The 57,671-nt window shown below is 47.6% G+C and carries 53 protein-coding genes and 7 tRNA genes (1 of these 60 running past the window's edge); 55 read left to right on the plus strand and 5 right to left on the minus strand.

From position 1 onward, the window contains the following. Positions 1-11 precede the first annotated feature (11 nt). From ACXAGL_RS12240 to ACXAGL_RS12275, 8 genes are all read left to right on the plus strand, one after another. Positions 12-82: transfer RNA gene (locus ACXAGL_RS12240), tRNA-Trp, on the plus strand. A 9-nt stretch (positions 83-91) separates the two neighbouring features. After that, positions 92-167: transfer RNA gene (locus tag ACXAGL_RS12245), tRNA-His, on the plus strand. Between the two features lie 29 nt (positions 168-196). Further along, positions 197-271: transfer RNA gene (locus tag ACXAGL_RS12250), tRNA-Gln, on the plus strand. 9 nt (positions 272-280) lie between these two features. Continuing rightward, positions 281-355 (plus strand) — tRNA-Gly (locus tag ACXAGL_RS12255). Between the two features lie 57 nt (positions 356-412). After that, positions 413-486, plus strand: a tRNA-Cys gene (locus ACXAGL_RS12260). A gap of 11 nt (positions 487-497) precedes the next feature. Next, positions 498-579 (plus strand) — tRNA-Leu (locus ACXAGL_RS12265). Positions 580-723: 144 nt separating this feature from the next. Next, positions 724-1,701: a tyrosine-type recombinase/integrase gene (locus tag ACXAGL_RS12270; RefSeq protein WP_474991275.1), complete on the plus strand. Its 978-nt coding sequence runs from the start codon at positions 724-726 to the stop codon at positions 1,699-1,701. A 179-nt stretch (positions 1,702-1,880) separates the two neighbouring features. Further along, a complete protein-coding gene (locus ACXAGL_RS12275; RefSeq protein ID WP_474991276.1) occupies positions 1,881-2,639 on the plus strand; it encodes a helix-turn-helix domain-containing protein in 759 nt (252 codons plus the stop codon). 583 nt (positions 2,640-3,222) lie between these two features. Here the strand turns inward: ACXAGL_RS12275 and ACXAGL_RS12280 are convergent. Continuing rightward, positions 3,223-3,789, minus strand: coding sequence for a recombinase family protein (locus ACXAGL_RS12280; protein WP_474991277.1), 567 nt, complete (start codon positions 3,787-3,789; stop codon positions 3,223-3,225). A gap of 1,024 nt (positions 3,790-4,813) precedes the next feature. On the opposite strand from ACXAGL_RS12280, the gene ACXAGL_RS12285 reads away from it, so the two are divergent. The 11 genes from ACXAGL_RS12285 (at position 4,814) to ACXAGL_RS12335 (ending at position 12,116) form a co-directional block, all read left to right on the plus strand. Then, positions 4,814-5,407: a hypothetical protein gene (locus tag ACXAGL_RS12285; RefSeq protein WP_474991278.1), complete on the plus strand. Its 594-nt coding sequence runs from the start codon at positions 4,814-4,816 to the stop codon at positions 5,405-5,407. Positions 5,408-5,804: 397 nt separating this feature from the next. Further along, the gene (locus ACXAGL_RS12290) at positions 5,805-6,026 is read left to right on the plus strand and encodes a helix-turn-helix domain-containing protein (RefSeq protein ID WP_474991279.1); all 222 of its coding nucleotides are present in this window, start codon (positions 5,805-5,807) and stop codon (positions 6,024-6,026) included. 391 nt (positions 6,027-6,417) lie between these two features. Then, on the plus strand, positions 6,418-8,286 hold the full coding sequence (locus tag ACXAGL_RS12295; protein WP_474991280.1) for a hypothetical protein: 1,869 nt from the start codon (positions 6,418-6,420) through the stop codon (positions 8,284-8,286). An 88-nt stretch (positions 8,287-8,374) separates the two neighbouring features. Continuing rightward, complete coding sequence (locus ACXAGL_RS12300; protein WP_474991281.1) at positions 8,375-8,515, plus strand: hypothetical protein; 141 nt, start codon at positions 8,375-8,377, stop codon at positions 8,513-8,515. Between the two features lie 171 nt (positions 8,516-8,686). Next, positions 8,687-8,839 carry a hypothetical protein gene (locus ACXAGL_RS12305; protein ID WP_474991282.1) on the plus strand — a complete coding sequence of 51 codons (153 nt, stop codon included), beginning with the start codon at positions 8,687-8,689 and terminating at the stop codon, positions 8,837-8,839. Beyond that, complete coding sequence (locus ACXAGL_RS12310) at positions 8,832-9,044, plus strand: hypothetical protein (RefSeq protein ID WP_474991283.1); 213 nt, start codon at positions 8,832-8,834, stop codon at positions 9,042-9,044. Before ACXAGL_RS12305 ends, ACXAGL_RS12310 begins: the two co-directional genes overlap by 8 nt. A gap of 123 nt (positions 9,045-9,167) precedes the next feature. Then, positions 9,168-9,350 (plus strand): hypothetical protein, encoded by a 183-nt coding sequence (locus tag ACXAGL_RS12315; protein ID WP_474991284.1) that lies wholly within the window; start codon positions 9,168-9,170, stop codon positions 9,348-9,350. Between the two features lie 295 nt (positions 9,351-9,645). Further along, positions 9,646-9,954, plus strand: coding sequence for a hypothetical protein (locus tag ACXAGL_RS12320; protein ID WP_474991285.1), 309 nt, complete (start codon positions 9,646-9,648; stop codon positions 9,952-9,954). Between the two features lie 2 nt (positions 9,955-9,956). After that, the gene (locus ACXAGL_RS12325; RefSeq protein WP_474991286.1) at positions 9,957-10,577 is read left to right on the plus strand and encodes a hypothetical protein; all 621 of its coding nucleotides are present in this window, start codon (positions 9,957-9,959) and stop codon (positions 10,575-10,577) included. A 413-nt stretch (positions 10,578-10,990) separates the two neighbouring features. Continuing rightward, a complete protein-coding gene (locus ACXAGL_RS12330; RefSeq protein ID WP_474991287.1) occupies positions 10,991-11,551 on the plus strand; it encodes a DUF3990 domain-containing protein in 561 nt (186 codons plus the stop codon). Between the two features lie 313 nt (positions 11,552-11,864). After that, complete coding sequence (locus ACXAGL_RS12335) at positions 11,865-12,116, plus strand: hypothetical protein (RefSeq protein WP_474991288.1); 252 nt, start codon at positions 11,865-11,867, stop codon at positions 12,114-12,116. A 39-nt stretch (positions 12,117-12,155) separates the two neighbouring features. Here ACXAGL_RS12335 and ACXAGL_RS12340 read toward each other — a convergent pair whose 3' ends face one another. Continuing rightward, complete coding sequence (locus ACXAGL_RS12340; protein WP_474991289.1) at positions 12,156-12,749, minus strand: DUF4352 domain-containing protein; 594 nt, start codon at positions 12,747-12,749, stop codon at positions 12,156-12,158. 742 nt (positions 12,750-13,491) lie between these two features. Between ACXAGL_RS12340 and ACXAGL_RS12345 the strand changes: the two genes are divergently transcribed. The 13 genes from ACXAGL_RS12345 to ACXAGL_RS12405 all read left to right on the plus strand — a co-directional run bounded on the left by ACXAGL_RS12345 (position 13,492) and on the right by ACXAGL_RS12405 (position 24,115). Continuing rightward, positions 13,492-14,268 carry an SDR family NAD(P)-dependent oxidoreductase gene (locus ACXAGL_RS12345; protein ID WP_474991290.1) on the plus strand — a complete coding sequence of 259 codons (777 nt, stop codon included), beginning with the start codon at positions 13,492-13,494 and terminating at the stop codon, positions 14,266-14,268. 105 nt (positions 14,269-14,373) lie between these two features. Further along, positions 14,374-14,715 carry a hypothetical protein gene (locus ACXAGL_RS12350; protein ID WP_474991291.1) on the plus strand — a complete coding sequence of 114 codons (342 nt, stop codon included), beginning with the start codon at positions 14,374-14,376 and terminating at the stop codon, positions 14,713-14,715. 125 nt (positions 14,716-14,840) lie between these two features. After that, entirely contained in the window at positions 14,841-15,275 is a 435-nt protein-coding gene (locus ACXAGL_RS12355) for an endonuclease domain-containing protein (RefSeq protein WP_281659255.1), read from the plus strand. Positions 15,276-15,414: 139 nt separating this feature from the next. Then, a complete protein-coding gene (locus tag ACXAGL_RS12360; protein WP_474992373.1) occupies positions 15,415-16,587 on the plus strand; it encodes a TraB/GumN family protein in 1,173 nt (390 codons plus the stop codon). A 136-nt stretch (positions 16,588-16,723) separates the two neighbouring features. Then, positions 16,724-17,242: a hypothetical protein gene (locus ACXAGL_RS12365; protein ID WP_474967703.1), complete on the plus strand. Its 519-nt coding sequence runs from the start codon at positions 16,724-16,726 to the stop codon at positions 17,240-17,242. 174 nt (positions 17,243-17,416) lie between these two features. Then, positions 17,417-17,869, plus strand: a complete 453-nt coding sequence (locus tag ACXAGL_RS12370; RefSeq protein WP_474967704.1) for a hypothetical protein — start codon at positions 17,417-17,419, stop codon at positions 17,867-17,869. Positions 17,870-18,386: 517 nt separating this feature from the next. Further along, positions 18,387-18,460: transfer RNA gene (locus ACXAGL_RS12375), tRNA-Gly, on the plus strand. A 140-nt stretch (positions 18,461-18,600) separates the two neighbouring features. Next, on the plus strand, positions 18,601-20,310 hold the full coding sequence (locus tag ACXAGL_RS12380; RefSeq protein WP_474991292.1) for an ABC-ATPase domain-containing protein: 1,710 nt from the start codon (positions 18,601-18,603) through the stop codon (positions 20,308-20,310). A 16-nt stretch (positions 20,311-20,326) separates the two neighbouring features. Beyond that, a complete protein-coding gene (gene queG / locus ACXAGL_RS12385) occupies positions 20,327-21,457 on the plus strand; it encodes a tRNA epoxyqueuosine(34) reductase QueG (protein WP_474971910.1) in 1,131 nt (376 codons plus the stop codon). A 75-nt stretch (positions 21,458-21,532) separates the two neighbouring features. Further along, entirely contained in the window at positions 21,533-22,075 is a 543-nt protein-coding gene (locus ACXAGL_RS12390; RefSeq protein ID WP_027956636.1) for a methylated-DNA--[protein]-cysteine S-methyltransferase, read from the plus strand. Positions 22,076-22,143: 68 nt separating this feature from the next. After that, the gene (locus ACXAGL_RS12395; RefSeq protein ID WP_474991293.1) at positions 22,144-23,013 is read left to right on the plus strand and encodes an amidase domain-containing protein; all 870 of its coding nucleotides are present in this window, start codon (positions 22,144-22,146) and stop codon (positions 23,011-23,013) included. Between the two features lie 51 nt (positions 23,014-23,064). Then, positions 23,065-23,541, plus strand: a complete 477-nt coding sequence (locus ACXAGL_RS12400; protein WP_474967708.1) for a tRNA (cytidine(34)-2'-O)-methyltransferase — start codon at positions 23,065-23,067, stop codon at positions 23,539-23,541. Between the two features lie 316 nt (positions 23,542-23,857). Beyond that, positions 23,858-24,115 carry a hypothetical protein gene (locus ACXAGL_RS12405; RefSeq protein WP_206936089.1) on the plus strand — a complete coding sequence of 86 codons (258 nt, stop codon included), beginning with the start codon at positions 23,858-23,860 and terminating at the stop codon, positions 24,113-24,115. Positions 24,116-24,158: 43 nt separating this feature from the next. On the opposite strand, the gene lipA is transcribed toward ACXAGL_RS12405, so the two are convergent. Next, positions 24,159-25,103, minus strand: coding sequence for a lipoyl synthase (lipA, locus tag ACXAGL_RS12410; RefSeq protein ID WP_027956632.1), 945 nt, complete (start codon positions 25,101-25,103; stop codon positions 24,159-24,161). 21 nt (positions 25,104-25,124) lie between these two features. Continuing rightward, positions 25,125-25,940, minus strand: coding sequence for a lipoate--protein ligase family protein (locus ACXAGL_RS12415; RefSeq protein ID WP_474991294.1), 816 nt, complete (start codon positions 25,938-25,940; stop codon positions 25,125-25,127). A gap of 191 nt (positions 25,941-26,131) precedes the next feature. Here ACXAGL_RS12415 and ACXAGL_RS12420 point away from each other — a divergent pair, with 191 nt between their 5' ends. The 23 genes from ACXAGL_RS12420 to ACXAGL_RS12530 all read left to right on the plus strand — a co-directional run bounded on the left by ACXAGL_RS12420 (position 26,132) and on the right by ACXAGL_RS12530 (position 56,792). Then, on the plus strand, positions 26,132-26,317 hold the full coding sequence (locus ACXAGL_RS12420) for a hypothetical protein (protein ID WP_027956630.1): 186 nt from the start codon (positions 26,132-26,134) through the stop codon (positions 26,315-26,317). Positions 26,318-27,142: 825 nt separating this feature from the next. Continuing rightward, positions 27,143-29,038 carry a PrkA family serine protein kinase gene (locus ACXAGL_RS12425; protein ID WP_474967710.1) on the plus strand — a complete coding sequence of 632 codons (1,896 nt, stop codon included), beginning with the start codon at positions 27,143-27,145 and terminating at the stop codon, positions 29,036-29,038. A gap of 82 nt (positions 29,039-29,120) precedes the next feature. Then, positions 29,121-30,656, plus strand: a complete 1,536-nt coding sequence (locus tag ACXAGL_RS12430) for a Ppx/GppA phosphatase family protein (protein ID WP_474991295.1) — start codon at positions 29,121-29,123, stop codon at positions 30,654-30,656. Positions 30,657-30,835: 179 nt separating this feature from the next. After that, positions 30,836-32,935 carry an RNA degradosome polyphosphate kinase gene (locus ACXAGL_RS12435; RefSeq protein ID WP_474991296.1) on the plus strand — a complete coding sequence of 700 codons (2,100 nt, stop codon included), beginning with the start codon at positions 30,836-30,838 and terminating at the stop codon, positions 32,933-32,935. Positions 32,936-33,177: 242 nt separating this feature from the next. After that, complete coding sequence (locus ACXAGL_RS12440) at positions 33,178-35,982, plus strand: 2-oxoglutarate dehydrogenase E1 component (protein WP_474992375.1); 2,805 nt, start codon at positions 33,178-33,180, stop codon at positions 35,980-35,982. Beyond that, complete coding sequence (gene odhB / locus ACXAGL_RS12445) at positions 35,979-37,283, plus strand: 2-oxoglutarate dehydrogenase complex dihydrolipoyllysine-residue succinyltransferase (RefSeq protein ID WP_474971906.1); 1,305 nt, start codon at positions 35,979-35,981, stop codon at positions 37,281-37,283. The genes ACXAGL_RS12440 and odhB overlap by 4 nt, the downstream gene beginning before the upstream one ends. A 187-nt stretch (positions 37,284-37,470) precedes the next feature. Further along, the gene (gene yhbH, locus ACXAGL_RS12450) at positions 37,471-38,634 is read left to right on the plus strand and encodes a sporulation protein YhbH (protein WP_474967714.1); all 1,164 of its coding nucleotides are present in this window, start codon (positions 37,471-37,473) and stop codon (positions 38,632-38,634) included. 126 nt (positions 38,635-38,760) lie between these two features. Next, the gene (locus tag ACXAGL_RS12455) at positions 38,761-40,263 is read left to right on the plus strand and encodes a potassium/proton antiporter (protein ID WP_474991297.1); all 1,503 of its coding nucleotides are present in this window, start codon (positions 38,761-38,763) and stop codon (positions 40,261-40,263) included. A gap of 213 nt (positions 40,264-40,476) precedes the next feature. Continuing rightward, entirely contained in the window at positions 40,477-41,292 is an 816-nt protein-coding gene (proC, locus tag ACXAGL_RS12460; RefSeq protein WP_474967716.1) for a pyrroline-5-carboxylate reductase, read from the plus strand. A gap of 89 nt (positions 41,293-41,381) precedes the next feature. Beyond that, entirely contained in the window at positions 41,382-41,861 is a 480-nt protein-coding gene (locus ACXAGL_RS12465; RefSeq protein ID WP_474967717.1) for a PH domain-containing protein, read from the plus strand. Next, positions 41,851-43,338 (plus strand): PH domain-containing protein, encoded by a 1,488-nt coding sequence (locus ACXAGL_RS12470; RefSeq protein WP_474991298.1) that lies wholly within the window; start codon positions 41,851-41,853, stop codon positions 43,336-43,338. The genes ACXAGL_RS12465 and ACXAGL_RS12470 overlap by 11 nt, the downstream gene beginning before the upstream one ends. 129 nt (positions 43,339-43,467) lie before the next feature. Next, positions 43,468-44,760, plus strand: a complete 1,293-nt coding sequence (locus ACXAGL_RS12475; RefSeq protein WP_474967719.1) for an NCS2 family permease — start codon at positions 43,468-43,470, stop codon at positions 44,758-44,760. A 99-nt stretch (positions 44,761-44,859) separates the two neighbouring features. Next, a complete protein-coding gene (locus tag ACXAGL_RS12480; RefSeq protein ID WP_474991299.1) occupies positions 44,860-46,449 on the plus strand; it encodes a spore germination protein in 1,590 nt (529 codons plus the stop codon). Further along, positions 46,376-47,536: a GerAB/ArcD/ProY family transporter gene (locus ACXAGL_RS12485; RefSeq protein ID WP_474991300.1), complete on the plus strand. Its 1,161-nt coding sequence runs from the start codon at positions 46,376-46,378 to the stop codon at positions 47,534-47,536. The genes ACXAGL_RS12480 and ACXAGL_RS12485 overlap by 74 nt, the downstream gene beginning before the upstream one ends. A gap of 1 nt (position 47,537) precedes the next feature. Next, positions 47,538-48,650 (plus strand): Ger(x)C family spore germination protein, encoded by a 1,113-nt coding sequence (locus tag ACXAGL_RS12490; protein WP_474991301.1) that lies wholly within the window; start codon positions 47,538-47,540, stop codon positions 48,648-48,650. 94 nt (positions 48,651-48,744) lie between these two features. Further along, positions 48,745-49,218, plus strand: a complete 474-nt coding sequence (locus ACXAGL_RS12495) for a hypothetical protein (protein ID WP_474991302.1) — start codon at positions 48,745-48,747, stop codon at positions 49,216-49,218. A 144-nt stretch (positions 49,219-49,362) separates the two neighbouring features. Beyond that, positions 49,363-49,983: a SafA/ExsA family spore coat assembly protein gene (gene safA, locus ACXAGL_RS12500; RefSeq protein WP_474991303.1), complete on the plus strand. Its 621-nt coding sequence runs from the start codon at positions 49,363-49,365 to the stop codon at positions 49,981-49,983. A gap of 120 nt (positions 49,984-50,103) precedes the next feature. Further along, positions 50,104-51,060, plus strand: a complete 957-nt coding sequence (locus tag ACXAGL_RS12505; RefSeq protein WP_474991304.1) for an ABC transporter substrate-binding protein — start codon at positions 50,104-50,106, stop codon at positions 51,058-51,060. Between the two features lie 64 nt (positions 51,061-51,124). Next, positions 51,125-52,129 carry a FecCD family ABC transporter permease gene (locus tag ACXAGL_RS12510; protein ID WP_474991305.1) on the plus strand — a complete coding sequence of 335 codons (1,005 nt, stop codon included), beginning with the start codon at positions 51,125-51,127 and terminating at the stop codon, positions 52,127-52,129. Continuing rightward, complete coding sequence (locus ACXAGL_RS12515) at positions 52,126-53,118, plus strand: FecCD family ABC transporter permease (RefSeq protein WP_474991306.1); 993 nt, start codon at positions 52,126-52,128, stop codon at positions 53,116-53,118. The genes ACXAGL_RS12510 and ACXAGL_RS12515 overlap by 4 nt, the downstream gene beginning before the upstream one ends. A 217-nt stretch (positions 53,119-53,335) precedes the next feature. After that, positions 53,336-54,523: a NupC/NupG family nucleoside CNT transporter gene (locus tag ACXAGL_RS12520; protein WP_474967727.1), complete on the plus strand. Its 1,188-nt coding sequence runs from the start codon at positions 53,336-53,338 to the stop codon at positions 54,521-54,523. A 244-nt stretch (positions 54,524-54,767) separates the two neighbouring features. Beyond that, the gene (locus ACXAGL_RS12525; protein WP_474967728.1) at positions 54,768-55,247 is read left to right on the plus strand and encodes a site-2 protease family protein; all 480 of its coding nucleotides are present in this window, start codon (positions 54,768-54,770) and stop codon (positions 55,245-55,247) included. 111 nt (positions 55,248-55,358) lie between these two features. Beyond that, the gene (locus tag ACXAGL_RS12530; RefSeq protein ID WP_474991307.1) at positions 55,359-56,792 is read left to right on the plus strand and encodes an aldehyde dehydrogenase family protein; all 1,434 of its coding nucleotides are present in this window, start codon (positions 55,359-55,361) and stop codon (positions 56,790-56,792) included. Between the two features lie 262 nt (positions 56,793-57,054). On the opposite strand, the gene ACXAGL_RS12535 is transcribed toward ACXAGL_RS12530, so the two are convergent. Beyond that, a protein-coding gene (locus ACXAGL_RS12535) for an MATE family efflux transporter (protein ID WP_474967730.1) crosses the window boundary here: on the minus strand, positions 57,055-57,671 show its 3' portion. Its footprint extends 733 nt past the window's final position; only the last 617 of its 1,350 coding nucleotides appear in the window; the start codon falls outside the window, past its right edge; the stop codon is at positions 57,055-57,057.

The raw sequence follows: 57,671 nt of genomic DNA on the forward strand, positions 1-57,671 counted from the left end.
TAAAAATAAATAGGGGTATAGTTTAATGGTAAAACTACGGTCTCCAAAACCGTCAATGTGGGTTCGATTCCTACTACCCCTGCTTCTTATGGCGGTTGTGGCGAAGTGGTTAACGCACCGGATTGTGGTTCCGGCATTCGTGGGTTCGATTCCCATCAGCCGCCCCATTTATTTCATAATAAACGAACTGAATTATTGGGCCATAGCCAAGCGGTAAGGCAACGGTTTTTGGTACCGTCATGCGCTGGTTCGAATCCAGCTGGCCCAGCCACTTATCATTGCGGGAGTAGTTCAGTGGTAGAACACCACCTTGCCAAGGTGGGGGTCGCGGGTTCGAATCCCGTCTCCCGCTCCATACATTCACATATTCAGGATCCATTGAATATGATACAATCATAATTGAATATCTTATGGCGGCATAGCCAAGAGGTAAGGCAGAGGACTGCAACTCCTTTATCACCGGTTCGATTCCGGTTGCCGCCTCCATAAGATTATTTGCCGGTGTGGCGGAATTGGCAGACGCGCACGACTCAAAATCGTGTTCCTCACGGAGTGCCGGTTCGACCCCGGCCACCGGTACTACATATTCGCATAAGGACGGTATCTAGCGACGACTAGGTATCGTCTTTTTTGCGTTTAATGCAGCGTGAAATGGTCGTGTGCCCATACGTGTGAACGTTAAGCCCCGTTTTCCTAAATCCAAAGGAAGGCGGGGCTTTTTGTATGCGCAAAAATCGACGGGATAATCGTCTCTCACCATACGAAATAGAAACCGTGGAAAGGACGCTAAAAGGCACGGAGATACCGTTTGACGTAGCTTTACGGAAATTCTTAGCCGACGGAGAACGGAAAGCGCTTCGAGAGTTCACGCTTCATTACTATCAAAAAGAATGCGAAGATTTTCGACGTTACTTAGTTCGATTTGAGAAATCGTTAGATTTAAACCTAGTCGTACGTAAGGACATCGACGATTACATTGACGATATGAAGCATGAACGTCAGTTAAAGGTAGGAACGATCAACACGAAACTACGAGCAATCCGCACGTTATTCAACTTCCTGGATGACGGAAAGTACATCGACAATAATCCGATGCGGAAGTATCCGTTGTTAAAGGATAGGAAAGCGAATATTGAGACATTTAACCTCACGCAGTTAAAGAAACTCTTAAACTCTCCCGACCTCCGAACTTTTACGGGGCAACGGGATTACACATACTTGCTCTTATTAGTGGAGACGGGGTTAAGGCTTAATGAAGTCGCAGGGGTACTCGTAGAAGACGTGAAGTTAAGCGAAGGACAAATATTCGTCAGGAATACAAAGAACCACTTACACCGTTATGTACCGATACAATCGAAAATGAAAGAGCAGTTAAGTCGGTATCTAAAGATAAGAGGAACTTGTGAGACGGATCATCTATTCGTGACTATCGATGAAACGAGAATGACTCGGAACGCATTACAAAGGTTGGTTGCTATTCACGGAAAGAGAGCGGGGATTAAAGGAGTTCGATGCAGCCCGCACACGTTACGTCACACTTTTGCGAAGTTATCCGTGATGAACGGAGCAGGCATATTCGAGCTACAAAAGATTCTCGGTCACTCTTCGATGGAAATGGTTCGAGTTTACGTGAATCTATTCAGTAGCGAAGTTTCAGAAAAGCATAAGAGTTTCTCGCCATTGAAGGACTTAGATATCTAATAAGACATAAAAAAAGGGCGCAATCGCCGACGATGTGGACTTGCCACATGCCAACGATATACACCACTAGCCTACGTGTAGTATATCGAAAGAACAGCCGATAGTCAAATTCGGCAGGTCTGTCCATTTATTAGAACGTTTGTTCGGTAGGTGCGTCTCATTAGAGGAGGCAGCACGGTATGGATTACGTTACAATCGATTTTACAGAGCTAGCGGAATACGCTACCTTCACGTCTAGCAACGAAATGGACGAGGAGATATACGAGCATATCGCACGTTTAGAAGCAGACGAGCTTCCCGATTCCGTTATCGAGGTACTACGCTTCTTCGGGCGATCCAGCTTGCGCTTACTAGGCGTTAGTTTCGCGAAGTACCAAACGATAGCTGATAGCGTGGGAATTAGTAAGAGGACGGTGATCCGAGCAGTAAAGAAACTCGAAGAATACGGGGTAATCGATAAGTTGCCAACCGTCAAGAAATGGCGAGGGAACTCTCGTAAAAAGTCCGTTAATGTTATACGTATTCTATCGGCGGCACGTCAGGGTGACACCTCAATAGAGGACGAGGAGAGTACGCCACAAGAGCACTCGGAGCCGATCGAGGCTTCCGAACCATCTAAGTCTAATCATATCAAAAAGCACGTACTAGATACGGCGGAGTCATTGAAAAACTCGATCCCTACGTCCATTTACGAGGTGATGACTCCGTTCTTTAACGTCGAGGAGTTGTACGAGGTAGTCGGGGTATTGTACCGATCCAAAGCGTCTATTGACCGTACTATTCACGTTGAGGATCACGAGGAATATGCAGAGGCGTTTCTATCGTGTGTGAGACGTTACAAAGCGGGGAAAGTGCGGAATCTCAAAAACTATCTTTACCGTGCCTGGGCGAAGGTTAGTCGAGGTATCTATTTGCATCGAATGGCTGACGTGTATTAACGCCTAACCTCCGTTTTTGACACCCTAGCACTATCGAAAATGACAGTACGGCGGTGTCGGAAACGATAGAGGAACTATACTGTGGGTTAACTAGACTGTGAGTGAACTAAACTGTACTACATTAGAGCGCAGGGAAATCTCGCTAACGCTCGGCATAACCTTACTCCGTAAGAACATGCAAATGGAAGGATTAACGCTAAGACCGAAAAAGTAATGAGCGCGAATTATAGAGTCGGAAAACTCGAAGGTTTACTAGGATACGTTTAAGTCGAGTTAAGCGTTATATACGTTGTACTCGTTAAGGAGCGTGTTAACGTAGGGATAACGTTGTAAGGGAACTCGAATGTGTAACGAGAATAACACTTTATCGAAGTAACGTATGAAAGAACATATGGAAGAAACTCGGCATAAAACGGGGATTCAAACGTTTACAGACCGGGGTTCCCGTTACCCGTCGTTACACGTATATTCGATACACACGGGGTAAACAAACGCATAAAGAGCGGGCAACGTATTCACGAGACGAGCACCTCCGAAATATCGAGGGGTGTACGGTTATCTGAACGAAAAAGAGCCGAGGGTTTTACGCCTCAGCCGATTCCTTCCGTTTATTCAGTTCCTTGTATAGCAGCGCTTTACTAACTCCCGTTTCTTTCGTTATCTCCGTAACCGTGTGCGTTTCTGCATCGTATAACTCTAGTGCCTTCCGAACCTTCTCGGGGTTCGCCTTTGGCCGTCCACCTTTGCGTCCTCTTGCTCTAGCAGACTCTAAACCTGCGGTTGTTCGTTCGCGGATCATATCTCGTTCTAGTTCCGCCATAACGCCGATCATTCCGAACATGGCCTTCCCCATCGGAGTGCGAGTATCGAGTTGTTCCTGGAGACTAACAAGTTCCACGTCGTTCTCTTTTAACGTGTGAGCGATATCTTGCAGTTGTTTCTGCGATCTTGCTAGTCTATCGAGTTTGTAGACGATTAGGGTATCACCAGGACGTAAGGCGTCTAGACAGCGTGTTAGTTCCGTTCTATCCCACTTACCACCGCTATCTTTTTCCGAGTAGACGCGTTCGGCTCCGGCTTTTTGAAGCGCGTCCTCTTGCAGTTCCAACGACTGATCCTTTGTACTAACTCGAGCGTAACCGATTTTCATATGTAACCCCTCCGTTTTTATTCTACCCTAATCGTACATGAAACGTATGGCGAAGTCAACTAAGAATTTTAGACGAGTTTGTAAACGTGTGAACGAGTTTATAGACGTGGGGAATTTTCGAGTTTAAGGCGTACATAAATCTTTCGTTTTGTAGACGGTATCCGCTTGGTAAAAGTATCGGTTCTCTCGTAGATATAACACGTGAACCTCAATTAATCATAGGTTAAACGCATTAACGGGTGGTAATAGACGGGAGTAAACGGGGAGCTTCTCGGGGAACAAACGTCAACCCGTTCATTATCGTTGTAAGGATCAACGTAATCTATCCGTGTAATAAGCGTTAAGCAAGCCGTGAGGATGCCGTGAAGGACGTATGAGCCACTTTACCGACCGATAAAGCTATCTCTTGATTGGACGTTAAGTAGTTAGGTACACGTATTTTAATAACGACCGACAAGCAGCCGACAAGTTAACGGGGTTAGTAGGGAGGACGTATCGGAACGGAGCTACCTTCGTGTTAAGCGGAGCAACGATGCTCGGCATTGCATACGTAAACTCACGGTGAAGCGAGGGAAGCCAATCGGAGGATCAGCTTGGAGAAGCGAGAATACATACGCGGTCCCCCGGGGGCACACACGCCCGCGCCCGCCGGCCGGGGCTGCGATAATTTGCTACGAAATTTGAGAGGTCGAGGGTTACGGTCTTCCCACGAGGAATAAGCGATTTTGAAAATGTAACACAATTGTAATAAAACCTGTTGAGAACCGTCATGACAACGATTATAAGCACTGACTCGGAAGAAGTGTCAGGGGTTTAGATGATACGGTGGATATACGTTAGCGCAGGGCAATAGATAGACGGAGGAGTCGGTTTTAGCGGACGGGCTCTTCTGTAAAACTCCGAAAAAGAGATTGAAATAACCGAATATACGAATAACAGCGTGGGGCTTCCGAGTCCTGCGCTGTATTTGTATGTAGGTATGCACGTTTAACGAGTCAACGAATTTTAGGGAGGATGATTGTAAATGACGAAAAATCAAGCGCACGTAAAAGAGGTTCAGTCTGTGATTGACTTAGGGCTATCGGAGCAAGACGCTCGTAAGCTCTTTGACGGGATCACGGACGAATTTAACAAGATATACGGAATGGTGGAGGCGAATCAATTCCATACGCGAGTAGGTGAACTACAAAAGAACGATTTACGTGAGTTCCGTAGGATAATTGACGAGGTTGCCGGTGATTACGGTTTGACCTGGCGTGAGGTGAAGTATAACCCTCACCGAGTCAAACGGTGTGAGGTTTGTCAATCATGGTTTTACGTGATGGAACGTAATGGTAAAACGTTAACTTGCGAGCGCTTCGGCACCTTCCGACGCTTCGACTTGACCAAGCGTGAGTATTATTATTGGCACAAAGACGGTAGGAAGTTATCGGAGTGCGCCGTTAAGTACGAGCTATCGAACCGACCTCCTACGGTTAGAAATGTCCAAGAGGAACTGTTCGACCCGGCGCCTGGAAGTGAAGACGTTAAAGGCAACGTGTTTCTGGACCGAGTGGAAGATGCTTATCAAGAGCGAATAAATCCCCACTACAATGAGTGGACGTATTGGCAGCGGTGAAAAATTCGAAAAAGTTTCCGTAAACGCCTAGAAACCCCTGAAACAAAGTAACGTATCATCCTTACTATGGAGGGGTTTTTAGGCGATAATCGAGACTTTCGAATGAACCCGAAAAGGCACCTAATTTGCTCATTTACCCATCGTTTCACATCAGGAATCAAGCGAGCAGGCAAACCAGCCGAGGCACACGGGCTGAAGACAAACGGCAGGCGGAGAAGAAAACCGAGGGAAAACGAAAAAAGTTGAAAAATTTCGTATGAGTAGGGTGTGAGAGACCCGTTTAGTACCACTACCTAGTGAAGGAGAAAAATAAGAAGCCCATCGCGGCTTTTTTTTTTATTGGCTTCGTAGAAGGAAACGAGGCTCTACGACAGGTAATCGAAAGGAGCGAGGTAATATGACAAACGAAACTTTCAAGTTGATTCGTCTCTATCACGGGCAGACTCAACGAGAGTTCGGCGAGGAAATGAACATCGCGGAATCAACGGTAGCAAAGATAGAAACGGGCTTCGCCGTACTCACCGAGAAGAATCGAGCAAAGGTCGTTCGAAAGTTCAACACGGACGATCCCGAGTTTACCGAGTTCTGCAAGCGTATGGGCCGGAGTATGGAACGGTAAACGCGAAGCAAACGGAAACAACGAAAAATCGTGAATTTTACTATTGTATCTAATAGTGGATTTCACGTTTTTAATCGATTGGACGATTGAGCGATAGCGATTGAGGTTGAGGAACGAAGTGACGATAAGGTATTTTAGTCAACGATAGAACGGTCAAACGATTTAACGGTGACTAAGTTCAAACATAGCCGCCTAACGGCGCCAGACAAACTAATAAAGCACGGTAGTAACGTTGAAAAGTTCTCCCGAAAAATAGATAGCATTCGACCTCAACGGTAACAACGGGTGTATCGATGGGGCTATCTAATCGCTCAAAAGGCTTTCAACCGCAAGCAAACGATAGGTCGAGCCATGCTCCGGCCACACTACGAATGGAATGGAGAGGATTGTAATGAATAAATCGATCAGAGCACTAGCAGACGAGGCGAAAAAGCCGTTAGCAGTCGAGAGGGAACCGCAGGTCAATCAAACGGCAGAGCGGCTAGTTCTCGAATGGAACATCGAATTAGGAAAGCACGGCCATACACCGAAACCCAGCGAAAACTTATTTGCGTATCAGACGTTCAAGTTGTGGCAGGAAACGGGCGTCCTCGACTTACCCGTCATCGTTGGAGCGCAACCAGGCTTCGGGAAGTCTACGATGCTATCGGTTTACCTTCGTCATATGGTGCGGAAAAACCCGGATACATTCGGCGCGATCGTTATTAAAGAGCGAATCGAGGATTTAAAAGGGCTAGCCGACGAGATTAACAGAGACGATGAAAATGGAGAGGTAACAAAGTTGAACAATTACGCGTATTTCATCGAGGGATACGACGAAGAACGTATGACTCGGGAGCACTACGAGGAGCAGTTCACGACTCAGGCGCAGTACAACGTCGTCATTATGACAACGAAGCAATTCGAGTTGCAGGCGTTGAAAGACAACCTCGGTACATTCCGACGCTTTAAGGACAGTCGAGGCATGAACCGACCGAGAAGAACGTTGTTAATCGACGAGAAGCCGTCCCTAGTAATCTCTCAACGGCTTTCCTACAACGAGGTAAACGGATTGAAGGCAAAAATACTTCAAGCGAGCCATGAAGCGACAGGGAAACGTCAAAGCTACGTCAACAAAACGTTAGGGGTAATCAACGAGTTGAGCGGTGTTATCGAATCCACGGAGCAAGCAGGACGCTTCAACATGAAACCGATAAAACCGGGCTACATGCTACCGCATAAACTACTCGGTCACTACGGGGAGGTTTTCGGAATAGAAGAGTTGCAAACGTTGAGGGCCTTCGAGAGAGTCATCGGTTACGGCGGAGAAATCAGTGCGATGAACGGGATAGTAGAAATAGTATCAACGTATTACCTTCATTACGACATTACGGAGTTTAACACGTTCATTATGGACGGTACAGGCGACCTTGACCCCGAGTACATCGGTAGAGACTTCAATTTGTTTATGCCAATCGAGAAGCCCGATCTATCGAACGTGACGTTTCATATCTGTAAGCAGTACGGAATGTCAAAGACGTCTATTCGGAGCAATTCCGACGCATTAGACAACCTCGCAGATGAATGTAAACATATCCTCCAGGAAACCGAGGGGAAAACGTTGATAGTTACGAATAAAGAGTTTGTTCAAGGCCTGGAAAGCCGTATCGATCAGAACGAGTGTGACGTTGTCTTTAAGCATTACGACGGCGGACGAGGTACAAACGGCTTCGCAGACGTTGACAACGCTATCTATATCGGAGTGCTCAACAAAGGATCATCGTACTACGCGACAGCAGCACAAGCGGTAGCAGGCGATAGGCTAGGCGAGGAGCTCGATAATCAACAAGAGAAGCTGCGGGGAAGATATCAATTTAACGACGATAGAGTCGAAGAGTATAAGAGTCTCGACATCGCGGTCGGCATGGCTCAGGAAACACACCGATTAAGAGCGAATAAGAAGCAAAACGACGTCAATATCTACGTTTTCTACAATGACGACCGAACTATCGATCATATAACGGAAGCGTATGGAGGGGCGACGGTTAAGGAGTACAAAACATTGAACCGCATAATCGGCAAGAAGACTACCGCCGATCTTATCGTAGATTACTTCGCAGAAATGCCCGAAAATGAGGAAATTAAAGGCTCGAGAGTATATAAGGAGTTGGAGATTGACGGTAGTACGTTCCGGAAGGCGATTAATAACGACCGGGTCCGAGAAGCTATGAAGCAGTACGGAATCGAGAAGGTCAAAACGAAATTCGTTAAAAAGGGATAGGCCGATAATACTCCCGCCGACCGTATCACAACGGAAGTGAGAGGCGAATAGGCACGATCAACAATACACAACGATTGGAGGTAACGGAATGGACGCAGCAAAGGTAAACGCGTTAGGAAACGTCTTAATTGGACTAGCGATTCTTCAACAGACGAATAAAACCTACGTAAACCACGAAGTAACCGAAGTCACAAAGTTACTCGAAAAGGAAATCGGAATCAAAAAATAACGGAATGGAGTGGATCGGAATGAGAGACGAAATTGTACTAAAGAGGATAATCGAAACGCTTGATCGGATGGATCGGAAGCTAACGGAGGTCGACGTCGACAAGCTATCGGAGCAAACGGAAGGCAATACGGACGAGCAATTAAGCCGGATGCTTCCGGGAGGCGGTTCAAGGTGAATGATGAACGGCAGCTAATAGGAACGAAACTAAAAACGGAGTCGACCGCCGGCAAGCAAATCGACTCCGAGATAATTACGCTGAACCCCAGTATAAGCGAAATATCCACCGAGGTCAAAACCGACCAGGCGGTGTTTGTCGATGGATAACTCACTATGGCGGTTAGAGCCGGGGTACATCGCAGGTTACACCGAAGACCGTGAATTGATCCGCAGAATTAAACGACACAAAAAGCATTGGCCGATTATGGCGGACTATATCTATAACGACCGTTTAACCGCCATTCAGTTCAAGATACCCGCCGATGAACGTCGGCAAGCGGAAAGAATGTTAGGTACAAAAATGGAGAAATGAGCGTTTCTAAGCCGTTCTCATGCGTTCATGGGCAAACATTCGCGGGCGTTAATTGGAACGGCTGAGAATCGCTATCTATACAAAATTCCTGTCAAATACACGTAGTTTTAAAGGAGTGTCGGAATGAACGAACTAGTAAACGTAACGATTGAACCGAAACCCGAACGCAAGAAGCATGAGCCGGTGGAACCGTGGGAGAAATCATCGGATATACGGGTCTACAATCTCCACGAGCAACCGTCGGAAGCTATCGAGGCGAACGGGTTAGCACACTTGCAGAAGAAGTTGAGTAGAAATGACGATTAGGTGCTTTATTCATCCGTAAATCAAATAGACTCCCCTTTATAAGGGAGGATTTTAAAAATAACTGGTTGAGCCAAAGGCGAAATTATTCCTTCTCAAGACGCTTTTGCTCACATTCTTCGCAGAGAATAGTGCCGTTCGGAGAGTAAAACTTTCGATTGCAGTCTTCACATCTCATATAATCACTCCTTAGAAATTCTTGTTACCTCTATTGTAACATATTCTTCCATCTGGTAATCATTACGAGGAGTGTAAGGGTTCTTATTTATATTCAATTTATCAAGGGGAGGTGTCAGGGTTGTTTCGTAAAAAGGGAAATATCGAAGAAGTGAACGAAGAGGCGGACGGAAAGGTACTCGTTAATATTCAAGTCGATCGGATCAACCGGAAGGAACGAGAGGTTCGGATCAAGCTATTCGATAGAGGACGAGAAGAGAACGTATTCAAGGCGGATTATGTTTCGAGGCAAAGCGAAGCATATGCCTTCTACTCCGCACAAGAAATCGTGAAGAGATTCACCCGCGAAAATGACTACGTGATAGACGTAGAAACGACGAACGTTGAACTACCAACAATACAAACATTAACGAATAAAAGGAGTCGGTAATAATGGAGCAATACAAACGAGATAACGATAAGGCAGTACGTAAGTTTAGGAATGACGTCGAGAAAATCGAGGGGAGCAGCGATCCGCGTTATAAGGACGCGCAATTCAAGGCCGAGGCGATCCGAGAGAAACGCAAAGAGCTAGAGGACGTTGTTAGCGATAGGAACGCTAAGTACGCCCAGGAAGCGCAGGCTTTACTCGAGCAACGGGAGCAGGAAGCAGCGAGAAGTTACTTCAAACCCTCCTCCAACGACAAGCAATTTGTGGAGTCCGTTTTAGATGAGTTCACGGCTAGTGTGGCGCTTGCATACGGTGATAGGCAACAACGGGAGGCATTCGACTCGCTCGAGGGTAGATTCGAACACATGACACCCGAGCAGTTAAACGAGGTTCGTAAGCAGTTGCCGAAGGTTTTACAGAACGTCAATGACGAGGGAACAGTTAAAAAGCTACGTCAGGTTAACTCGTTTCTATCGGACTTACGAACTCCCGAGCAGGAAGCGTTAGAAGAAGCGCAGGAAGCCGTAACGCTAAAACCCGACGCAGCGTACAGACGGTTAACCTTTACGCATCCGGCATTCACCGACCACAAGGGCAACCGAAGCAATAAGACTCTCTTGTAAACCGCAAATGTCGGGAGAAATCGGCGCTCTACGCAAAAGAACGCTCAACCTAATGCAAAACGGCGGGGTTTCGGAACATTCCCCGCCAATTTTAATTAAAAAGAAAAGGAGCGATTCGATGATTAGTCGATGGAACGAGCAAACAGAAGTCACATACAAGACGGAAACTGTGTACTCTACGGAAGAGTTCGTACAATTACGGGACGGCATCGAGCAGCAAGGCGGGAGAGTAATCGAGACAATCGCGTTGAGGAGAGGACAAGGGGTTAGCTTAAGAATCGAGCTCAGTTATTTTAATGTTTAGAAATTTCGAATAATTTAGGTGAATTAGGAGAAATCTATTAAAATTAGAATTGAATAATGTTACAATACAGGAAGTATATGAATTTTTTTCCAGGGAGAGGGGCAATTTCATGGAGATAGAATCTTTCAGACATTGCTATCATGGAACTACAAATGTTTATGCAGAAGATATAATGGGCAATATAGATATAAATAGAGGACGCTATTACACGGACTTCGGACAAGGGTTTTATCTTACGACATGTTATGAACAAGCTGTAAGACAAGCAAAGCGAAGAACTGAAGATGCTATCGGTGATAGCGTTGCCCCAGCACTGGTGAAAGTTGAGCTGAATACTGATTTATTAACCGAATTGTTCGAACATACTCTAGGATTTGTATTTGAAGAAGCGAACGATGAATGGGCTGAGTTTGTATACGCTTGCAGAGTAGCGGGGAAATACGAAAACATCGTACTCCATGACTATGAGTTTGTGATTGGTCCCGTAGCGGATGGGTTTATGGGCAGGTCCATTAGGCTTTTCGAGCGAAATCAATTGACTAAAGAACAATTCAGAGATAGTATCAAACCAAGTGGAAACTTGAAAAATCAAATTTCCTTTCATACTGAGCGTTCATTGAGCACTATAATGAGTAAGGAGGTTGTTCAAATTGAATTCTCGTCCCTTTAATATCGAAGAGATTGACAAAGAATTTGTGGCGGAAATATTGATGATTTTGTATCATAAGTACGGAATAGATGAGAAATATGTACAGAACCAAAGGTATCTCTTTAATCGCATGATAGAAGATCCGGAGTATTTTTATCATCATGACGAGCTATACTGGGCCGAGGTGCTTTTTAATAAATATTATGCTGCCACAGTTGAATATTCTCGTTAAATCCACTCTCCAAGTTAAGAGTGGGTTTTTTTTATGGAAAAAGAAGGAATACTCGGAAACTTGTCGAATAATACTCCGATCAACTAAAAAGGAGTGTTTTACGTGAACAAAACCCGCGAGCTTATTATCCTCGAAATTACCGGCAAGGAGCGATTTAGAATCGAGAAGATCGACAAGCTACCCGACGATGAACGGATCATCCACTTAATCGACCGCAAACGTATAGACGACGATGGAATCCCCGAGACGCTGCAATTCCTTCAATCGGATATCCCGCTGATCCAGGACGCCTCAATCCGTTCTTTCCTATTCCGTCACCTACGATTGATTCACTCGGGGTTTTACGACGAGTAGAGAAGCAAAAAGGCGAGCTATTAAGCCCGCCTTTCCCTTTTATTGAAGTTGAATAGTCTCGGAAACACTTCCGAACATGCCTTCTTGTGCTTCAACTGCTAAGTCCTCAGCCTCGGCAATCTCCGGTGCTACGTCGAATACGACTTTACCGGACATTTCAGAGCCCGGATTAAGTTGCTCCATGAAGAACGAGTTTTGAATCGTTCCGTCTTCGCCTTGATTAGCGGACATGCTAGCTGCCGTATCGGCTTCGAATGTAGTTTCGCCTTGCTTCAATTTGAAATACGATCCATCGACCGTTACGGCTTCGTCCCCGTTATTAACGGCAGTAACGTCAAGAACAATAAATTCTCCGTTAGCTTCCTCGGGTAATGAACTAGGACCGACCTCTTTAGCCGTTGACTTCTCGTTAATCGTGTAAGTCATTGCGCCTACCTCGACAGTATCACCGATTGAGTACGTGGTCTCTTCTTCTTCGCTGGACCCCTCGGAGCTTTCAGTTTCGTTGTTTCCACCTTCGGATTGTGTAGACGTGGTTTCTTCGTCGCCACCTCCGCTTACTAAGGCAATAATCACGATTAAAGCGATAATTCCGATAAAACCGAGACACCCGACTTTGAAAAATTTCTTCATGCTTTCTCCCCCTTATGTATTAGTGCTTAATGCTCCTTCCCCATAATATCCAATAACAGGTAATATTTCCATAGTTTTCATAAAAAACTTCAGCTTCGAGATGAATTTTTCGTGAACGCGCGGGAGATTCTCGACTAACGGGTGTTTTGGTGGTAGTTTAATAGATTCCGTGCAGAGAAACGCCGTACAAGCGAATTAGATACGGGAGGACGGGGGTCAGTCCGTTTCATTTCGTCAGAGAGCGATTCTCGTTAAACATTCGCCAATCTCTTGCAAGAACACGGTGAGGCCCGTATAATGAACGTTAGGAAAACGGGTTTTACGTGTCGTACGCTATGTAACCCGTCTAATTTGCGGATAAATGAACGGTGTGCCCATCGTGAAGGGATTCGAGACAACGATAATCGCAGAGGCTACTTCTTATGCGACTCAAAATCGTGTTCCTCACGGAGTGCCGGTTCGACCCCGGCCACCGGTACTAAATAGCTTGAATGAAAGACGATATCTACTTCATGTAGATATCGTCTTTTTGCGTAATTTCCTAATCATATAGGGACTCTTCCATTCTAGTACACTTTTTTTTGCTTACATCCCCGAACGTTATACACTGGATATCGTAAGAAAGAATCTCTCTCCATTTGAATATTTCAGGAGGAAATGCTGAATCTAAACAGGTGGTTCCATTCCCGATGGATTAGGGAATGGGAGGAGTACGGATCGTTATTGAAGGAGGAGGATGGCAATGAAGATCGTAGTCACAGGTGCAACAGATGGCATTGGTCTGGCGACAGTAAAACGACTCGTTAAGGAAGGGCATGAGGTGCTTCTGCACGGCCGCAGTGAAGAGAAACTGGCTGACGTAGCCAACGAGCTGGGGGATGAGCAGATCGAGCAGTATGTGGCTGATTTGTCTTCTCCGAGTGAGGTAAGAAGGTTGGCAAAGGAAGTCGCAGCCAAACATGATTCCCTGGACGTTCTAATCAACAATGCAGGCGTCTACAATGCGTCGGAGCCTGTCACGGCCGAGGGACTGGACATTCGCTTTGCTGTGAATACATTGGCTCCCTATGAGCTGACAAAAGCACTCCTTCCGCTTATGGATGCTTCAAGCCGTATCGTGAACTTATCGTCGGCTGCGCAGTCGACGGTGGATGAGCAGGCTCTTTACGGGAAGAAGAAGCTTGCAGACGGAGAGGCGTATGCGCAGAGTAAGCTGGCGCTGACGATGTGGACGTATGAAATGGCCCGGCGGGTGGAGCCTGTTGTGGTTGCTGTGAATCCTATGTCCCTCCTGGGCAGCAAAATGGTGAAAAAGGCTTTCGGAACAGAAGGACGCGATATCAACATTGGTGCAGATATTTTGTGCCGGGCGGCTTTGTCCGAGGAATTTGCGGATGCCTCAGGGCAATATTATGATAACGACATCGGATCGTTCGGTGAACCGCATCCGGATGCGCGTAACCTGGATAAGTGTGAAGCTCTCGTCAAACAGTTGGAAGAGATGGCAGCGAGGGTATAAGTAACAGGTGTCCGCCGTGAAGCCGGGCACCTGTTCTATTCTCTCGTTTTCTTCTTGGTAGAAACGGGTATACCTATGGACAGAGAATGTGAAGGAGGAATAAACGTGGGTCAAAACGCAGATTTAATTCACCACTATACAGAGTTTGCTACATTTGAAGCCGAAGGGCTGCAAAAAGGGGAAATTGATTTCCCTGAGTTTGAGAAGGTCTTGAATGACTACATATTGAGCCAGCCGAAAGAGACGATGGAATTCAAGGAGTGCTGGGTGTATAAAGAGCAGGATGGACTGCGGACGGTACGTGTGGATTTTTATGATCACAATTTGAAAAATGATATCCGTCTGTGGGGATCCCGAAATCCAGAGGATGGCCAGGTGAAAAGCCTGAACGTGGATGCTTTGGATGTGTCGACGAACGAAGTGGTTTATGAACGTAAGCTGATGTAAGGGAAAAGAATGCCGATGCTGTCATGAAGGCCGCATCGGTTTTTTATATGCGGATGAAGGACAATCATGCCTCTTTAGGAATAAAAAGGGGGGATAGATGGATAGAATAGTAATGGGTGATAAATATGACGAATTCTACACTTTTTCCTACACTGTTGTTCTTTCTATTTCTATTGTTCTCGTTCGGACTTATTTTTTCAAGTCGCCGTCAGGCTGAAGAAAAGCAGCTGGTTGAAAAGGAAGTGTCCAAGAAGGCGCTGGCTGAAAAGCTTCACAGCGAATTGTCCAAGTATGGGCTGCATCCACAGCAGTACTATCAGGAAGGGGAATTCATAATCGATATGGCTTTTCCTGAGTTGAAAATTGCGATCGAAGCTGTGGAGCACGAGTATTTGGTGTCTCCCGATGAGTGGGAGATGGAATGGGAAAGGGATGCCTTTTTGAAAAATCACGGGTGGACCGTCCTGAGGTTCAGTGCGGCACGTATTGAAGAGGATATTTCGAGGATTGCGGAGAAAATCAGCAGGGAGCTGGCCGGACGGCATCATGCAGGATCTTGAATAAGAAGAAGAGATCGAGTCAGAGAGGCCTCTGGCTTTTTCTTTTTGTTAAAAAGGTCAGAATCTTTGATACAATGGAGAGGGTCCTGTTTCTGTGGGAAACAGGCAGGAGGGTGAGTACTTGGTAAAGGAAGGTTTTATGACAGCTATGGAAGATAACTTGACTAGATTAACGATAGAAGGAAAAGAATATATTCTGATCGGCACGGCTCACGTCTCCAGACAAAGTGCGGAGCAGGTAAAGCAGGTCATTGAACAGGAACAGCCGGATGCTGTCTGTGTGGAGCTGGACGAACAGCGCTACCAGTCCATCAGGGACGGAGACCGGTGGAAGAATACGGACATCTTTGAAGTGATTAAAAGTAAAAAAGCGACGCTGTTATTAGTGAACCTCGCTGTTTCATCGTTCCAAAAGCGGATGGCGAAGCAGTTTGGCATTCAGCCGGGTCAGGAAATGATCCAGGGAATTGAATCTGCAGAAGACACAGGGGCAGAGCTGGTGCTCGCCGACCGGAACATCCAGGTGACATTCTCCCGGATCTGGGGCAATCTTGGCTGGAGTGGAAAGTCGAAGCTCTTAATGTCGATTTTCTACGGCATTTTCAGCAATGACAAAATTTCTGAGGAAGAGCTGGAGAAAATGAAGTCCCAGGATATGCTGGATGGCATGCTTCAGGATTTGACCGATCATTTCCCAGACTTGAAGAAGCCGTTGATTGATGAGCGGGATCAGTACCTGGCTCAGAAAATCAAGGATGCGCCCGGAGAGAAAGTGGTTGCCGTGCTCGGAGCGGCTCACGTGCCCGGGATTAAGAAAGAGATTTATAACGATCATGATTTGAAAGCGTTGAAAAAGCGGCCGCTTAAATCAAAAGCGCCCAAAATCATCGGGTGGTCGATCCCGATATTAATTTTATCGATTATTTTATATACATTCCTCTCCAATCCAGCCGCGGGTACCCAGCAGACAATCAGCTGGATCCTTTGGAACGGGTCGTTTTCAGCGATAGGAGCAGCGGCAGCCTTGGCACACCCGCTCGCAGTTGTGGCCGCATTTCTACTTGCGCCGATTACATCGCTGAATCCTCTGCTTGCAGCCGGCTGGTTTGCCGGGATTGTACAAGCCTATTTCCGACGGCCGAATGTGGGGGATTTTGAATCCCTTTCCGAAGATGTCACGACGGTAAAAGGCTTCTGGCAGAACAAAGTAACGAGAATTCTGCTTGTAGTCGTGCTTGCGAATCTGGGAAGTACGCTTGGGACAGTCATTGGTGGAGCTGATGTGATCCGCTTATTTATTGAAAACCTGTAAAAGAGAAGTCTAAGACAGACTTCTCTTTTTTTATGCTCATTTACAGTATTTTCAACGAATGTTACAATTAGATGACATGAGTTTGTCGGAATAATATAAATTCAGAGAAAATATGGGCAATAAGGAATGAGAGGATATGAGCAGGTTTATAAAGGGCACATCAATTCTTGGGATTGCTCTCCTTGGTTTTGGTGTGTGGCAGCTGACAGAGATGGATCGGGAGAATCATGGGGAGACGGAAAGCGCCCAGACGATCATTCAACAGGATCAAAGCTATGAGAAGGTTTTTATTGAACAGGAAGAGGAAACAGAGGAGAACCGTCCGGATTATGAGCGCGTGGATAATCAGATGCTCCGGACGATTGAAGACAATGACGAGATGAAAGAACTCGTGTCCGGCCTTGGTAAAGGGGTAACGGATGATTTGAATGATCTGGAAGCGGAAACGGAAGAGCAGTGGAAAACGATTGAAAAAGATACAAAGCAGAAGAAGCAGATGTTGAAGCGGTTGATTGAGCTTACGGATGATAAGAAGATTGAGCAGATTGCTTCCAGTGCTGAGTCCAAACTGGACCGGATGATGGAGGACAAGAAAATCGACTTTTATAAGGAAGCTGTCCTTTCCTTCCAATTGATTTCTGAGCGGTTGTCTTGAGAGTGGCTGTCAGGTGAGAGCGAGTCTCCTCACGTTTTGTCGAAATCGTAAATCATTTGAATGATTCATCATCAATGACATGGTAATTTTTGTTTATTTTGCTGTTTTTCAGTTTTTTATGGAGATAAAACGGGGATGTGGAGAATGTAAAACAAATAAGGAGGTTCTTCATTTATGTCCATTGCTGTAAAAGATAGGTTGAGTACAGACAAGCTTAGTAAACTGAGAACGGCCGCTGTTTTGGAGTTTACCGAGGAAATCTTCGAGTCAGACAATTACCGCTGCCTGGAAGTTCTGGATTCGGATCAGCAGCACCTGTTTATTGTGAACAGAAATGACCGCACGCTGACAGCCTTAAGCTTATCGCCGGATATGTCATTGAAAAAGGAAACGTTGTTTGCGGATAAAATCATTTCTATGAAGGAGTACTTCGACGAATACAGCCTCAATGAAAATACACCTCCTAGAAAAATTGAAATCGTATTTATGGAAAACCGGACAGTGCTCATTGAACCTGTCAGTTCCATGGAGCAGGATGAGGAGTACAAGAAAAATGATGTCGCTGCTCAAGTGAATGAGGATTTTGAAAACTTGATCGCTGCTTTGAAGAACACGTTGATTCTATAAGTCAGACGGAGGAAGAGCCATTAAAATGGCTCTTCTTTTTATTTGGCCTGCATAAAGCCGGCACGTCCGGGGACAATAAGAAGACTCCGGCATTACATGCGCCAGAATACCTCTCCAGATGCAGCTTTCCTCCCGCACACATCCTCGTCCATCAGGATTGTGGAGGTGATTGTGATGAATACAACCGATCTGTTTGAGCTGTTTAAACTCTTCATTGACTCCCTGCATTTCACCGCTTTTCTCGTATTTTCCATCATCTACGTCTTCCAGCATAAGCAGAAGGATTAGTTCCAGGCGGACTGCTTTCCCCGGCAGTCTGCTTTTATATGTATAAAAAAGAGACCATCCGGGTATAGTAGGCCTATCAGGCTTTTAAACTATGACCCCATAACATTGTAAAGCTGCTATTAAGATTTCGACAAAAAAACGTAAAAATCATGTTGCATCGATAGAATTCGGATGTTATCATAACAAATATAGATGAGGGAAGTTGTACGGACAACTCAGCTCTTCATATGCGGGTGTAGTTTAGTGGTAAAACCTCAGCCTTCCAAGCTGATGATGAGGGTTCGATTCCCTTCACCCGCTCCATTCACTATTGTGATGCAATTATTTTTTATACTTATGTGAACCAACGCAGTGTTTCGTTAAATGGGTAACGAAGCATTGCGTTTTTTAATGCGGAAAAATGGATACAACCTATAATAGAACGAAGACAGGAGGATGTCGGAATGAAAAAACTTCAAACGATGCTGAAGCAGATCGACGGTAAGAGTTACAAAGGATATAAGCAGATTCAAGGGACGTACAGTTTCGAGGATTATACGCTTCATATAGACTATGTGCAGGGAGATCCATTTGCGGCTCCATCGAAAATCAGGATTCAGGTGCCTCAGAGCAGACGCCCTGTTCCTGCCGAATATAAAGAGACGAAGAGTCGAAAAACGTACGCAGAAGATGCCTTTGCCAGAGCGGCAGCGGATACGATTAAGAAAACCCAGTTCAGTGTGAAGGGCTCAGGAAAAAGCGGAATGGTCGCCATCGATCAGCCGGGCCAGGAAATTTTAGAACGGACTGCGGTCACCCTGATGCCTGAAGATATCATCATCTGCCTGACCGTGGGCCTGCCCGCAAATGGCCGGCGCATCAATGGAAAGCAGGCGGAAAAGCTGTTTTTCTCTGTGATTCCGGAAATGCTGAAGCAGTCTGTGTTTACTGTCAAAGACAGCGAGCTGGAGGAAGTTTGTCAGCTTGCCGATCAGCACGATGCCCTTTTAGAGGCGATGCGTGAAAACGGCTGGATGTCCTTCGTGGCAGACGGGGCGGTTCTTCCAAGGGAGAGCGGAGTGAGCCAGCGCCCGATGAAAAAAGCCGTTCCTTTTGAGAGCCCTGAGGAAAACCGCGTCTCAATCACGATTCCCCATCGTCAGGAGCCGTTGACAGGGATGGCCTTGAAAAAGGGGATTGTCCTCATCGTCGGTGGTGGGTACCATGGTAAAAGTACCCTCTTGAATGCCATCGAGCGTGGGGTGTATCCTCACATTAAAGGGGATGGACGTGAATATGTCCTGACAGATCCGGACAGTGTGAAAGTAAGAGCGGAAGACGGACGTCAGGTCACCAAGGTGGATATTTCGCCGTTTATTAAAAATCTTCCGCACGGAACGGACACGACGGCTTTTTCTACGGAAAACGCAAGCGGCAGTACCTCCCAGGCGGCCAACGTTATGGAGGCGCTTGAGGCGGGGGCACGCACACTGCTGATCGATGAAGATACGAGTGCCACCAACTTCATGATCCGTGATGAACGGATGCAGGAGCTTGTCGTAAAGGAAAAAGAACCGATCACACCGTTCATTGATAAAATCAGACAGATGAGAGACGATCTTGATGTTTCTACGATTCTCGTCATGGGAGGTTCCGGCGACTACTTCCAGGCAGCGGATGACGTTATCATGATGGATCAGTATGTCCCGGTCAACGTCACGCAGAAAGCGAAAGAGATTGCCGCGAAGTATCCGTCAGAAAGACAATCAGCCGGGGAAGAACACTTCGGCAGCGTTCCACAGCGTGCCTTTCTTCCGAATACGCTGCAGACGAGAAAAGGAAAAAAGGAAAAAGTGCAGGCTAAAGGGCTGTTCAAGCTGCTGATGGGTCATGAAGATATCGATCTTTCCGGTGTAGAACAACTGGTCGATGCCTCACAGACACGTCTGATTGCTGATGTCCTTCTGCATCTCGATAAAAAAGGCCGGCTGAAGACTGAGCAGAGTCTGCCGGCACTTCTGGATCAGATTGAAAAGCAGCTGGACACGAAAGGCCTCGCTTCCTTCGGTCCGTTTAAAGACCAGCATCCAGGGGAGCTGGCGAGACCAAGAAGATTTGAAATCGCAGCAGCTATGAACCGGATTCGGACAGCTGCCGTGAAAGATATTCGTTAGAAAGGAGAACGTCCGGGTGGATTTTCATCAGTTTAAAGAAGAAGTGATCACCTACAGCAGAGAAATCGGCATCGATAAAATCGGATTTGCTTCTGCTGATGTGTTCGGAGAATTGAAAGCCCGTTTGAAACGCCAGCAGGAACTCGGATACCAGTCCGGTTTCGAAAAGGGGGAGGTGGACGAGCGGACCGAGCCCGGCCGCCTTCTGCCGGGCGCGCAGTCGATTATTTCCATTGCTCTTGCGTATCCTTCAAAAATGAAAGATGCCCCGCGCAGTGTGAAGGGAGAACGGCGGGGGATTTTCTGCCGGGCCTCCTGGGGACAGGACTATCATGATGTGCTGCGGGACCGGCTGCACAAGCTCGGTGCTTTTATAAAAGAGAGGTTTCCGGAAGTGGAACTGAAATCCATGGTGGATACAGGGGAGCTCTCTGATCGTGCTGTAGCGGAGCGTGCAGGGATTGGATTCAGTGGAAAAAATTGTGCCGTGATCACTCCGGAGTTTGGTTCATATGTATATTTAGGAGAACTTGTAACGAATATTCCTTTTGCTCCTGATGAGCCGGTGGATGACAGCTGTGGCGACTGCAACATTTGTGTGGACGCCTGCCCGACCGGAGCCCTCGTCCAGGGCGGCCAGTTGAATGCTCAGCGCTGTATCGCCTTTTTAACGCAGACGAAGGGTTTTCTGCCTGATGAGTTCCGCACAGTGATTGGCAACCGTCTCTATGGCTGCGATACGTGCCAGACCGTCTGTCCAAAGAACCGGAAGAAAGATTTTCATAATCATGAAGAATTCGAGCCGGATCCGGAGGTTGTCAAGCCGAAGCTTACACCGCTCCTGTCCATTTCCAACCGGGAGTTCAAAGAGAAATTCGGGTTCATTTCCGGCTCGTGGCGGGGCAAAAAGCCGATTCAGCGGAATGCGATTCTGGCGCTGGCTCATTACCGTGACGAAACGTCCGTTGATGAACTGATCCGATTAATGAATCACGACCCGAGGCCGGTCATACGCGGAACCGCCGCGTGGGGACTCGGGAAAATCGGCCGTTCCGATTGTTTTGAGGCCATTGAGAAAGCGATGGAAAAGGAAGAAGATGAACAGGTCTTATATGAAATGGAAAAAGGGCTGCAATTTCAAACGTAATCAACTCCTGTACCTTTTCAATCCACTAGAGCTCTAGTATAATAGAAAAAACTGTTAATAAAGAAGGGGTTGGCTATGAACCATCATTCTTTTCTATATTACGACACGTTTCAAACTCCTTTAGGGGCTATGACTGTCCTGGCCAATGATGAAGGAGTCTGCCGCATTGATTTTGGTCATCATGAAGATCGACTTCCAGCCTATCAATCTTGGAAAAGGAAGCATTTTCTAAAAGGTGAACTGGTTTATGACCCCGATCATTCATTGATTGTTCAGACAGAAAAAGAACTGCAGGAATACTTCCAGGGAATCCGCACAGCGTTTGATGTTCCGCTCAACTGTTACGGAACAGATTTCCAGCGGAAAGTGTGGAAGACACTGCTTCACCAGATCCCATTTGGTGAAACGCGCTCCTACAAGGATGTAGCCTTAGCGCTGCACTCTCCGCAGGCGATCCGTGCTGTCGGAGGGGCCGTGAATAAAAACCCTTTCTCTGTCATTGTGCCATGCCACCGTGTCATTGGAAGCAACGGAAAGCTCGTCGGTTATGCCGGCGGACTGGACAAAAAAGAAAAACTGCTGGATTTCGAAAAACAGCATACAGCTATACAACATTAAAAGTCCCTGCGGGGGCTTTTTTTCATGGCCTCCCCCCCTCTTCATATACTGAAGGAGGGGGGAAGCGGATGAATAGCACGGAGGAAATCAAGCGTTACTGGCAGAAAGTGCTGGACCGGGTTTTCGATCAGGAGGAAGAAGGATGGTTGAAGCGGAAAATGGAGGGCATGGAAGCGCGTGGTCACAAGCTCCAGCGGATGACTTTCCGAATTTATCCTTATCACAGAAAGGCTTATGATCACGTCGTGGATGTTGCTTATGACCTGCATTTGACCATGCTTGTAAAAAGTGGGCGCCATGTTTTTTTGGAAGAAGGGTTCTACACAGGTCGTGGACAGTGGGCCAAAGGGAAGTGGGTGCATCACGAAGTCGTGACGGAGATTCCCGCCTCCGGGGATTCCTCCTTGCCTTTGACATTCGAGATGGGGGAGAGAGAGCCGGTGGATGATCCACGCTTCGACTACAACCGCCGGGAGGCTGTGCGGTATGCGGACCGCTGGTGGGACAGCTACAACCCGGCTTATAAGAAGTTTGAAGTCGATTGCACCAATTACGTTTCCCAATGTCTGCGGGCCGGCGGTGCACCGATGAGGGGAGCCGGGGACCGGACGCGCGGGTGGTGGTACGGGAATGGAACGTGGAGCTACAGCTGGACTGTGGCTCATGCGCTGCGCTGGTACTTAAGCGGATCGCGTAAAGGCTTGAAAGCCGTGGAAGTATCCTCGGCGGATCAGCTCGCGCCGGGGGATGTCATCTGTTATGACTTTCAAGGAAACGGGCGGTATGATCATAATACTTTTGTTGTGAAAAAGGATGCCCAGGGGATGCCTCTGGTCAACGCTCATACATCAAACAGCCGGCACCGCTACTGGGCGTACGAGGACTCTACCGCTTACACGCCGGATATTCAGTATAAATTTTTCAGAATTAAGGGGTGACCGATATGGTATAATGGTCTGGTTGACTACGATTAGACTGAGGTGAAAGTGATGCCTAACCATATTGTCCTTTTCCAGCCGGAAATTCCGGCCAATACCGGAAATATCGGGCGGACCTGTGTGGCGACAAATAGTGTCCTGCATCTGATCCGTCCGCTCGGTTTCTCGACTGATGATAAAATGGTGCGCCGTGCGGGTCTCGATTACTGGCCTAAACTGACGGTCCATTACTATGACTCGATCGAAGAGTTGTATGAGAACTATCCAGAAGGCGAGTTCTACTACATTGAAAACTTCGGAACGAAATCGTACGCTGATTTTGATTTCAGTGATGCAAAAAAAGATCAGCTGTTTGTTTTCGGGCGGGAGAGTGACGGCATACCGAAGGAGCTCTTAACAGGTCTTGAAGACCGCTGCCTCCGGATTCCGATGACCGGCGAAGTCCGCTCGTTGAACTTATCCAATACCGCATCGATCATTTTGTTCAATGCTTTACTGCAGCAGGGGTTTCCGGGATTAATCAAATAAGACATGAAAAAACGCACCCCATCGGGTGCGTTTTTTTACTTTCTTGGCCCTGGCTTCGTATCATATCCAGCTGAGAAGATAGCTGTCAAAAATGCGAGGCAGACGAGAATAATCAAGGTTACATTCATGAATAGTCCTCCTTTTCTAGCCAGACAAGCGTTTCTTTTTTAAGTATACCCCATTTTATTCGAGGTGTGAATGGGCTTACAGTTAATTTTATCCTATCCCTGGTGACAGATGCCTATACGATGGCCGGGCTGGTGACATAGAGTGAAGAGTAGGTGAATAACCACAGGAATGGATAGGAGGAGAACGAGTGAATCAGTATCCATATGCTTATCCTTATGGAATAGAAGAAGACTTCCGGAATGAAGAAGAGCGTTTCTTCTTTTTCGGCCCCTTTGCCGGTGGGTTACTGGGTGGCTTTTTAGGCGGTGCCCTGGCTCCAGGTTTGTACGGAGGATTTGGCGGCGGCGGTTATGGCTATCCACCTCCTTATTACGGACGCCCGCCTTATTATGGAGGCGGAGGCGGAGGTTATTACGGCCGTCCCCCGTACGGAGGTTTCTGGTAATCAATAAATCCCCTTCTCCTGATTCAGGAGAAGGGGATTTTGTTTAGAAGTTCGTTGTGTCGAGTTCTTTTCCTTGGGACTCATAGCCCTGCATGTACTTGATCCGTCGCTGGGCGGAGGTGCTGTTCACTTGTTCATCCGCATGATAGGAGGAGCGGACCATCGGGCCTGCTTCACAGTGCTTGAATCCTTTTTCAAGGGCAATCTGTTTCAGTTCCTCGAATTCATCCGGATGGTAGTAGCGTTCCACGTTCAAGTGTTTTTTCGTCGGCTGCAGGTACTGGCCGATGGTCATGATGTCGACGTTATGAGCAAGCAGATCATCCATCGCTTCGATGATTTCCTCTTTCGTCTCGCCAAGACCGACCATCAGGCTGGACTTCGTCGGTGTATTCGGACGGATTTCCTTCACACGGCGGAGCAGCTCAAGAGAACGGTCATACATGGCGCGTGCACGGACTTTCTTCGTCAGACGGCGGACGGTTTCAATGTTGTGGTTGAAAATATCCGGCTCGCCCTCCATCAAGGTATGCAGGCTTTCATAATCACCTTTCATATCAGAAGGAAGAATTTCCACGGTGCATCCCGGTACCCGGCGGCGGATTGCCTTCACGGTTTCACCGAATACAGCAGCACCGCCGTCGTTCAAGTCATCACGGGCAACCGCTGTAACAACGACGTGTTTCAGTCCCATGATTTCAACGGATTCCGCAACACGCTCCGGCTCGCCCCAGTCAAGTTCGTTCGGCAGCCCGGTCTTAACGGCACAGAAACGGCAACCGCGTGTACATGTATCCCCCAGGATCATGAAGGTAGCGGTTTTCCGTTCACTCCAGCATTCGTGGATGTTCGGGCAGCGGGCTTCCTCGCACACCGTGTTCAATTTCTTCTCGCGCATCAGTTTCTTCAGACCTGTATAGGATTTGTTGGTGTTGATCTTGATTTTCAGCCATTCCGGCTTTCTTATGTATTCCTGGTTTTTACTCACGTTCACCACTCCTTATCCCGCTCAGCGGGCGTAGTTCCATTCATCTGTTTCGTAGCGTTCCCGGGCGATTTTCCTTACCTCGTCCCATTGTTCCTCAGACAGGTGGAAGGGCTCCAGGTGGACATTCAATCCTTGTTCAAATCCTTGTTTAAATGCATGTTTTGTTTCTTCGAAAGAGACAGGCTCTTCGAGGATTTCGTTGACGGCAATGGCTTTGCTGCCGAAAGCTTTGCGGGCTCTTTCCTTGATGCGTTCATTTTTGTAAACAAACATATCAAAAAGCTTCCCATCATCCACTTCAATCGGGATGGACCCGTGCTGCAGGATGATGCCGCGTTTTCTAGTCTGTGCACTTCCCGCCGCTTTTTTTCCATCGACAATCAATTCATACCAGGACGGTTCTTCAAAACAGACAGCTGACCCGTTCACATCCAGCCTGCCTTCAGGAACAGCAAAGTCTGCATCAATGTTCAGGTTCCTGAACCCTTCAAGCAGGCCCTTGGAAATGACGAGATAGGCTTCTTTCACGGAATCCGGCATGTCCTCGTGTTTTTCCGATACGATGACACTATATGTAAGTTCATGGTCATGTAATACCGCACGGCCGCCCGTTTGACGGCGGACGAGCTGATACCCATGCTTTTGAACGCCATCCAAGTCAATTTTTCCTTTCACTTTTTGAAAATAACCAACAGACAGCCCGGCAGGTTCCCAGCCGTAAAAACGCAGAACAGGCGGGATGGACCCTTCCCGGTGCCAATTCATAAGGGCCTCGTCCAGTGCCATGTTGATGGCAGGTGTACAATGGCCTGAATCGACAAAGTACCATGTTTCCATATGCAGTCCTTCTTTCTTTTTGAGTGAGTACTTTATCAAAGTAAAATAGTCAAAACAATTCTAACAATCGGACAAGGGCATGTCAAAATATAGTAAATCCTTCTTCCGGGAATTTATTAGGACTTTAGGCTGAAGAATTTACAGCCTCAGATTCGGTATATGACTATATAATGAGAAGAGGAGGGATTATGATGAATCAAACCTTGCTGTCCAGCGTGCTTTTTTTAATCAGTGCATCCATCTGGGCCATCCTTGCTATTTTTTACGACGATTACCGCTGGCTGAATTTATTCTTATTTATTTTGTTCCTCGTTATGGGACTTGCCAAAAGGAAAAGCTATATGGAAGGGAAAGATGTGGAAGAGGACGGAGATTGATTCCGTCCTCTTTTTTCATAAATGACGGGCAGCGGCATAGGTTTAATTAGAGGGGCTGTCCTTCTACCCTGCAGGGTGCAGGTCAAAATGACGTAAAATCACTGGATAGGCAACACCGCAAGGGGACAAGTCGAACGGGTTCGTTGTTGTAGTTGTAAGGTTCCTGCAGCTCTTTCATGATGGATGTTTTGGTTCTTTGCACAGGCTAGTCGGGACTGACCAAGCCGCTTCCACATTTCTTTTTTTGTAGTCCAGCTCCGGCACCCAGATGCTCGAGACATAAGTCAATGATCTCCGTGAAGAAAGAACGCTTCACTGCAATCCTTGTCTTATGCTTGTCGCATCTATCAGGGTGCTTCCGCATTTCAGTCTTTGTCCAGTTGCAGCGGCTAGTCCCTCGAGGTCATAAGTCCAACACCTCTGTGGAGAAAAGCCCTCCACGGCGGTGCTGGTCTTATGCTTGTCGGGACTGACCAAGCCGCTTCCACATTTCTTTTTTTGTAGTCCAGCTCCGGCACCCAGATGCTCGAGACATAAGTCAATGATCTCCGTGAAGGAAGAACGCTTCACTGCAATCCTTGTCTTATGCTTGTCGCATCTATCAGGGTGCTTCCGCATTTCAGTCTTTGTCCAGTTGCAGCGGCTAGTCCCTCGAGGTCATAAGTCCAACACCTCTGTGGAGAAAAGCGCTCCACGGCGGTGCTGGTCTTATGCTTGACGGGACTGACCAAGCCGCTTCCACATTTCTTTGATTCACACATGTTTTACATGAGCCAGGCATAGGATGTATTAAAATTCGTCTCTTACGACGGGGGAGGTCGCGAAGTGGACATTTTAAAGAAGATACAAGACCACCGGGAATACGAGGAAGAACTGAAGTGGGAAGGAACGTTTGCTGAATACTTGGAGCTGTTGAGAGAGCGGCCGTATTTAGCACAATCCGCTCATTCCCGCGTTTACAATATGGTTAAAAGTGCTGGTGTGGAAGAAGCGCATGATCATAAGCGTTATAAGTTCTTTGATGATGATATCTACGGACTGGATGAAGCGATGGAAAAGCTGGTGGAGGAATATTTCCACCCGGCAGCGAGAAGACTGGATGTCCGCAAACGTATTCTATTATTGATGGGACCTGTCAGTGGCGGGAAATCCACACTTGTAAACCTGATGAAGCGGGGATTGGAAAAGTACACGCATACGGATGAAGGGGCTGTCTTTGCCATCAAGGGCTGTCCAATGCATGAAGATCCGCTGCATCTGATCCCGAGCCATCTGCGCAAGGATTTTCAGGATGAGTATGGCATCCGTATTGAAGGAAGTTTGTCTCCGTTAAATACGATGCGTGTGGAAACGGAGTATGGAGGAAGAATTGAGGACGTTTTAGTGGAACGGATCTTTTTCTCAGAGGATAAGCGTACAGGCATTGGTACCTTCAGTCCGTCTGATCCGAAGTCCCAGGATATTGCCGACTTGACCGGTTCGATTGACTTCTCGACCATTGCTCAATTCGGGTCGGAATCGGATCCGCGTGCTTACCGGTTCGATGGAGAGCTGAACAAGGCCAACCGTGGCATGATGGAGTTCCAGGAAATGCTGAAGTGTGATGAGAAGTTCCTCTGGCACCTGCTCAGCCTGACACAGGAAGGGAACTTCAAGGCTGGCCGTTTTGCCCTGATCTCAGCGGATGAATTAATTGTAGCTCATACGAACGAAGCGGAATACCGTTCTTTTATTGCCAACAAGAAGAATGAGGCGCTCCACTCCCGGATGATCGTCATGCCTGTGCCGTATAATTTGAGGGTCAGTCAGGAAGAGCGGATCTATGAAAAGATGATTAGAGAGAGTGATATCCGCGATGTCCATATTGCTCCGCACACGTTAAGAGTGGCAGCAATGTTCACGATCCTGACACGATTAAAAGAATCGAAAAAGGCGTCCATCGATGTGCTTAAGAAAATGAGACTCTATGATGGCGAAATTCTAGAGGGCTTCAGTGATGTGGATGTCGAGGAACTGAAGAAGGAGCATGGCGATGAGGGAATGAGCGGGATCGATCCACGGTACGTGATCAACCGCATATCATCCACCATCATTAAGAAAGAACTGACATCGATCAACGCACTGGATGTTCTCCGTTCCTTGAAGGATGGACTTGGAAGCCACGCCTCCATATCCAGTGAGGACAAGGAGAGATACCTTGATTTCATTTCCCTGGCGAGAAAAGAGTATGATGAAATTGCGAAGAAGGAAGTGCAGAAAGCATTTGTGTACTCCTATGAAGAATCCGCCGTTACGCTTATGGACAATTACCTGGATAACGTCGAAGCGTACTGTAACAAGGCGAAGCTGAGGGATCCGCTGACGGGTGAAGAACTCAACCCGGATGAGCGTCTCATGCGGTCCATTGAAGAACAGATCGGCGTTTCGGAAAATGCGAAAAAAGCCTTCCGTGAAGAAATTCTCATTCGGATCTCCGCCTACGCACGTAAAGGCAAGAAGTTCGACTACCAGTCCCATGAGCGTCTGCGCGAAGCCATTCAGAAGAAGCTGTTTGCTGATCTGAAGGATGTCGTGAAGATTACGACGTCAGCGAAGACTCCGGATGAACAGCAGCTGAAGAAGATTAACGAAGTCGTTGCCACCCTTGTCGATGAGCATGGGTACAACTCCAGCTCAGCGAACGAACTGTTGAAATATGTAGGCAGCCTGTTGAACAGGTAATGCCTCATCAGACCGCCTCCTTTTCGATAAGAGGGCGGTCTTTTTTATGTTATAATGTCAAAAAAAGAAGAGTGGTGAAATCATGGCCAGGAAATTTTATGCAATTATTGATGTAGGTTCAAACACGATGCGTCTAGTGATTTATCTGCGTGATAAAGGTGGACGTCTGCGTGAAGTGGAGAACGTAAAAGCGGTCGCACGTCTCCGGAACCATTTAACGAAGGATGGTCTGTTATCCACCGAAGGGCTGCAGACGCTGCTGACGACACTGAAGAGTTTCAAGGAAGTTGCTGAATCCTATACGCTTGAGGAAATGGTGTGTGTCGCTACGGCTACGGTCCGCCAGGCGGGGAACCAGGAGGAGATCATCAGCCAGGTTTCCAAGCATACCGGTTTTGACATGCGCATTTTATCGGATCACGAAGAAGCGTATTACGGTTACCTGGCCGTCGTGAATTCCACTCCAGTTACAGAAGGGATCACCGTGGATATTGGCGGGGGAAGTACCGAAGTTACATATTTTAAAGACCGTGAATTGATCGAATCGTACAGCTTCCCGTTCGGAGCATTGACGTTGAAGCAGGACTTCTTCAAAAAGGAACTGCCGACCGAGAATGAATTCGCGGCTTTGCGCCGGTATCTGCTTGATCAGTTCAAATCACTGCCATGGCTGCAGAAGAAGGATATTCCATTGATCGGAATCGGCGGTGGCGCGCGGAACCTTGCACAGATCGATCAGAACCTGAAGGAGTACCCGCTGGCCGGCCTTCATCAATATAAAATGAAGGACAGCGATCTCGCTTTTATAAAAAATTATTTATTCACCCTGCCGATGAAGAAGCTGCAGAAGGTGGAAGGGCTGTCCAAAGACCGGGCGGATATTATTCTGCCGGCGACGGAAGTGTTCCATTCCCTTTACGATACCATGCAGGCTTCCGGATTCATTCTGAGCAGAAAAGGACTTCGGGATGGTGTCTTTTTTGAACAGCTGACGAAGGATATGGGGACATCGGTTTTTCCGAACGTGCTGGAGGAGAGCATTCAGGAATTAATCAATGATTATGACTTGAATGTCAAACAGATCCAGCACGTCCAGCATCTGGCTCATCAGCTTTTCTACCAGCTCCATGAAAAAGGGCTCGGTTCTTTGAAAAAATCGGACTGGCAGGAAGTGAAGAGGGCGAGCTATGTGTTCAACCTGGGGGATTATATCGACAGTGAAGCGAGTGCCCAGCATACCTTCTACCTGCTTGCCAACCGGACGATTGACGGATTGATGCATATGGAGAGACTGCGGATGGCGCTTATGGCCTCCTATAAGAACAAAACGATTTTCAAGCAGTTCCTTCAGCCGTATAAGAAGTGGTTTTTGAAGGATGAACAGAAGAAGCTCCGTCTTCTTGGCTCCCTCCTGAAGTTCTGCTACAGCCTCGACAGCACCCGCAGGCAGACAATCCAAAGCCTTACGCTGACGAAGGAAGGCCATGACCTGCATATTACGTGTCACTGCTCCGGCGAATGGATGCCGGAGGAATATCAGGCGGAAAAACAGAAAAAACATTTGGAAAAGTCACTGAAAAAGACTATAGAACTGTCTTTTGTGGAAAATAAAAAGTAAGTCCCTCTGCGGGCTTCTTTTTATTAACAGCTGTTAATTTCGGAATATTCTACCTTAAAAAATGACAGGATTCAGCAAAATTCATCATTTTTTTACAAAACCTTAACACGTGTTTTATATAGAGGATATAGAGACGTACTAACATATGGAGTGGAATAAATGTGTAAAGGGTGTGCGGTATGTCAACAGAAAACAAGACACAGGAATTGAACAATCCATTATTTTATAACAACCGGGAGCTGAGCTGGCTCGCTTTTAATGAGCGTGTGCTTGATGAGGCTCTTGATTTGGATAACCCTTTGCTTGAACGTTTGAAGTTTTTGGCCATTGGCTCCTCCAACCTGGATGAATTTTTCATGGTACGGGTAGCCGGATTGAAGGATCAGGTAAAAGCCGGTTTCAACAAGCCGGAGAACAAGGCCGGATTGACTCCGAAACAGCAGCTGGCGAAAATTTCGGAAATCAATCATAGCAACGTGAAGAAGCAGTATGACTCTTATCAGTCGATGAAGCCGGAACTGGAGAAGGAAGGCATCTCCCTGCTTTCCATAGAGGATTTGACGAAAGAGGAAATCAACCGCTTCGAAAAATATTTTGACGAGGAAATCTTTCCCGTGCTGACGCCGATGGCTGTGGATGCCTACCGTCCGTTTCCGATGCTTCTCAACAAGTCCATCAACCTTGCTGTCGTCATCAAAGATGAAATCGATCCGGAGAACACAACAAAGACGGCGATTGTCCAGGTGCCGGCCGTCCTGGATCGATTTGTCCAGGTGGAGCATGAAAATAAATACCAATATGTGCTTCTTGAGGAAATTATCAGCCATTTTATGGGTAAACTGTTTAAAGGATACAAAGTGGAATCTGTTTCAGAGTTCCGGATCACAAGAAATGCGGATATGACAATCCATGAGGAAGGTGCCCGGGATCTTCTGAAGGAAATCGAAAAAGAATTGAAAAAACGCAAATGGGGCGCAGCCGTCCGTCTGGAAGTAAGGGATGGCAAGTACGATGAGAAAGTGGTCAAATTCCTGCTCAGCGTCCTGGAAATTCATCGTGATGACCTGTACATTACGAACGGTCCGCTTGATCTCACGTTCCTGTTCAAGTTCCATAAAACGTTTGCTGATGTGAAGGATCATCTTTACTATGAGACATTGATGTCGCAGCCACCACGTGATTTGGACGGGGAGGAGAATATCTTTGAAGCAGCGGAGAACCGCGACATCTTCCTGCATCACCCTTATGAATCTTTTGAGCCTGTCGTCGATTTTGTGGCGGAAGCGGCAGATGATCCATACGTGCTGGCCATCAAACAGACGCTGTACAGGGTAAGTGGAGATTCACCGATTATAGACGCTTTAAAGCGGGCAGCGGAGAAAGGGAAACAGGTGACGGTGCTTGTTGAACTGAAAGCGCGGTTCGATGAAGAGAACAACGTGCAGTGGGCCAAGGAGCTCGAAAAAGCCGGGTGTCACGTCATTTACGGCATGACCTACTTGAAAACCCACAGCAAAATCACCCTTGTCGTCAGGAAAAAAGCAGAAAAGATCGAGCGCTTCGTCCACCTGGGTACCGGAAACTACAACGACCAGACGGCTTCTCTGTATACCGATATGGGCATCATTACGTCGAAGCGGAAGTTCGGGATTGATGCGACGCACTTCTTCAATTACTTGAGCGGTTTTACGGAGAAACCGGAGTTCCATCACTTGTCTATGGCTCCATTTGATATCCGTAATGACTTTATCCGCTACATGAACAATGAGATCCGCTTCCATAAGCAGCACGGAAACGGCCGGATCATTGCGAAGATGAACTCGCTTACGGACAAAAACCTGATTATGAAAATGTACGAAGCTTCCCAGGCAGGCGTACAGGTCGACCTGATCGTCCGCGGGATCTGCTGTTTGAGGCCCGGCATTGAAGGCGTCAGTGACAATATCCGGGTGTACAGCATTGTCGGACGCTTCCTGGAGCACAGCCGGATTTATTATTTCCATCACAACGGGGACGACCGCCTGTTCCTTTCCTCTGCGGATATGATGACTCGAAATATGGTGAAACGCGTTGAACTGCTTTTCCCGATCCACGAGCCTTCTGTGAAAACCCGGCTGAAGAAAATCCTGTCCATCATGCTGAATGATAACATCAAGGCGAGGGAGCAGAAGAACGACGGCAGTTATGAGTACGTACAGCCTGAGAAAAACCAGGTGCGTATCAACAGCCAGATGAAGTTTTTCGATATGGCCTACCGGGTTCTTGAGGATGAGGAATAATCTTTACCAGTAAAAAGTAAAAAGGCGTACCAAAGGGTGCGCCTTTCTTGTTATAATGGAATTGTTACCATTTGAGAAAAATAAGCGAAATTTGTTGAATACGTAAGCGTTTCAATTCTATAATAGTATGTGGACTTGGAAACGTTTTCGAGGAAACTTTAGCCAACAACTACTTGGAGGTATTCTACGTGTCTAAACAAGGCTCCATTCAAAGATTTTGGGATAATTTCCACGGCCCCAACATGGGGTATATCGAAGAGCAATTCGAAGTATATGAAGAAAACCCAAGTGCTGTCGATCCTTCACTGAAGGAAATTTTTGACGAGCACGGGGCACCTGACTGGATGAAGACAAGCCCGTCTGTTGAGACGAACGGCGCTGCGTCTCCTTCAGAAAGGGACATTGCGAAAATCACCTCGGCATTGAAACTTGTTGAGGCTATTCGTCGTCACGGCCATCTGCAGGCGAACATCTATGCTGTAGGAAGTGACGAGCGACCTAAAACAAATTTGCTTGATTTAGAAACCTACGGACTTCAGGAGAAGGATCTGGAGGCTATGCCGGCGGAGTGGGTCTGGCCGGACGCGCCTATGAAACTGGATAATGCCCTCCAAGTGGTCCATGTACTTAAAGAGAGGTATGCGGGGACGATTTCCTTTGAATTCGGCCATGTCAATAATGAGAACGAAAGAAAATGGCTGCAGGACAAAGTCGATACAGGATCGTATCAGGTATCTTTGACAAATCAAGAAAAGAAACAGCTGCTGTACCGCCTGGCTGAAGTGGAAGGTTTTGAGAACTTCCTTGCCAAAACGTTTGTGGCACAGAAGCGCTTTTCCATTGAAGGCCTCGATATTATGGTGCCGATGCTCGACCATATTATCCAGTCGGCTTCCGGCGACCACATTAAACATATCATGATGGGCATGGCCCACAGGGGAAGACTGAACGTGCTTGCCCACATCCTTGGGAAGCCTTATGACCGGATTTTCTCTGAGTTCCACCATTCACCTGATAAAGAGCTCGTACCTTCAGAAGGTTCGATGGGCATCAACTACGGCTGGACAGGTGATGTGAAGTATCACTTCGGAGCCCGGAGAGAGATCGAAAACGGCGAGCAGTCGGCAACGAAAGTGACGCTGAGCCATAACCCTTCCCACCTGGAATACGTCAACCCTGTCGTCCAGGGTTTTACAAGAGCGGCGCAGGATGACCGCAGGGAACCCGGCTATGCGAAGATGGACGAAGACGAGGCATTCGGTCTGTTGATCCACGGGGATGCAGCCTTTATCGGTGAAGGGGTTGTCGCAGAAACGCTGAATATGAGTGATCTTCCCGGCTATCGTACAGGGGGCACGGTCCATATCATCGCCAACAACCTTGTCGGCTTCACGACGAACCGTAGAGACGGACGTTCGACAAGATATGCCAGTGATCTGGCGAAGGGCTTTGAAATACCGGTGGTGCATGTGAATGCCGACGATCCAGCGGCATGCCTTTCTGCTATGGCTCTTGCATACGAATACCGTCAGAAGTTCCATAAGGACTTTCTGATTGATCTCGTCGGGTACCGCCGTTTCGGACATAACGAAATGGACGAGCCGCGCTCTACACAGCCGAAGCTGTATAAGGAAATCGATGAGCACCCGACGGCTGCCGCTGTTTTTGAGAAGCAGCTTCAGGATGAAAGCGTTGTGGAAGACGGCGAGCTGGCGAAGATGAAAGAAGAGATTGAAGAGAAGCTTCGTGACATCTATAACAATATGGGTGAGCACGAAACAGCTGCTCCTGATGTGAAGGACCGTCCGAGCGGTGTAGAACGGGATCTGGATGAAATTCAGACATCCGTGGATATTGAGCGTCTGCGTGGTCTGAATGAAGGGATGCTGAAACGTCCGGAAGGCTTCAATGGATTTAAGAAGCTGGAAAAGATTCTCCAGCGTCGTGCGAAAATGCTGGATGAAGGGCAGAAAGTGGACTGGGCGACAGCGGAAGCCCTGGCCTTCGCTTCTATCCTGGAAGATGGCATTCCGATAAGGATTACCGGTCAGGATACGGAGCGGGGAACCTTCGCTCACCGTCATCTTGTCCTACATGATGTAGAAACGGATGAAACCTACTGTCCACTTCACGGGCTGGATCAGGCGGAAGCGTCCTTTGATATTCACAACAGTCCGTTATCGGAAGCAGGGGTTATCGGTTTTGAGTACGGCTACAGTGTTCATGCTTCCGATTCTCTTGTCCTGTGGGAAGCGCAGTTTGGTGACTTCGCCAATGCCGGTCAGGTCATTTTTGATCAGTTTATTGCCGCCGGCCGCGCGAAGTGGGGAGAGAAATCCAATATGGTCTTCCTGCTTCCGCACGGGTATGAAGGACAGGGGCCGGAGCATTCCAGTGCCCGCCTTGAGCGTTTCCTTCAGCTGGCTGCAGAAAACAACTGGACCGTGGCCAATGTCACATCATCGGCCCAGTATTTCCACCTGCTCCGCAGACAGGCGGCAATCAGCAACCAGGAAGAGGCACGGCCGCTTGTATTGATGACACCGAAAAGCCTGCTGCGGAATCAAAGAGTCGCCGTAGCCGGAGATGCTTTCAGCGATGGGAAATTCCAGTCGCTCATGATGCAGCCGGGATTATCTGAGAATAAAGATAAAGAAAAAGTGAAAACCCTTCTATTAGGAAGCGGAAAAATCATGGTGGATATCGAAGACAAGGTGGAAAGTATGGACGAAACCTTCGAAACCATCGATGCTGTCCGGGTGGAACAGATTTACCCATTCCCGGATCAAAAACTGGCAGAAATGCTGGAAACCTATCCGAATTTAGAAGAACTAGTATGGGTCCAGGAAGAACCGCAGAACATGGGTAGCTGGTATTTCGTGGAGGGGATCCTCCACAGACTCCTGAAGGATGGACAGATTCACAGATTTGTAGGACGTCCACACAGGGCTTCCCCTTCCGTTGGAGAACCGAATATCCATAAAACAGAGCAGAATCGAATCATTCTTGAAGCGCTGCAGATGTCTAAAGGAGGAGAAACAAAATGAAGGAAATCAAAGTACCTGAATTAGCTGAATCCATAACTGAAGGCACGATAGCCGAATGGCTTGTGAAAAAAGGCGACCACGTTTCCAAAGGCGATCCAATTCTTGAGCTGGAAACAGACAAGGTCAATGTGGAAGTGAACGCGGATGCAGACGGGGTTATTGCTGAACTGCTCAAGGAAGAAGGAGATGACGTAGAAGTCGGAGACGTCATCGCTAAAGTGGATGAGAACGGAGAAGCTTCCGCATCTTCTGAGGATTCCTCTGATGATCAACAGGCGGAAGCACCTGCAGCTGAACAAAAGGAAGAACCTCAGCAGCAGGAACAGAAACAGGAGTCCAAGCAGGAAGAACAGCCAGCGGGCTCCAATGGACAGAACAATGGGAATAAAGACATTGTGGCCACTCCGGCTGCCAGAAAGCGTGCTCGTGAACTCGGTATTGATTTGAGCAGTATTTCTGCCCGTGATCCGCTCGGCCGCATCCGTCCGGAAGATGTCGATGCCGCAGCTAAGGGTGGCAGCAAGTCGGAAGAGCCGAAATCAGCGTCTAACGACAAGCCGAAGAAAGAGAAGAAGGAAGAGGAGAAGGCACAGTTTGATAAACCGGTGGAACGGATTAAAATGTCCCGCCGCCGTCAAACGATTGCCAAGCGTCTTGTAGAGGTCCAGCAGGAAGCAGCAATGCTCACGACGTTCAACGAAGTGGACATGACGAACGTTATGAAGCTTCGCAGCGACCGCAAAGAATCCTTCCAGAAAAAGCACGACGTGAAACTCGGTTTTATGTCCTTCTTCACGAAGGCGGCCGTCGGTGCCTTGAAGGAATTCCCGAACTTGAACGCAGAAATTCAGGGCAGCGAAATCATTCAGAAGAAATTCTATGATATCGGAATGGCTGTTTCTACAGAGGAGGGTCTTGTGGTTCCTGTCGTCCGTGATGCCGACCGCCTTGATTTCGCCGGTATTGAGAAGGGAATCGCTGATGTAGCAGCGAAGGCCCGGAATAAAGAACTGCAGCTGGAGGATCTCCAAGGAGGTTCCTTTACCATCACAAACGGTGGAATTTTCGGGTCCATGCTTTCTACGCCGATCCTGAATTCCCCTCAGGTCGGAATTCTTGGGCTGCACAATATTGAGAAGCGCGCGAAGGTCATGCCTGACGACAGCATTGAAGCACGTCCGATGATGTACATTGCGCTTTCCTACGACCACAGAATCGTTGATGGAAAAGAAGCGGTCCAGTTCCTGCGCCGCATTAAAGAAATGATTGAAGATCCGTACGACCTTCTTTTAGAAGGATAATAGGAAATGAAATTCCCCTGCAGCCTGGCTGCAGGGGCTTTTTTTATGAGAAAACCTAGTAGAAGGGATCAGAAATAAGAGAAAAGATAGGCGGAAATAACAAATAATCGATACATATCCCAATATGTTTCATCCATTCACGTGGACCTGCATACGATAGAGTAATACTCGATTAGGAGGGAATAACATGGATGAAGAGACGAGTTTTGTAATCGCCGAAGACGACTGGTCCCTCCATCGGAAAGGCTACGACGATCAGCGTCGACACCAGGAAAAAGTCAAAGATGCCATGAGCAAGCAGCTGCCTGATTTGATAACCGAAGAAAACATTGTCATGTCCAATGGAAAGCGTGTCGTGAAGATTCCTATACGTTCATTAGATGAATATAAAATCCGCTACAATTATGAGAAGAATAAGCATGCGGGACAAGGAGAGGGAGACAGCGAAATTGGCGATGTGGTGGCCCAGGCCCCGCAGCCCGCTAAAGGGAAGCCCGGCGATGGAGACGGCGCCGGTGACCAGGCGGGAGACGATTATTATGAGGCAGAGGTATCGCTGGCTGAATTGGAAGAGGCTTTATTCAAAGAGCTGACCCTTCCTAATCTCGATGAGAAAGAAAAAGACAATATCCTTCATACCGATATTGAATTCAGCGATATTCGTAAAACCGGATTGACCGGCAATATCGATAAGAAGAGGACAATGCTTGAAGCCTACAAGCGGAATGCGCTTCGCGGGGAACCCTCTTTCGCACCGATTTACCCGGAGGACATCCGCTACAAGACGTGGAATGAGAAGACCAAGCCGGAGTCCAAAGCGGTCGTCATTGCCATGATGGATACCAGTGGGTCGATGGGGCAGTGGGAAAAATACATGGCCAGAAGCTTCTTTTTCTGGATGACCCGCTTCCTGAACCGAAACTATGAAACGGTGGATATTGAATTTGTCGCCCACCATACGCAGGCCAAAGTCGTCAGCGAGGAGGATTTCTTTTCGAAAGGGGAAAGCGGGGGAACCATCTGCTCATCTGCTTACAGGAAAGCGCTGGAGCTCATTGAGACGAAATATTCACCGGAACGCTACAACATCTATCCGTTCCACTTTTCTGATGGTGACAACCTGACCTCTGATAATAAACGATGTCTCGGTTTAATTGAACAGCTGATTGAAGTTTCACAGATGTTCGGGTACGGGGAAGTGAATCAGTATAACCGGTCCTCCAGCTTGATGCAGGCTTATAAATCCATCGAACATGATAAGTTCCGTTATTACATCCTACGCAGAAAAGCCGACGTTTTTCATTCGATGAAGCATTTCTTCAGCGAGCAGGTCGAGGAAATGTTCACGTAGCTGACATAAAAAGGGTGTCGAGAGAGTTCTCGGCCCCTTTTTTGTGCGAAAGGTTTACATGTACACAGGAAAGGAAACTCCTTGATATAATGAGAAGGGTCATCCTACATACAAGGAGTTCATTCTATGATTCAGGAAATTCTGCAGTCTAATCAATTCATTATGCTGATGGCGCTTCTGCTCATTGTCAGCATCATCGTTACGAAATTCTCTTCCCGGCTCGGGGTTCCGTCTCTCGTGTTGTTTATTCTTGTCGGAATGATGGTCGGCAACGAGGGTCTGGGGTTCATTGACTTTGACAATCCGGAAATCGCCCAGCTTGTCGGTGTCATTGCTTTGATTATCATTCTGTTTGAAGGTGGAATGCTGACCAAGTGGAAAGATATTCGTCCAGTCCTCGCCCCTTCGTTGACGCTTGCGACCATCGGAGTCGTACTGACGACAGGTATCGTTGCAGTTGCAGCGAAATATTTCCTTCATATCGGCTGGGTGGAGGCGATGCTCGTCGGAGCGATCGTCGGTTCTACAGATGCTGCAGCCGTCTTTGCTGTACTGAAAGGGAAAAATGTAGACGGAAAGCTGGAGGCCACCCTGGAAGCCGAATCAGGGACGAATGATCCAATGGCCGTGTTTTTGACGATCAGCTTCATTCAACTGCTGACGGTTGATGAAGTCAACATGTTCGGATTGGTTGGTTCCTTCTTCTGGCAGATGGGGGCAGGGGTCGTGGTTGGTGCTGTGATCGGCTGGGGGGCAAGTTTCGCCTTAAACCGAATCAACCTCGATTCCAGCGGGCTTTATCCCCTTTTTGCGCTCGGTTTTGCGTTTCTTTCCTACGGGGCGAGTTCGCTTCTGCAAGCCAGTGGACTTCTTGCCGTCTATGTCACTGCGGTGATCATCGGAAATGCGGAACTTGCCTACCGTTATTCAATCCTTCGATTCCATGAAGGTTTCGGCTGGATGGCACAGATTCTGATGTTCATCATCCTTGGGTTGTTCGTCACTCCGTCAGAGGTGTTTACGTGGTCTGTCATGTCGAGCGGATTATTGATTGCCGGGGTGCTTATTTTTATTGCCAGGCCGGCAGCGGCTTTTTTGAGTCTATCCGGGTTTTCGTTTTCATGGAGGGAAAAAGTATTTCTATCGTGGGCGGGTGTCCGGGGAGCGGTTCCGATCGTCCTCGCAATTTTCCCGATGCTTGCCGACATCGAAAACAGCCAGGTGATCTTCAACGTCGTTTTCTTCACGGTCCTGACTTCAGCGCTCATCCAGGGGTCCTCGATTACTTGGATGGCAGACCGGTTCAAACTGGTTTCCGACAAGCTTGGCAACCCGATTCATTCATTGGAACTGATTTCAATTGGAAAAGCGAATGTGGAGATGATTGAGTTTGAGGTAACTCCGAGGAATGTCGTCGTCGGGCAGAAGCTTGAGGAAATGGAACTGCCGGACAGGGCATTGATTAATGCCATTATCCGTAAGGGTGATGTGATTACACCATACGGACAGACGGAAATAAAAGCAGGGGATACGTTATACATTCTGGTTTCCAGAAAAAATAAGAAAGAAGTCAAGAAAGTTCTTGAAGCCGTTAAGGATCACGGACACCACGAGAAAAGCCGAGCTTAAACAGCTCGGCTTTTCTCGTAGCAGCTATGATATTTTGGGCGTTTCTTTATGATATGAAGAATACAGTCTTTATTATAGGTAACAAATGCTGATTTGTAAACCTTTTCTAATAAAAACGTGATCATTTTACTAGAAAATATTAGTGAAAGCGGGAAGCAATTGTGTGTTCGACAAAGTTCCTATACAATAAGAATCACCAAGGAGGGATGTACGGTGAAGAAACGTATAGGTTTTATCGGCTGCGGTCAGATGGGCCAGGCCATGATTCAGGGCATGATTGATGCAGGGGTCGTGGAACCGGGGGATATCGCTGCGACCGCTTTGTCTGATGAAACGATCGATTTTGTGGCCGATGAGTACGGCATACATATTTCCAATGATAATAAGAAACTGGCAGGAGAAAGCGACCTGCTGTTTCTGGCCGTGAAGCCATATGTGTACAGAGGTGTGATTGAGGAAATCCGTGAAGAGGTTTCCGAGGATACGGTGGTCATTACGGTTGCAGCCGGTATTACGCTTCAATCGATGGAAGAGGCCTTTGACAAAAATGTCAAAGTCATCCGATCCATGCCGAACACCCCATCGCTGGTTGGTGCAGGTATGAGTGCGCTCTGTCCCAATGCTTTTGTGACACAGGAAGATCTGGCCGAAGTGCTCGAGCTGTATGAAAGCTTTGGGGAAGCGGAAGTCATTGAAGAGAAACTCATGGATGCTGTGCCGGCGGTCAGTGGTTCTTCCCCGGCTTTTGTATACATGCTGATTGAAGCGATGGCGGATGCCGCTGTCCAGCAGGGCTTTCCGAGGGACAAGGCTTATAAAATGGTTGCCCAGACGGTCGAGGGGGCTGCGAAGATGGTCAAGGAAACAGGCAGACATCCGGCAGAATTGAAGGATGCCGTCTGCACGCCCGGAGGCACGACGATTTCCGGTGTAACCAAGCTGGAGGAAGCTGGGTTCAGGAAGGCCATTATTCAAGGGATGACGGCTACGACAGAAAAGTCAAAAGCCTTATCCCAAGGGAGAAAATAACAGAAAGCCGGGCCCCGGATGCCGGGCTTTCTGTTTGTTTGAAACGAATGGGCTCGCATATCCGTACAGATAGTACAGGAGGTGGACGTATGAATAATCAGCCGGCTCAACGTATTTCTAAGCGGGCTTTAACGCTATGGCGCATATACGGCGTCATACACAGCTTCATTCTATTACTCATAACAACGGCTTTAACCGTTACGGTGTTCCTCTGGGAATGGCCGTGGTGGCTGGCGGCTGGAGGAGGAGGGCTGGTCGTTCTGGATGCCGTTCTGTTCATCTGGCTGGTGCCAGGGCTGAGATGGAAACGCTGGCGCTATGAAGTCAGTGAGCAGAACATCGATCTGCAGCACGGCATTTTCATCATTACCCGCACACTGGTACCGATGGTCCGGGTTCAGCACGTAGATACGGAGCAGGGACCGCTGCTACGGAAATTCCGACTTTCCACTATCAGCATATCGACAGCGGCGACGATACATAAAATACCAGCGCTCGATGAAGACGAGGCGGAGCGTCTGCGCCAGTCGATTTCCTCTCTGGCAAGGGTGGCTGAGGATGATGTTTGAACCGCGGAAGCTCCACCCTATTTCTGCATTGATCAATTTCGTTAAAACCCTGAAAGATGCGGCTTTTCCATTGATTGTCGTTATTTTTATTAACGGCAGCCCGTTCAGTGGAGAATGGAACTGGGTGCCGCTCGCCATTTGGGGAGGTCTGCTGGTAATCGTGCTTGGTTCAGGAGTCATCCGCTGGCTGCGGTTTTCTTATTGGATGGAAGATGGAGAACTGCGTATTGAATATGGGTTGATTTTCAGGAAGAAACGCTACATTCCTGTGGAGAGGATTCAAAGCCTTGATTTTTCGGAAGGAATTTTCCACCGCCCGTTGAAATTAGTGAAAATTTCTGTGGAAACGGCGGGGGCGACCGGTACGCAAGGAGCGGAGGCTGAATTGACAGCCATTACCCGCGAAGAAGCCAAAGAGCTGGAAACGCTCATTTTTCAGCAGAAGCGGGCGGCTCAGGAAGAAGAAAGCGTTGAGGAAGATACCGGGGAACAACCGGTGGAACCGCCAAGACAGAAAGTGTTCGGCATGACCATGAAGGATCTTGTCCTTATGGCCGTCACTTCCGGAGGGGCGGGGGTGGTCATTTCCGGTGTGGCCGTGTTCTTTTCCCAGTTCATGGACATTCTTCCTGTCGGGGCCATTTATGAAGAACTGCTGGACTGGATTCAGGTCGGTGTACTGATGGTGGCTGTTACTGCCCTCTTTGTTCTTTTGATCGCTTATGGGATATCGATCCTCCTTACGATCATGCGCTATGCCTATTTCTCTGTCTACCTGGAGGAAGAGGATCTGATCATTACCCGGGGATGGCTGGAGAAAAAGCAGATGACTATCCCGCTTAACCGGATTCAAGGGGTGCGGATTGATGAGAACCTGATCCGCCAGCCCTTGGGGTATGCATCGGTCACGATCATCAGTGCCGGTGGTTCCGTCATGCAGAACGATGAGCATCAGTTGAAACTGCTTCCGATGATCCGGAAAAAGGAAATCGAAGGAGTTCTCCAGATGATTCTCGAAGATTATCAGGTTGTTGGTGATTTCAAGCAGCCACCAGCCAGATCGAAATACCGTTACATGATCCGGCAGTCATGGCTCGGGGTGGCGGCCGCCGTTCCGGTCAGCATATACTTTTATCCTTACGGGTTGCTGGCTGTTCCAGCTGTCCTGGGGCTTGCGGGTTTCGGCCTGCTTGCCTATAAAGATGCGGGGTGGGCCATCCATGGTACCCAGTTGAGCCTGCGGTCAAGGAATATTATCAAGCAGACCTACTTGATGAAGCGATTCCGTATCCAGGCCGCATCCAAGAAGCAGACACTGCTGCAGAAGCGTGCCGGTCTTTCTACGATTCAGGTGACACTCACCTCTGGTGGAGGTGGAGCGGTGGCGCGCTGCTACTACCTGGAGGAAAAAGAAACCGATTCGGTCCTGGACTGGTATATAGACGCTGTGGCCAATCAAAAACCAGTGGAAAAGTAATTTTTCCGCTGGTTTTTTTCTGTTTACAATAAAAAAACGAACATTAATAAATTTCAGTTGATTTTTGTTCGTTTTACTATTACTATAAGAGACGTCCTATTCTTAAGTGAAAGATTGGTGTTAACATTGATGAATAAATTATTTCGTTTGGATGAGAACCAAACCACTATAAAAACTGAAATACTTGCCGGCATTACGACCTTTCTGACGATGGTCTACATTGTCGTTGTAAACCCTGCGATTCTATCCGGAGCAGGTGTTCCATTCGGCCAGGTGTTTATGGCGACGATCATCGCTGCTGTCACAGGGACGCTGATTATGTCCTTTGCAGCCAACTACCCGATTGCCATCGCCCCCGGGATGGGATTGAACGCCTATTTTGTTACAGAAGTGGTCCAACAGGATGTCAGCTATTCGGTCATCTTCGGATCCGTCTTTGTTGCTGGTATTCTTTTCGTTATCTTAAGTTTAACCAGTCTTCGTAAAACGTTGATTATGGCCATTCCGCCATCCTTGAAATATGGCATAACATCCGGAATCGGTCTGTTCATTGCGTTTCTTGGACTGCGCATGTCCGGCATTATTGTTGAGAGTGATACAACGCTTGTCACTCTTGGAGACATGACATCTCCAGGGGTACTGCTGACCGTCTTTGGTCTTATGGTTACGCTCGGCCTGATTGCAAGGAACGTCACCGGCGGATTATTTATCGGCATGTTTATTACCGGCCTTGTTGGATTTTTCACCGGTCAGCTTGAACTGAATGGTTTTGTTGATACACCTCCAGCTCCGGTTTTCTGGGATATGGATATTGGAGCGGTGTTCAGCAACGGCCTTTATACTGTGATTTTTGCATTTTTACTCGTGACTATTTTTGATACGACGGGGACGATGATCGGTGTGGCCGAGCAGGCCGGATTCATCCGCAAGGACGGAAGTCTTCCTAGAGCCCGCGCGGCTTTAATGGCAGATGCCTCTGCTACGACGGTCGGCGCTGTGTTTGGAACGAGTCCTTCATCCGCATACATTGAATCTTCTTCTGGTGTAGCGGCAGGAGGACGAACAGGATTGACGACCATGGTTGTCGCCGGCCTGTTCCTTCTCTCGATGTTCTTTGCACCTGTCGTAGGGGCGGTTTCCGGCCTTCCTGCGATTACCGCTCCTGTGTTGATCATCGTCGGCTGCTTTATGATGGAGGGGCTGGCAAAAGTCAACTGGGGGTCCTTTGATGATGCTTTCCCGGCTTTCATCATCATCCTCACCATGCCGCTTACCTCAAGTATTGCAACAGGGATTGCTTTCGGATTCATTACGTATCCGATTTTGAAACTGGTCGTCGGTAAAGGAAAGCAAGTCCACTGGATGCTTTACATGTTTGCGATCATCTTCATTCTGCAGATGGCCTTCTTCCCCGGCCATTGATCCTGAACCTGCGTGCCCTTAAAAGGGCACGCAGGTTTTTTTATGTTCTTTCGGGTATATTTTCCTTTCCGTTTGGCAGATTAAGGACAGGTGATGCTCATGGGATTTTTTAAGCGGTTGTTTTTTGGAGATCATAGAAGACTCCAGGACAGGGATTTGGCACACGATCATAATCTTGGTCGGAAACAGCCGAGTTCCACGAAATTATCGGAAAATGTAGATTACCTCTTAAGTAATTTTAATAAGTCCAATGATTTGAAAATCCGTGTTCTCAATGAAGGGAATGCGGCTTTACTGTATTTTGAATCGCTGTCTGACCAGGAAAAGGTGTTTGAAAAAATCTTCGCCCCTGTTGAAAAAGGCCCCATTGACGAAATTTCCAAGTTGAGAGGTGCGCGGATTACTCGAAATCTTGAAGAAGTGATCACGAATCTGTTGGGTGGACAGGCGGCTTATATAGAGGATGGCTCCAATAAGGTTCATCTTTTTGATGTGACGTCCTGCTTTAATCGGACACCGGAAGAGCCACAGAACGAGCGGGTCATTCGTGGGGCGCACGACGGATTCATCGAAAATATCATGGTGAACATCAACCTGATTCGAAAAAGGATTGAAAATCGGAATTTAACCGTGAAATATATCAAGATTGGCACATACACCAATACAAATGTCGCTATCATTTATATGGATGGCATTGCAGACCCTTCCTTGGTTCAGGAGGTGGAAAGAAGGATCAGCTCTATTGAAACGGATATGGTGCACAGTCCCGGGCTGATCGAAGAATATATTGAGGATCAAACGAATACACCGTTTCCGCAGATGCTGCATACGGAAAGGCCGGACAGAGTGGTCGCCAACTTAATGGAAGGTCGTGTGGCGATCATGGCTGAGGGCACGCCGACCACGCTTATCGCGCCATCCACGTTTTTTATGTTTTATCAGGCTTCTGATGATTACAACATGCGTTGGTTCACAGGCACATTCATCCGTCTTGTCCGTCTGTTCAGTTTTGTGATTGCCGTCGGTCTTCCGGCGTTTTATATCGCCATTGTCGGTTTTCATTTTGAGGTCATCCCGGATGAATTGGTCATTCCTATCAAGGCTTCCATCAATGAAATTGCCTATCCTCCGATTATCGAAGCACTGGTCATGGTCGTAATCATCGAATTGATCCGGGAGGCCGGTGTGCGGCTGCCGGCGCCGATTGGGCAGACGATTGGTATTGTAGGCGGTCTCGTTATTGGGGATGCGGTGGTCAGAGCCGGTCTCGTTTCCAATTTGATGGTTATTGTTGTTGCTTTAACGGCGATTGCTTCATTTGTGGTTCCTTCCAATGAGTTGAGTACGGCGCTTCGTCTCTTGACGTTCCCCTTGATCATCCTTGCCGGGACGATGGGGTTTGTCGGTATTGCGTTTGGAATGCTGATCATTCTCATCCATCTGACAAAGCTGCAGTCTTTTGGTGTGCCGTACATGGCTCCCGTAGCACCGCTCAGCTTTAGGGATCTAAAGGATACGTTTGTCCGTCTTCCGATGTTTATGATGAAAACAAGGCCGAAAGACTCGCATGCGGTTAAGCCTGACGCATTGAATCCAGTAAGGAAGTGGAAGCTCAGTGACCAGCAAGGATCAAAACCAAATCAGCAGCCGGACGGGGCAGAAGCCTCTTCACAAAAAGAATCCGAATGATGATCAGAAAATTTCCAGGCGCCAGTTTTTCTTTATCATTATCCAAACCCAGATTGGTGTAGGTGTGCTAAGTGTGCCATTTGAACTGCACAGTGCCGCCAGACAGGATGGGTGGATCTCTCTGCTCATTGGAGCGTCGATCCTTCCTTTGGTCCTGCTGGCCATATGGGGGACCGTGAAAAATTTTCCAGAGGACTCTTTATTCCAGATAAGCGAAACCATCTTCTTCAAATGGGGAGGAAGGGTGTTAACTCTCGGCTATGTCCTCTATTTTGTCAGCGTAGGAACCTTGATTATCATCCTGTATGGAAGGATGATCAGTCTTTGGGTGCTTCCCAGTACGCCGCTGTGGATCATAGCTTTTCTTATGATTGTGGTCTGCTGCTATTTGATTTCAGGCGGACTTCTTGTGATGGGAAGGGTTTACACGATGCTTTCTATTCTCATTCTTATTCTATTCGGAGTGATTATCTACTCGGCGAAAGAGATGAATATCGTATACCTTTTCCCGGTGCTTGAGAATGGCTGGGGACGAGTGCTGGCAGGTGTGAACGAAGCGCTTTTTTCTTTTTTAGGATACATCGTGTCGCTGTTCATCTATTCCAAAGTCATGGGTACTCATAAACAGAAACTGAGGGTCATGCTGTATGCGCACGGTTTTGTGTTTCTTTTTTACTTTATTATCGTATTTGTCAGTTTTACGTACTTCAGCACAGAGGAGATCACTCTGGTACCAGAGCCTATTTTGTATATGCTGAAGGCCTTTGAACTACCGATTATAGCGAGGCTGGACTTATTTTTCATTTCGATATGGATCGTGAACGTGGCTACGACTTTCGGCACGTACCTGTATATGGCCAGTCTTGGAGTGAGTCACCTTTGTCCAATCTGTACGAAAACGACAGCATCCATCCTTGTCAGTGTAGTCGTGCTTGCTTTAACGCTCTATGTCGGATATGACATAGACAAGACCAATCAGCTCGATCAAATCGTTCTTCGTCTAGGCTATGTTTTTTCCCTGTCCCTCCCTTTGATTATGCTGCCACTGTCCTACTTCAGAAAAAAACAAGTCGAGGAGGGAGGATGATATGAGAAAGGCTCTACTGATTCTTTCTGCTTTATTTCTATTGACAGGCTGCTGGGATGAGCGTCAGTTCAAAAACATCAGCCTTGTTCTGTCCATGGGATTTGATGTGGGGGAGGAGCAAGCCATCAAGCAGACGGTTTCCATCCCTACTGTTACACGCAGTTCGGAAGGTCCGGGCCAGGAATTCATCAATGTTCTTTCTACAGAAGCCCATACGCCGAGGGAAGCCAGAGACAAAATTGATATGATGATCTCCGATAATTTCGACCCTTCCAAAGTAAGGGTGGTCGTTTTTGGAGAGGAGCTGGCTAAGAAAGGGATATTTCCAGTCCTGGATGATATGTACAGGGATCCGAAAAGTAACTTGAATGCTTACATGGCTGTTGTGGAGAAAGGGACAGCAGAAGAGATTACCCGGCTGAAGGCTACAGGTGAGACGAGAATCAGTGAATACCTCGGCGGGATGCTGGAAACAGCGGCCTCTTCTACGCATACGACGGGGGAAAACCTACAGCTGTTATGTGCGGAGCTGATTGAACCAGGCATTGATTTTTCAGTACCGCTCATTCAGCTGGATGAACAAAATGGAGCGATCAACTTCAGTGGTATGGGTTTGTTCCATGAAAGAACGTACACAGGAGAAAAAATTTCAGCGGAGCAGTCTACGCTCTATATGCTGCTTCAGGGGAAAAGGGGGAAAATTGCCCGCTTAACCGAGAAGGTTTCCGGGGAAAATGATGAGATTACCAGTTATGCGACCGTTGAAGTGAATAAAATGAAAAGGGACATGAAACTGACCGTCGACGACGCAGTCACGGCTGATATTTATTTGAATCTGCAGTTGAAAGTGGTGGAATACCCTTCTGATCACCTTTATGTGAAAGGGAAAATCAAAATGTTGGAGAAGGAGCTCACCGACGTGCTCACAAAAGAGTCCGAGAAGATTCTCACTACGCTTCAAGAGGCCAACAGTGACGTATTCGGCATTGGACGACGAGTGAAAGCCTATCATCCTGATTATTGGAAGAAGGTGGAGTGGAGTGAGGAATTTCCTAAGATCGAAATCGTCCCTCACTTTGATATCAAAATCATTGAGCATGGCATAATGAATTAGAATCAGAAGAATTTTTAGAGATTTTTCTTTTTCATGAAACCTTTTTGAGGTGAGTGTCGTCTGTAGAGTAGAACTATTTTTGGAGGAAGTCCGTTTGCCAGTCCCAAAAGGAACATTCGTTTTACTCATGTGCGCCGGAATCGTTCTCAGCTCCTGCATGCCGGCGGACCTGCCAAGTGGATATTATGCGTATGACAGGGAAGAGGCATCCGGATTCGCTCAGTCTTTGAAATTTCAGCCTGAGCTTCCACGCTTTATTCCTTTCCAGTCTGCCAGCATGATAACGGAAGAAAATGAAATCACTTTTCTTTCCGCGCAGAATGACGTGTTAACGCTCCAAGTTTTCCCCGGCAATCCTTCGTTTCCAATGATGGATCCGGTGATGCTGGAGATTCCAGGCAAGGGGAAAGCCGCGTATGTGAACAACCGGTTTGCCCAGAAGCTTTCATGGACAAAGAACGGTATCTCTTATCTGCTTGTGTACCGCATGGCTGCCGTTCGTGATGAAACGAATGAACAGAGTGTGACACGTCAGCACCTGGTTGAAGTGGCTCACTCGTTTCATTAATAAATTGGTTTATACCTCCCCTATGGTATAATACATGTGCACCTGCCGCCTGACCAACGGCAGGTGTTTTTTTGCTTTCCTTTTTATACATAAATTCCCTTTCTTACCCCAGACTACAACTATAAAACAGGAGGGAATGATCGTATGAAAAAATGGATCGGTACAGCTGTTCTGCTGATCGTACTGCTGTTCTCAATGAGTACTGAAATCATTTATGCCCAGACGGATACGTATACGGTTAAACGTGGAGATACCCTTTGGAAAATCTCGCGGAAGTACAAAATCGGTCTTTCGGAAATTATCAATGCCAACCCCCAGTTCAATAATCCGGACTTAATTTATCCCGGTGACAGGGTGACGATCCCGTTAAAGCCGAACATCAAGTCTGTGGAAAGCCAGGTCATTGATTTAACAAATGAAGAACGGGCAGCCAATGGCCTTCCAGCTTTGAAGGCGAATTGGCAGGTCTCCAGGGTCGCGAGGTATAAGTCTCGTGATATGGCCCGGAAGGATTATTTTTCTCACCAATCTCCAACCTATGGGTCGCCGTTCCAAATGTTGAGTGATTTTAATGTTCCCTACCAAAAAGCAGCAGAAAATATTGCTGCCGGCCAGCGCACACCAGAGGAAGTCGTCGATGGCTGGATGGACAGCGCCGGCCATAGGAAGAATATTCTGGATCCCGGATTGACTCAGATTGGCGTGGGTTATGCAGAGGGTGGAAGTTACGGCTATTACTGGACGCAGGTGTTCATTACTAAATAGGACAGGCATTGGAGGAGGTGCCGGTGCGCCTTCTCTTTTCCCGGTCCTTTACACGGCGGTGAATTCTTATTATGATAGAATAAGTTTGTGATAATGGTTATCAATTATAGGGGGATACTTATGAAAAAATATTGGAGTTACATAGCGCTCCTCTTCCTTGTACTTCTGCTTGCCGCGTGTGGCAGTGAGGATGAAGGAGAGCAGCAGGAAAGCTCAAATGGGGAAGACTCCAGTGGGCAGGAAACACGGGTGATTGAACATGAAATGGGAGAGACGGAAATCAGCGGTCAGCCTGAAAAGATCGTTGCGCTGGAGTTTTCTTTTGTTGATAATCTGGCGTCTCTCGGTGTATCACCTGTCGGAATTGCCGACGATAATGATGAGGCGCGGATCATAGAACCGATCCGCGGGAAAATCGATGACTATACGTCTGTAGGTACACGGAAACAGCCTTCTCTTGAAGTGATCAGTTCACTTCAGCCGGACTTGATCATTGCGGACATGCAGCGGCATAAGGATATTTACGATCAATTGTCTGAGATTGCTCCAACGATCATTCTTCCTTCACTGGCCGCCGATTACGATGGCATCATCGACAGCTTCCAGACAGTATCGACCGCTATGGGTATGGAAGATAAAGGAGAGGAAGTGCTGGCAGACCATAAAGAAAAGATGGAGGAACTGCGCAGCCAGGTGCCTGAGGACGAAGACCGGACTGTTCTGCCGGCGGTAGTTGCGGACAGCGGCTACTTTGCTCACAATATGGAGTCCTACACCGGTTCACTCCTTGAGTCGATCGGTTTGAAGAATGCAATCCAAAGCGGCGATGACCGCTACAACAAAATCAACCTGGAACAGCTTGTAGAGTTTGACCCTGACGTCATGTTCCATATGTCCTCAGGAGATCAAACGGTTGTTACGGAATGGGAAGGCAGCGACTTGTACCAGGATATATCCGCTGTGAAAAATGGAGAAGTCCATGAAGTGGATCGCAACATGTGGTCACGTTTCCGTGGATTGATTTCTTCAGAGAAAATTTTAGAAGATGCCGTTCAGTATCTTTATGAGGGTCAGTAAGTAAAAAGCGGAGGGATGCCTCCGCTTTTTTTATGTAAGGATGCAGGAGAGAGGAGGATGTTGTGTGAATCAAACCTTACACCGTTTTAAAACAGGAACGGTCATCGTAGTAGGAATCCTTTTGCTGCTTGCCAGTTTTACGGCCAGTTTAAGTATTGGAGCTTATGCGATCTCATTTTCAGAGGTATTGAGCCTCCTGTTTTCCCCTGATGGCAGTAAAGCCTCTTCCATCATAGACACCATCCGTCTGCCGCGTGCCGTGACGGGCATTGTGATCGGGATGTGTCTCGCTGCTGCAGGAGCCATCATGCAGGCGATTACTAATAATCCGCTGGCGTCTCCGCAGGTCTTCGGAGTAAACGCCGGGGCGTCCCTGATGGTCGTGATTGGCGTCGTCCTTTTTCCGGGATTAGGAGCTGGGACGCTTGTTTACGGCGCATTTTTAGGGGCGGCAGCCGGCGGCGCTGCTGTGTATTATATGGCTTCAACAGGAGGAGGAATGACTCCTGTAAAGCTCGCTTTATCCGGCATTACCATCCACCTTCTGCTTTCATCCATGATTGAGGGCATTGTTTTGTTTCATGAAACATCGACAGAAGATGTATTATTCTGGCTTGCCGGAGGGATTGACGGACGGACGTGGACAGATGTGAACCTGCTTCTTCCCTGGGCCGCTGCCGGCTTAGCGGGGGCAGGTCTACTTGGCAAACCGCTGACGACACTCGGTCTTGGTGATGATGTCGCTCAAGGGCTTGGGCAGAAAATCGGGTGGATCCGGGGAGGAGCGGCTCTCCTGGTCGTTGTCCTTGCAGGTATATCCGTAGCTGTAGCCGGACCGATCGGATTTATTGGATTGATCATTCCGAATATAATCCGGAAACTTCTTGGTCCTGATTACCGGATCCTGCTGCCTGTATCTGCGCTTTATGGAGCCGTACTGCTGACGTCTGCAGACGTGCTCTCCCGATTTATTTCCTATCCAGGGGAGGCACCGGTGGGGATCGTTACCGCACTCATAGGTGCTCCGTTCTTTTTATATCTGGCCGGCAGAGGAGGTCGTAACGGATGAAGCCGTTGATTCGAACACCAAAAAGATGGCTCGGGATGCTGTTATTCCTATTGATAGGAGTGACGTATCTATCCATAGGGGCAGGAGCCGTATTTATCGGCCCGGCTGGTATCTTTGAATATATCATTGGAGAAGATGCGGCAGGGCAGGCTTATATTATTGAAAATTTCCGTCTCCCACGTATTGTGGTCGGCTTGTTAGCCGGAACAGGGCTCGGGTTATCCGGGGCCATTCTTCAAGGTGTTATCAGAAATCCGCTTGCCTCGCCTGATGTAATCGGAATTACGAAAGGCGCCGGCCTGGCTGCTGCCGCTGTAATTCTGTTGTACCCGGGCCTGCCGGTACTGGCGCTTCCGGCCGCGGCATTTTCAGGAGCCGCCCTCGTCATGCTTGGTCTGTATGTATTTGCTTTCAGGCGGGGTGTCCAGCCGGCAACCCTTGCTTTAATCGGGATTGCTCTCGGGGCGGTGTGTCAGGCAGGCATTCAATTTCTTACCATCAAATTCCCGTTGGAAACGAACGCAGCGCTCGTCTGGCTTACGGGCAGCGTGTGGGGGAAGGATTGGACGGACGTCCTGATGCTGGTTCCGTTTATTCTGATCGGCGGGCCTGCTGCATGGCTGTTATCCAGGAAGCTGGATGTCCTGAACTTAGGCGATGATGTAGCTGAAGGATTGGGGGAACCGGTCCAAAAAGCGAGACTGTCTCTTCTTGCTCTGGCTGTTGTTCTGGCAGGGGCGTCTGTGGCTGTAGTCGGAACCCTTGGTTTTGTCGGTTTGATTGCTCCTCATATTGCCAGGCAGATGGTTGGGAACAGGCATGTGTATCTGCTTCCGGCCTCCGCCTTAACGGGAGCGCTTCTTCTTGTGACGGCAGACAGTCTGGGGAGGGGATTGTTTCCTCCTACAGAGGTCCCGGCCGGGATATTTACAGCTGTTATAGGAGCCCCTTATTTTCTATTTTTGTTAAGAAAAATACAAAAATCCTAAAAAATGGTTTATTTACTTTTCTTGATAGAAGGGATAAATTTTAAGAATATGCGACATATTACACAACAGAACGACATTAATAGCAGAAATGTATTATATTTCATACAAATAAACCTTGCATGACGTCTGACAACCTGATAAAATCCATAGTGGAATTACTAGATGTAAGCATTTTCATTTCAGCTTTTTTGTCAAAAATAGAGGGGGAGGACTTTTCATGGATATTCTATTAGGAATTCTTGCAGTTGCCGTCATTATTGGAATCGCTTTTCTAATGTCCAATGACCGCAAAAACATCAATTTTAAGGGCATTGGAATCATGCTCGCTGTTCAGCTGCTGATTACGTGGTTCATGTTCAATACCAAAATCGGTGAGGCGATCATCACCGGTATTTCCTGGGGCTTTAACAAGCTTATCGCCTTTGGTACAGAAGGTGTGAACTTTGTGCTTGGTGGTGTAGAGGTTGGAGAAGGCGGCGTGTTCTTCTTTAACGTACTGCTTCTTATTATTTTCTTCGCTACTATTTTGTCTGTTCTTACGTATTTGAAGATACTTCCGTTTATTATTAAGTATCTCGGCTGGGGACTTTCCAAAATTACCGGTCTTCCGAAAGTCGAATCATTTAACGCGGTCAACAGTATTTTCTTCGGTCAGTCTGAAGCGTTGATTGCGATTAAATCACAGTTCCACAATCTGAATGACAACCGTCTTTATATCGTGAGTGCATCTGCGATGGGTTCTGTGTCGGCTTCAATCGTAGGAGCTTATCTGAATATGCTTCCAGATGAATATATCCTTGTTGCACTGCCGTTAAACATGTTTAGTGCGTTGATTGTCGCTTCCTTGATTGCACCTGTCCGAGTGTCCAAGGAAGAAGATAAAGTAGACATCCAGGATGTTTCCAATGCAAAGAGTTTCTTCGAAGCTATGGGTAACGGTGCCCTTGACGGCGGTAAAATCGCCTTGATCGTTGCCGCTATGCTGATTGCCTTCATTGCCTCCCTTGAATTGGTTAACGCAATGTTCGGGGCATTGTTCAGCGGATTTACATTGCAGCAGCTGCTTGGATATATCATTGCCCCAATCGGCCTGTTGATGGGTATTCCTGCAGCAGAGGTTCTGGATGCCGGAGCGATTATGGGAACGAAAATCGTGACCAACGAATTCGTAGCCATGCTTGAATTCCAATCTATGCTTGATGGTGTATCTGCGAAAACCGCTGGTATCGTGACGGTCTTCCTTACAAGTTTCGCCAACTTCTCCTCCATCGGAATCATTGCTGGTACCGTCCAGGGAATCGATCCGGAAAAAGGCGGCCGCGTATCAGGCTTCGGTTTGAAGCTTTTGATCGGGGCGACGCTTGGATCTATGCTTTCTGCAACAATTGCCGGTCTTTTCTTGTAATCGTATAAAAAGTCTGAATGGATGCTTCCATTCAGGCTTTTTTTTATCATCCAAACCGCCGGCGGTCGTTTCACGAATCAATCGATCATGGGATCGGGTGTTATAGGGGAATATTGTTATTAAGGTAAAAGAACGTACAAAGTGCATTTGAATTATATTAGGATATTTTTTGTTTGTGTGTTATGTTGAGCTGTGTCTTTTTAATTGGACATGACTCAACCCTATAGAAAGGAAGGACGCATCCATGTTTACGCTCAGTGATCTTCCGATGTTTTTCGTAAACTTTTTTCTGATTCTGCCGCTGGTTACCCTTATTCATGAAGCCGGGCACGTATGGACAGCACGATTATTTGGGGGAAAGATAAAATTCTGTCTCGGCACAGGAGAGACGCTCTTTCACATTGGACCTCTGGAAGTGAAAAAGAAATACTTCATGGAAGGCTGGTGCCAGTATGACTCTCTGACCTACAACAAAACGTGGGCGCATGTCGTCATCTACCTGGCCGGCAGTGGTTTCAATTTGATGGTTATTCTGCTCATCAATTACTTCATCACCATTGATGTCCTGCCTTCCACGTTGTTTTTTTACCAGTATGCTTATTTCTCCATCTACTTCATATTTTTCTCTTTATTCCCTTACCGCAATGATAATGGTAAACCGAGTGATGGCATGGCCGTTTACGATGTCCTCCGTTATGGAAAGGCGAAAGACCCGATTGATTAACGGAACCTGTCATGTCTGCCCCATCATAGAACCTCCAGTTTCTTCAAGGAGACGTTTACGGATATTTTATTGAGGAAATAAACAGGTATAGACATTTAAGATAAGGGAGAGATGACCGTGGAAACCTATCAACTGTTCATAAATGGGGAATGGATCAAAACCGGTGAAACACAGGAAGTCCTTAATAAATATACACAGGAAACCTATGCACATGTGGCTAAAGCTTCTGAAAAAGAGGTCGATCAAGCTGTTGAGGCTGCATCCGTTGCGTACCGGAATAACCAGCTTTCCCCTTACGAACGTTATCAAGTGCTGAAGCGGGTCAGTGAACTTCTGCAGGAAAATAAGGAAGACTTAGCCGCGACGATTACCCACGAAGCTGGAAAGCCGTTGAAGCAGGCGCGCTCAGAAATCGATCGTACGACCCAGACGTTTGAACTTTCCGCTGAAGAAGCGAAACGCATACATGGGGAAGGGGTCCCGGTTGAAGCAGCACCTGGATCGGAAAACCGCATGGCCTTTACGATTAAAGTTCCAGTCGGCGTCGTTGGTGCCATCAGTCCATTCAATTTTCCGATCAACCTCGTCGCTCACAAAATTGCCCCTGCTATTGCCGCAGGGAATGCAGTGGTATTAAAACCGGCGAGTAAAACGCCGATTTCCGCTCTGAAACTGGCTGGTTTGTTTGAACAGGCGGGACTTCCGAAAGGGCTGCTCAACGTCGTTGTAGGTTCGGGATCAACGGTCGGTAATCAGATGATGCAGGACTCCCGCATCAACCTCTATACGTTTACAGGAAGCGCAGAAGTAGGCTTGAAGCTGAAGCAGAACACAGGATTGAACAAACTGGTGCTCGAACTTGGTAACAATTCGCCTGTAATCGTTGATAAAGAAGCGGACGTAGAGGCAGCAGCGGAAAATATTGCCGCTAAAAGCTTTGCCTTCGCCGGACAGGTGTGCATCTCGGTGCAGCGGATTTATGTTCACGATGATGTGAAAGACGCTTTTCAGGACAAGTTCATCCAGGCGATTGAATCTCTGAAGGTCGGCGATCCGAATGATCCGGAAACGGACGTAGGTCCGATGATCAGTGAGGATGAAGCCGAGCGTGCCGGTCAGTGGATCCAGGAAGCGAAGGAAGCAGGAGCGGAAGTGGTTTATGGAGGGGAACGCGAAGGTGCTCTTCTGAAACCGACCATCCTTACCAACGTGACCGGCGATATGAAGGTGGTTTGTGAAGAAATCTTCGCCCCAGTAGTCACCATTCAAACGTTCTCTGACATAAAAGCCTGTATCGAAGACGTCAACACGTCAAGCTATGGTCTGCAGGGAGGAATCTTCACCCAGAATGTAGACACGGCTTTCTATGCGGCCAGAAACGTGGAGGTTGGAGGATTCATGATTAATGATTCTTCTCAATACCGCGTGGATCTGATGCCTTATGGCGGTGTGAAGGACAGCGGATCCGGCAAGGAAGGTCCGAAGTATGCGATGGAGGATATGACAGAAGAACGTCTCGTGGTTATGAACTTAAAATCATACTAAGACGCCTGAATATTAAAAGCGATTCTACACGACTTTTGTCAAACAAGGATCATTTGAAGGAATCGTTTTTCGTTAAGTTAGAATGGCTGTATTAGAATCCATTTTTCACATCATTCTTGGTGAAAAAGAAAAAACTTCTTCGCTGCCCATCATTCAGGGAAGTCACGGGAAGCATCCACCGAAAAGCTGGATGTGACGGTTCGCACGAGTATAGTATTCCTTCAATATCTTGAGCCTCCTGTTCGTTTACAGGAGGCTCTATTTATTTACGAAGCTGTTTTCTCTGCAGCAGGACCATCCGGATAAACAGGGCTGCTGCTCCGGCTGTTAAACCGATGGTCAGACTCAGCCAGTAGCCGTAGGGGCCGAAAGCTGTATAATTGGCCAGCAGCCATCCACTCGGAAGCCCGATTCCCCAGTAGGAAACGAAGGCCATCACCAATGTAATATTCACATCCTTATATCCACGGAGGATGCCTTGAAGCGGGGCGCCGAATCCATCAGACAGCTGGAAAAATACCGCATAAATAATAAAGGTTTTTGTTAATTCCACGACAGCTTCATCAGAGCTGTATAACCTTGCTACACTGTCATCGAATACGTATAGGATGAGGCCGGCAATGACGCTCATACATACAGCGAGTCCGATGCCAAGGTAGGAATAGGTGCGGGCTTCCTTGTAACGTCCCGCCCCTGATTCAAATCCGACGACGATCGTCAAAGTGAAGGCAATGCTGAGCGGTACCATGTACAGAAACGAAGCGAAGTTGATCGCTGCCTGGTGCGCAGCGATCGTATTGGTGTCATATACCGTCATGAAGAAGGTCACCGCAGCAAAAATGCTCGTTTCAAAGAAAATCGCGAACCCGATGGGAACAC

Source organism: Halobacillus sp. ABA4_118 (genome assembly GCF_056160205.1).

Excerpts from the sequence above, each read along its gene's own strand:
- ACXAGL_RS12480 (WP_474991299.1), top strand. The coding sequence starts at position 44,860 with ATGGGATTTTTTAAGCGGTTGTTTTTTGGAGATCATAGAAGACTCCAG.
- ACXAGL_RS12465 (WP_474967717.1), top strand. The coding sequence starts at position 41,382 with ATGAATAATCAGCCGGCTCAACGTATTTCTAAGCGGGCTTTAACGCTA.
- ACXAGL_RS12440 (WP_474992375.1), top strand. The coding sequence starts at position 33,178 with ATGGGGTATATCGAAGAGCAATTCGAAGTATATGAAGAAAACCCAAGT.
- ACXAGL_RS12295 (WP_474991280.1), top strand. The coding sequence starts at position 6,418 with ATGAATAAATCGATCAGAGCACTAGCAGACGAGGCGAAAAAGCCGTTA.
- ACXAGL_RS12490 (WP_474991301.1), top strand. The coding sequence starts at position 47,538 with ATGAGAAAGGCTCTACTGATTCTTTCTGCTTTATTTCTATTGACAGGC.
- ACXAGL_RS12355 (WP_281659255.1), top strand. The coding sequence starts at position 14,841 with ATGACGAATTCTACACTTTTTCCTACACTGTTGTTCTTTCTATTTCTA.
- ACXAGL_RS12365 (WP_474967703.1), top strand. The coding sequence starts at position 16,724 with ATGAGCAGGTTTATAAAGGGCACATCAATTCTTGGGATTGCTCTCCTT.
- ACXAGL_RS12270 (WP_474991275.1), top strand. The coding sequence starts at position 724 with ATGCGCAAAAATCGACGGGATAATCGTCTCTCACCATACGAAATAGAA.
- ACXAGL_RS12280 (WP_474991277.1), bottom strand. The coding sequence starts at position 3,789 with ATGAAAATCGGTTACGCTCGAGTTAGTACAAAGGATCAGTCGTTGGAA.
- ACXAGL_RS12455 (WP_474991297.1), top strand. The coding sequence starts at position 38,761 with ATGATTCAGGAAATTCTGCAGTCTAATCAATTCATTATGCTGATGGCG.
- yhbH (WP_474967714.1), top strand. The coding sequence starts at position 37,471 with ATGGATGAAGAGACGAGTTTTGTAATCGCCGAAGACGACTGGTCCCTC.
- safA (WP_474991303.1), top strand. The coding sequence starts at position 49,363 with ATGAAAAAATGGATCGGTACAGCTGTTCTGCTGATCGTACTGCTGTTC.
- odhB (WP_474971906.1), top strand. The coding sequence starts at position 35,979 with ATGAAGGAAATCAAAGTACCTGAATTAGCTGAATCCATAACTGAAGGC.
- ACXAGL_RS12315 (WP_474991284.1), top strand. The coding sequence starts at position 9,168 with ATGAACGAACTAGTAAACGTAACGATTGAACCGAAACCCGAACGCAAG.
- ACXAGL_RS12370 (WP_474967704.1), top strand. The coding sequence starts at position 17,417 with ATGTCCATTGCTGTAAAAGATAGGTTGAGTACAGACAAGCTTAGTAAA.
- ACXAGL_RS12380 (WP_474991292.1), top strand. The coding sequence starts at position 18,601 with ATGAAAAAACTTCAAACGATGCTGAAGCAGATCGACGGTAAGAGTTAC.
- ACXAGL_RS12285 (WP_474991278.1), top strand. The coding sequence starts at position 4,814 with ATGACGAAAAATCAAGCGCACGTAAAAGAGGTTCAGTCTGTGATTGAC.
- ACXAGL_RS12415 (WP_474991294.1), bottom strand. The coding sequence starts at position 25,940 with ATGGAAACATGGTACTTTGTCGATTCAGGCCATTGTACACCTGCCATC.
- ACXAGL_RS12330 (WP_474991287.1), top strand. The coding sequence starts at position 10,991 with ATGGAGATAGAATCTTTCAGACATTGCTATCATGGAACTACAAATGTT.
- ACXAGL_RS12430 (WP_474991295.1), top strand. The coding sequence starts at position 29,121 with ATGGCCAGGAAATTTTATGCAATTATTGATGTAGGTTCAAACACGATG.
- ACXAGL_RS12360 (WP_474992373.1), top strand. The coding sequence starts at position 15,415 with ATGACAGCTATGGAAGATAACTTGACTAGATTAACGATAGAAGGAAAA.
- ACXAGL_RS12515 (WP_474991306.1), top strand. The coding sequence starts at position 52,126 with ATGAAGCCGTTGATTCGAACACCAAAAAGATGGCTCGGGATGCTGTTA.
- ACXAGL_RS12340 (WP_474991289.1), bottom strand. The coding sequence starts at position 12,749 with ATGAAGAAATTTTTCAAAGTCGGGTGTCTCGGTTTTATCGGAATTATC.
- ACXAGL_RS12530 (WP_474991307.1), top strand. The coding sequence starts at position 55,359 with ATGACCGTGGAAACCTATCAACTGTTCATAAATGGGGAATGGATCAAA.
- ACXAGL_RS12525 (WP_474967728.1), top strand. The coding sequence starts at position 54,768 with ATGTTTACGCTCAGTGATCTTCCGATGTTTTTCGTAAACTTTTTTCTG.
- ACXAGL_RS12475 (WP_474967719.1), top strand. The coding sequence starts at position 43,468 with ATGAATAAATTATTTCGTTTGGATGAGAACCAAACCACTATAAAAACT.
- ACXAGL_RS12420 (WP_027956630.1), top strand. The coding sequence starts at position 26,132 with ATGAATCAAACCTTGCTGTCCAGCGTGCTTTTTTTAATCAGTGCATCC.
- ACXAGL_RS12435 (WP_474991296.1), top strand. The coding sequence starts at position 30,836 with ATGTCAACAGAAAACAAGACACAGGAATTGAACAATCCATTATTTTAT.
- ACXAGL_RS12290 (WP_474991279.1), top strand. The coding sequence starts at position 5,805 with ATGACAAACGAAACTTTCAAGTTGATTCGTCTCTATCACGGGCAGACT.
- ACXAGL_RS12345 (WP_474991290.1), top strand. The coding sequence starts at position 13,492 with ATGAAGATCGTAGTCACAGGTGCAACAGATGGCATTGGTCTGGCGACA.
- ACXAGL_RS12300 (WP_474991281.1), top strand. The coding sequence starts at position 8,375 with ATGGACGCAGCAAAGGTAAACGCGTTAGGAAACGTCTTAATTGGACTA.
- ACXAGL_RS12400 (WP_474967708.1), top strand. The coding sequence starts at position 23,065 with ATGCCTAACCATATTGTCCTTTTCCAGCCGGAAATTCCGGCCAATACC.
- ACXAGL_RS12390 (WP_027956636.1), top strand. The coding sequence starts at position 21,533 with ATGAACCATCATTCTTTTCTATATTACGACACGTTTCAAACTCCTTTA.
- ACXAGL_RS12395 (WP_474991293.1), top strand. The coding sequence starts at position 22,144 with ATGAATAGCACGGAGGAAATCAAGCGTTACTGGCAGAAAGTGCTGGAC.
- ACXAGL_RS12275 (WP_474991276.1), top strand. The coding sequence starts at position 1,881 with ATGGATTACGTTACAATCGATTTTACAGAGCTAGCGGAATACGCTACC.
- ACXAGL_RS12470 (WP_474991298.1), top strand. The coding sequence starts at position 41,851 with ATGATGTTTGAACCGCGGAAGCTCCACCCTATTTCTGCATTGATCAAT.
- ACXAGL_RS12505 (WP_474991304.1), top strand. The coding sequence starts at position 50,104 with ATGAAAAAATATTGGAGTTACATAGCGCTCCTCTTCCTTGTACTTCTG.
- ACXAGL_RS12325 (WP_474991286.1), top strand. The coding sequence starts at position 9,957 with ATGGAGCAATACAAACGAGATAACGATAAGGCAGTACGTAAGTTTAGG.
- ACXAGL_RS12310 (WP_474991283.1), top strand. The coding sequence starts at position 8,832 with ATGGATAACTCACTATGGCGGTTAGAGCCGGGGTACATCGCAGGTTAC.
- ACXAGL_RS12520 (WP_474967727.1), top strand. The coding sequence starts at position 53,336 with ATGGATATTCTATTAGGAATTCTTGCAGTTGCCGTCATTATTGGAATC.